This window comes from Nocardia pneumoniae NBRC 100136 (genome assembly GCF_000308755.1).
Lineage (GTDB): Bacteria > Actinomycetota > Actinomycetes > Mycobacteriales > Mycobacteriaceae > Nocardia > Nocardia pneumoniae.
Map to the genome: position 1 here is coordinate 1 of NZ_BAGF01000052.1, position 56,413 is coordinate 56,413.

The 56,413-nt window shown below is 69.9% G+C and carries 57 protein-coding genes (1 of these 57 cut by a window edge); 25 read left to right on the plus strand and 32 right to left on the minus strand.

Translation table 11 applies throughout. The features are described 5' to 3' along the window. From ON34_RS16360 to zapE, 3 genes are all read right to left on the minus strand, one after another. Nucleotides 1-499: alpha/beta fold hydrolase (locus tag ON34_RS16360; protein ID WP_040780229.1), on the minus strand; the 499-nt coding region annotated here is incomplete at its 3' end. Nucleotides 500-556: 57 nt separating this feature from the next. Continuing rightward, nucleotides 557-1,345 carry a tyrosine-protein phosphatase gene (locus ON34_RS16365; RefSeq protein WP_040780230.1) on the minus strand — a complete coding sequence of 263 codons (789 nt, stop codon included), beginning with the start codon at nt 1,343-1,345 and terminating at the stop codon, nt 557-559. Between the two features lie 270 nt (nt 1,346-1,615). Then, nucleotides 1,616-2,632: a cell division protein ZapE gene (zapE, locus tag ON34_RS16370; protein ID WP_040780231.1), complete on the minus strand. Its 1,017-nt coding sequence runs from the start codon at nt 2,630-2,632 to the stop codon at nt 1,616-1,618. Between the two features lie 35 nt (nt 2,633-2,667). Here zapE and ON34_RS16375 point away from each other — a divergent pair, with 35 nt between their 5' ends. The 4 genes from ON34_RS16375 (at nt 2,668) to msrB (ending at nt 6,883) form a co-directional block, all read left to right on the plus strand. Further along, complete coding sequence (locus ON34_RS16375; protein WP_040780232.1) at nt 2,668-3,429, plus strand: pyrimidine reductase family protein; 762 nt, start codon at nt 2,668-2,670, stop codon at nt 3,427-3,429. Nucleotides 3,430-3,460: 31 nt separating this feature from the next. Next, nucleotides 3,461-5,017, plus strand: coding sequence for an alpha/beta hydrolase (locus tag ON34_RS16380; protein ID WP_040780234.1), 1,557 nt, complete (start codon nt 3,461-3,463; stop codon nt 5,015-5,017). A gap of 82 nt (nt 5,018-5,099) precedes the next feature. After that, nucleotides 5,100-6,443, plus strand: a complete 1,344-nt coding sequence (locus tag ON34_RS16385; RefSeq protein ID WP_040780236.1) for a glycosyltransferase family 87 protein — start codon at nt 5,100-5,102, stop codon at nt 6,441-6,443. Then, on the plus strand, nt 6,440-6,883 hold the full coding sequence (gene msrB / locus ON34_RS16390; RefSeq protein WP_040780238.1) for a peptide-methionine (R)-S-oxide reductase MsrB: 444 nt from the start codon (nt 6,440-6,442) through the stop codon (nt 6,881-6,883). The genes ON34_RS16385 and msrB overlap by 4 nt, the downstream gene beginning before the upstream one ends. Before the next feature lie 91 nt (nt 6,884-6,974). Here msrB and hemQ read toward each other — a convergent pair whose 3' ends face one another. The 5 genes from hemQ to hemE form a co-directional block, all read right to left on the minus strand. Then, a complete protein-coding gene (gene hemQ / locus ON34_RS16395; RefSeq protein ID WP_040780239.1) occupies nt 6,975-7,670 on the minus strand; it encodes a hydrogen peroxide-dependent heme synthase in 696 nt (231 codons plus the stop codon). Nucleotides 7,671-7,674: 4 nt separating this feature from the next. Beyond that, nucleotides 7,675-8,919 (minus strand): globin domain-containing protein, encoded by a 1,245-nt coding sequence (locus ON34_RS16400; RefSeq protein ID WP_040780240.1) that lies wholly within the window; start codon nt 8,917-8,919, stop codon nt 7,675-7,677. After that, nucleotides 8,916-9,389, minus strand: a complete 474-nt coding sequence (locus ON34_RS16405; protein ID WP_040780242.1) for an RrF2 family transcriptional regulator — start codon at nt 9,387-9,389, stop codon at nt 8,916-8,918. The genes ON34_RS16400 and ON34_RS16405 overlap by 4 nt, the downstream gene beginning before the upstream one ends. Before the next feature lie 258 nt (nt 9,390-9,647). Next, nucleotides 9,648-10,988, minus strand: coding sequence for a protoporphyrinogen oxidase (locus ON34_RS16410; RefSeq protein WP_040780243.1), 1,341 nt, complete (start codon nt 10,986-10,988; stop codon nt 9,648-9,650). 251 nt (nt 10,989-11,239) lie between these two features. Further along, a complete protein-coding gene (gene hemE / locus ON34_RS16415; protein ID WP_083889491.1) occupies nt 11,240-12,295 on the minus strand; it encodes a uroporphyrinogen decarboxylase in 1,056 nt (351 codons plus the stop codon). A 73-nt stretch (nt 12,296-12,368) separates the two neighbouring features. On the opposite strand from hemE, the gene ON34_RS16420 reads away from it, so the two are divergent. Then, nucleotides 12,369-13,007: a DUF3000 domain-containing protein gene (locus ON34_RS16420; RefSeq protein WP_083889492.1), complete on the plus strand. Its 639-nt coding sequence runs from the start codon at nt 12,369-12,371 to the stop codon at nt 13,005-13,007. Between the two features lie 137 nt (nt 13,008-13,144). Next, the gene (locus ON34_RS16425; RefSeq protein WP_083889493.1) at nt 13,145-14,476 is read left to right on the plus strand and encodes an HRDC domain-containing protein; all 1,332 of its coding nucleotides are present in this window, start codon (nt 13,145-13,147) and stop codon (nt 14,474-14,476) included. On the opposite strand, the gene dxs is transcribed toward ON34_RS16425, so the two are convergent. Beyond that, nucleotides 14,417-16,315, minus strand: coding sequence for a 1-deoxy-D-xylulose-5-phosphate synthase (gene dxs, locus ON34_RS16430; RefSeq protein ID WP_040780244.1), 1,899 nt, complete (start codon nt 16,313-16,315; stop codon nt 14,417-14,419). The genes ON34_RS16425 and dxs overlap by 60 nt on opposite strands. Before the next feature lie 158 nt (nt 16,316-16,473). Between dxs and ON34_RS16435 the strand changes: the two genes are divergently transcribed. Together ON34_RS16435 and ON34_RS16440 are read left to right on the plus strand one after the other, a co-directional pair. Then, complete coding sequence (locus ON34_RS16435; RefSeq protein WP_040780246.1) at nt 16,474-16,899, plus strand: hypothetical protein; 426 nt, start codon at nt 16,474-16,476, stop codon at nt 16,897-16,899. After that, complete coding sequence (locus tag ON34_RS16440; protein WP_040780248.1) at nt 16,896-17,570, plus strand: SIMPL domain-containing protein; 675 nt, start codon at nt 16,896-16,898, stop codon at nt 17,568-17,570. Before ON34_RS16435 ends, ON34_RS16440 begins: the two co-directional genes overlap by 4 nt. 66 nt (nt 17,571-17,636) lie before the next feature. On the opposite strand, the gene ON34_RS16445 is transcribed toward ON34_RS16440, so the two are convergent. From ON34_RS16445 to ON34_RS16460, 4 genes are read right to left on the minus strand one after another with little or no spacing between them, the layout of a single operon-like run. After that, nucleotides 17,637-18,002: a VOC family protein gene (locus ON34_RS16445; RefSeq protein ID WP_040780249.1), complete on the minus strand. Its 366-nt coding sequence runs from the start codon at nt 18,000-18,002 to the stop codon at nt 17,637-17,639. A gap of 30 nt (nt 18,003-18,032) precedes the next feature. Then, nucleotides 18,033-18,329 carry a DUF1330 domain-containing protein gene (locus ON34_RS16450; protein WP_040780250.1) on the minus strand — a complete coding sequence of 99 codons (297 nt, stop codon included), beginning with the start codon at nt 18,327-18,329 and terminating at the stop codon, nt 18,033-18,035. 54 nt (nt 18,330-18,383) lie between these two features. Then, entirely contained in the window at nt 18,384-19,799 is a 1,416-nt protein-coding gene (locus tag ON34_RS16455; RefSeq protein ID WP_040780251.1) for a class I SAM-dependent RNA methyltransferase, read from the minus strand. A 19-nt stretch (nt 19,800-19,818) separates the two neighbouring features. Then, nucleotides 19,819-21,804: an APC family permease gene (locus tag ON34_RS16460; protein ID WP_040780252.1), complete on the minus strand. Its 1,986-nt coding sequence runs from the start codon at nt 21,802-21,804 to the stop codon at nt 19,819-19,821. Between the two features lie 161 nt (nt 21,805-21,965). Here ON34_RS16460 and ON34_RS16465 point away from each other — a divergent pair, with 161 nt between their 5' ends. After that, nucleotides 21,966-22,631, plus strand: a complete 666-nt coding sequence (locus ON34_RS16465) for a potassium channel family protein (RefSeq protein WP_040780253.1) — start codon at nt 21,966-21,968, stop codon at nt 22,629-22,631. 2 nt (nt 22,632-22,633) lie between these two features. Further along, nucleotides 22,634-23,305 carry a potassium channel family protein gene (locus ON34_RS16470; RefSeq protein WP_040780255.1) on the plus strand — a complete coding sequence of 224 codons (672 nt, stop codon included), beginning with the start codon at nt 22,634-22,636 and terminating at the stop codon, nt 23,303-23,305. Nucleotides 23,306-23,350: 45 nt separating this feature from the next. Here the strand turns inward: ON34_RS16470 and ON34_RS16475 are convergent, their stop codons facing one another. From ON34_RS16475 to ON34_RS16485, 3 genes are all read right to left on the minus strand, one after another. Continuing rightward, on the minus strand, nt 23,351-23,977 hold the full coding sequence (locus ON34_RS16475) for a sigma-70 family RNA polymerase sigma factor (protein ID WP_083889494.1): 627 nt from the start codon (nt 23,975-23,977) through the stop codon (nt 23,351-23,353). Nucleotides 23,978-24,143: 166 nt separating this feature from the next. Further along, complete coding sequence (locus ON34_RS16480; protein ID WP_083889495.1) at nt 24,144-24,833, minus strand: DUF3159 domain-containing protein; 690 nt, start codon at nt 24,831-24,833, stop codon at nt 24,144-24,146. A gap of 3 nt (nt 24,834-24,836) precedes the next feature. Then, nucleotides 24,837-25,214, minus strand: a complete 378-nt coding sequence (locus ON34_RS16485) for an OB-fold nucleic acid binding domain-containing protein (RefSeq protein WP_040780256.1) — start codon at nt 25,212-25,214, stop codon at nt 24,837-24,839. 133 nt (nt 25,215-25,347) lie between these two features. Here ON34_RS16485 and ON34_RS16490 point away from each other — a divergent pair, with 133 nt between their 5' ends. Next, nucleotides 25,348-26,043: an alpha/beta fold hydrolase gene (locus ON34_RS16490; protein ID WP_040780257.1), complete on the plus strand. Its 696-nt coding sequence runs from the start codon at nt 25,348-25,350 to the stop codon at nt 26,041-26,043. 18 nt (nt 26,044-26,061) lie between these two features. On the opposite strand, the gene ON34_RS16495 is transcribed toward ON34_RS16490, so the two are convergent. Next, nucleotides 26,062-26,931 carry a DUF3710 domain-containing protein gene (locus tag ON34_RS16495; protein WP_040780331.1) on the minus strand — a complete coding sequence of 290 codons (870 nt, stop codon included), beginning with the start codon at nt 26,929-26,931 and terminating at the stop codon, nt 26,062-26,064. A gap of 5 nt (nt 26,932-26,936) precedes the next feature. Further along, on the minus strand, nt 26,937-27,437 hold the full coding sequence (gene dut, locus ON34_RS16500; protein WP_040780258.1) for a dUTP diphosphatase: 501 nt from the start codon (nt 27,435-27,437) through the stop codon (nt 26,937-26,939). Nucleotides 27,438-27,516: 79 nt separating this feature from the next. On the opposite strand from dut, the gene ON34_RS16505 reads away from it, so the two are divergent. Next, complete coding sequence (locus ON34_RS16505; RefSeq protein WP_040780259.1) at nt 27,517-28,002, plus strand: DUF3093 domain-containing protein; 486 nt, start codon at nt 27,517-27,519, stop codon at nt 28,000-28,002. 23 nt (nt 28,003-28,025) lie between these two features. Here ON34_RS16505 and ON34_RS16510 read toward each other — a convergent pair whose 3' ends face one another. Then, entirely contained in the window at nt 28,026-28,328 is a 303-nt protein-coding gene (locus ON34_RS16510) for a DUF4193 domain-containing protein (protein WP_014351871.1), read from the minus strand. Between the two features lie 376 nt (nt 28,329-28,704). On the opposite strand from ON34_RS16510, the gene cei reads away from it, so the two are divergent. Beyond that, entirely contained in the window at nt 28,705-29,382 is a 678-nt protein-coding gene (cei, locus tag ON34_RS16515) for an envelope integrity protein Cei (protein ID WP_040780333.1), read from the plus strand. Here the strand turns inward: cei and ON34_RS16520 are convergent, their stop codons facing one another. Continuing rightward, nucleotides 29,383-30,315 carry an inositol monophosphatase family protein gene (locus ON34_RS16520; protein WP_083889496.1) on the minus strand — a complete coding sequence of 311 codons (933 nt, stop codon included), beginning with the start codon at nt 30,313-30,315 and terminating at the stop codon, nt 29,383-29,385. Between the two features lie 171 nt (nt 30,316-30,486). Between ON34_RS16520 and ppgK the strand changes: the two genes are divergently transcribed. Beyond that, nucleotides 30,487-31,245: a polyphosphate--glucose phosphotransferase gene (ppgK, locus tag ON34_RS16525; RefSeq protein ID WP_040780261.1), complete on the plus strand. Its 759-nt coding sequence runs from the start codon at nt 30,487-30,489 to the stop codon at nt 31,243-31,245. 193 nt (nt 31,246-31,438) lie between these two features. Continuing rightward, a complete protein-coding gene (locus tag ON34_RS16530; protein WP_040780262.1) occupies nt 31,439-32,818 on the plus strand; it encodes an RNA polymerase sigma factor in 1,380 nt (459 codons plus the stop codon). Between the two features lie 103 nt (nt 32,819-32,921). On the opposite strand, the gene eutC is transcribed toward ON34_RS16530, so the two are convergent. The 5 genes from eutC to ON34_RS16555 all read right to left on the minus strand — a co-directional run bounded on the left by eutC (nt 32,922) and on the right by ON34_RS16555 (nt 38,645). Beyond that, the gene (gene eutC, locus ON34_RS16535; protein WP_051022748.1) at nt 32,922-33,707 is read right to left on the minus strand and encodes an ethanolamine ammonia-lyase subunit EutC; all 786 of its coding nucleotides are present in this window, start codon (nt 33,705-33,707) and stop codon (nt 32,922-32,924) included. Further along, nucleotides 33,704-35,116 carry an ethanolamine ammonia-lyase subunit EutB gene (locus tag ON34_RS16540; RefSeq protein ID WP_040780264.1) on the minus strand — a complete coding sequence of 471 codons (1,413 nt, stop codon included), beginning with the start codon at nt 35,114-35,116 and terminating at the stop codon, nt 33,704-33,706. The genes eutC and ON34_RS16540 overlap by 4 nt, the downstream gene beginning before the upstream one ends. Beyond that, entirely contained in the window at nt 35,113-36,534 is a 1,422-nt protein-coding gene (eat, locus tag ON34_RS16545) for an ethanolamine permease (RefSeq protein WP_040780265.1), read from the minus strand. The genes ON34_RS16540 and eat overlap by 4 nt, the downstream gene beginning before the upstream one ends. 439 nt (nt 36,535-36,973) lie before the next feature. Next, nucleotides 36,974-38,158 carry a cation:proton antiporter gene (locus tag ON34_RS16550; protein WP_040780266.1) on the minus strand — a complete coding sequence of 395 codons (1,185 nt, stop codon included), beginning with the start codon at nt 38,156-38,158 and terminating at the stop codon, nt 36,974-36,976. Between the two features lie 4 nt (nt 38,159-38,162). Next, complete coding sequence (locus tag ON34_RS16555; protein ID WP_040780267.1) at nt 38,163-38,645, minus strand: cation:proton antiporter regulatory subunit; 483 nt, start codon at nt 38,643-38,645, stop codon at nt 38,163-38,165. Between the two features lie 111 nt (nt 38,646-38,756). Here ON34_RS16555 and ON34_RS16560 point away from each other — a divergent pair, with 111 nt between their 5' ends. Both ON34_RS16560 and ON34_RS16565 read left to right on the plus strand, forming a co-directional pair. Beyond that, nucleotides 38,757-39,929 (plus strand): sensor histidine kinase, encoded by a 1,173-nt coding sequence (locus ON34_RS16560; RefSeq protein ID WP_040780339.1) that lies wholly within the window; start codon nt 38,757-38,759, stop codon nt 39,927-39,929. Beyond that, nucleotides 39,926-40,573 carry a response regulator gene (locus ON34_RS16565; RefSeq protein ID WP_040780269.1) on the plus strand — a complete coding sequence of 216 codons (648 nt, stop codon included), beginning with the start codon at nt 39,926-39,928 and terminating at the stop codon, nt 40,571-40,573. The genes ON34_RS16560 and ON34_RS16565 overlap by 4 nt, the downstream gene beginning before the upstream one ends. Here ON34_RS16565 and ON34_RS16570 read toward each other — a convergent pair whose 3' ends face one another. After that, nucleotides 40,574-40,933, minus strand: a complete 360-nt coding sequence (locus tag ON34_RS16570) for a DUF952 domain-containing protein (protein ID WP_040780271.1) — start codon at nt 40,931-40,933, stop codon at nt 40,574-40,576. A gap of 276 nt (nt 40,934-41,209) precedes the next feature. On the opposite strand from ON34_RS16570, the gene ON34_RS37630 reads away from it, so the two are divergent. After that, entirely contained in the window at nt 41,210-41,404 is a 195-nt protein-coding gene (locus ON34_RS37630) for a DUF7455 domain-containing protein (RefSeq protein WP_036538000.1), read from the plus strand. A 106-nt stretch (nt 41,405-41,510) separates the two neighbouring features. On the opposite strand, the gene ON34_RS16580 is transcribed toward ON34_RS37630, so the two are convergent. Then, a complete protein-coding gene (locus tag ON34_RS16580; RefSeq protein WP_051022750.1) occupies nt 41,511-42,266 on the minus strand; it encodes a TetR/AcrR family transcriptional regulator C-terminal domain-containing protein in 756 nt (251 codons plus the stop codon). A 275-nt stretch (nt 42,267-42,541) separates the two neighbouring features. Between ON34_RS16580 and ON34_RS16585 the strand changes: the two genes are divergently transcribed. Both ON34_RS16585 and ON34_RS16590 read left to right on the plus strand, forming a co-directional pair. Further along, nucleotides 42,542-44,299 carry a DEAD/DEAH box helicase gene (locus ON34_RS16585; protein ID WP_040780275.1) on the plus strand — a complete coding sequence of 586 codons (1,758 nt, stop codon included), beginning with the start codon at nt 42,542-42,544 and terminating at the stop codon, nt 44,297-44,299. Next, nucleotides 44,299-44,853, plus strand: a complete 555-nt coding sequence (locus ON34_RS16590; protein WP_040780277.1) for an SWIM zinc finger-containing protein — start codon at nt 44,299-44,301, stop codon at nt 44,851-44,853. The genes ON34_RS16585 and ON34_RS16590 overlap by 1 nt, the downstream gene beginning before the upstream one ends. Nucleotides 44,854-45,001: 148 nt before the next feature. Here ON34_RS16590 and ON34_RS16595 read toward each other — a convergent pair whose 3' ends face one another. Beyond that, on the minus strand, nt 45,002-46,753 hold the full coding sequence (locus ON34_RS16595) for a DEAD/DEAH box helicase (RefSeq protein WP_040780279.1): 1,752 nt from the start codon (nt 46,751-46,753) through the stop codon (nt 45,002-45,004). Between the two features lie 192 nt (nt 46,754-46,945). Between ON34_RS16595 and ON34_RS16600 the strand changes: the two genes are divergently transcribed. Next, entirely contained in the window at nt 46,946-48,088 is a 1,143-nt protein-coding gene (locus tag ON34_RS16600; RefSeq protein ID WP_083889501.1) for a YihY/virulence factor BrkB family protein, read from the plus strand. 9 nt (nt 48,089-48,097) lie between these two features. Here the strand turns inward: ON34_RS16600 and ON34_RS16605 are convergent, their stop codons facing one another. Next, nucleotides 48,098-48,343 (minus strand): DUF3039 domain-containing protein, encoded by a 246-nt coding sequence (locus ON34_RS16605; protein WP_085997083.1) that lies wholly within the window; start codon nt 48,341-48,343, stop codon nt 48,098-48,100. Between the two features lie 186 nt (nt 48,344-48,529). On the opposite strand from ON34_RS16605, the gene ON34_RS16610 reads away from it, so the two are divergent. Continuing rightward, nucleotides 48,530-48,883 (plus strand): DUF3099 domain-containing protein, encoded by a 354-nt coding sequence (locus ON34_RS16610; protein WP_040780346.1) that lies wholly within the window; start codon nt 48,530-48,532, stop codon nt 48,881-48,883. A gap of 87 nt (nt 48,884-48,970) precedes the next feature. Here the strand turns inward: ON34_RS16610 and ON34_RS16615 are convergent, their stop codons facing one another. Then, complete coding sequence (locus tag ON34_RS16615; RefSeq protein WP_040780348.1) at nt 48,971-50,263, minus strand: MFS transporter; 1,293 nt, start codon at nt 50,261-50,263, stop codon at nt 48,971-48,973. Between the two features lie 225 nt (nt 50,264-50,488). Here ON34_RS16615 and ON34_RS16620 point away from each other — a divergent pair, with 225 nt between their 5' ends. From ON34_RS16620 to ON34_RS16630, 3 genes are all read left to right on the plus strand, one after another. Further along, nucleotides 50,489-51,229 carry a VOC family protein gene (locus ON34_RS16620; RefSeq protein ID WP_040780350.1) on the plus strand — a complete coding sequence of 247 codons (741 nt, stop codon included), beginning with the start codon at nt 50,489-50,491 and terminating at the stop codon, nt 51,227-51,229. A 356-nt stretch (nt 51,230-51,585) separates the two neighbouring features. Further along, nucleotides 51,586-53,103 carry a DUF7782 domain-containing protein gene (locus ON34_RS16625; protein WP_083889497.1) on the plus strand — a complete coding sequence of 506 codons (1,518 nt, stop codon included), beginning with the start codon at nt 51,586-51,588 and terminating at the stop codon, nt 53,101-53,103. Between the two features lie 195 nt (nt 53,104-53,298). Then, complete coding sequence (locus ON34_RS16630; protein ID WP_040780281.1) at nt 53,299-54,267, plus strand: sigma-70 family RNA polymerase sigma factor; 969 nt, start codon at nt 53,299-53,301, stop codon at nt 54,265-54,267. A 170-nt stretch (nt 54,268-54,437) separates the two neighbouring features. Here the strand turns inward: ON34_RS16630 and ON34_RS16635 are convergent, their stop codons facing one another. After that, nucleotides 54,438-54,740 carry a DUF4333 domain-containing protein gene (locus ON34_RS16635; RefSeq protein WP_040780283.1) on the minus strand — a complete coding sequence of 101 codons (303 nt, stop codon included), beginning with the start codon at nt 54,738-54,740 and terminating at the stop codon, nt 54,438-54,440. 162 nt (nt 54,741-54,902) lie between these two features. Continuing rightward, nucleotides 54,903-56,413: the 3' portion of a bifunctional acetate--CoA ligase family protein/GNAT family N-acetyltransferase gene (locus ON34_RS16640; protein WP_040780285.1), read on the minus strand. 1,159 nt of this gene lie beyond the right edge of the window; only the last 1,511 of its 2,670 coding nucleotides appear in the window; its start codon lies off the right edge, out of view; the stop codon is at nt 54,903-54,905.

The following is a 56,413-nucleotide window of genomic DNA, read 5'->3' on the forward strand; positions in this document are numbered from 1 at the left end:
CGAGCACCCGGAACATCATCGCCGTCCGCGAGGCGCCCGCGCCGTCGCCGCGCATCGCGGCCTGCAGGTCGGGCAGGTCGATCACCCGGCGGTCGACCCCGCCGCAGTCGAGCACGCCCGAGCCGATGCCGCCGACCGCCAGGCGCCGCACCCGGTGGTCGGTCGCGGCGACCAGCAGCGAGATCACACCGCCCATCGAATAGCCGACCTGGGCTACTTCGTCGAAGCCGAGCTCGTCGTAGAGCGCGCGCACGTCACGCGCCATGCCGTGCCAGGAGTAACGCTGCGGCTCATGCGGTTTGTCCGAGCGACCGTGGCCGCGCGCGTCCAACGACACCACGGTGTGTCCGGCGGAGCGCAATGCCCCGACCACGCCGGTGCTCATCCAGTTCGCGTTGGTGTCGGCGACCACGCCGTGTTGCAGCACGACCGGGATGCCTTCGCCCTCCCACACCCGGTACGCGAGCTCCAGGCCGTCCCACGTCTCGAACTTCGCCATGCCGGGATCGTAATGGGCGATACGGTGAAGTGGACGGTCGTCCGGGACGGGCAGCGCTCAGGCCAGCAACTCGGCCCGCAGTGCGCCGATTTCGCCGTCGGTGAGTTTCAGCCCCTCGCGGACATAGCCGTCGAAACTTCCGTAGGTCTGATTCGCCTGGTCGAAGGCGGCGTCGAGCCAGGACTGCTGGACTCCGTTGAGCGGGTCGTCGCCGCGCGCGTTGCGATACCGGTTGGACAGCAGATAGTCCTCGGTGACCGTGGCACGATCGACGCCGAGCAGGGTCAGCAGGACGGCCGCTGCCCAACCGGTGCGATCTTTGCCCGCGGTGCAGTGGAACAGCAGCGCCCCGTCGGTGTCGATGATCGACCGCAGCACCGAGGCGAACGCCTCGTTCGCGCCCGGCGCGGTGATGAACGCGCGGTAGAGCCCGTCGCCGCCGGTGAGCGTGGTGGCAAGGACCTCCGGCGGAGCCTGGCCGATCACGTCGGCCCACCGCGCCGTGGCGCCCGCCGGGACGCGGTCCGGGCCGAGCGCGCGCTCGTAGACGGTGCGCAGGTCGTAGACCGAGCGCACCCGGCGGTCGGTCAACGCGGCCAGATCCTCCGCGGTCGCGTTGTTCAACTGCCCGGTTCGATACACCAGGCCGGTGCGCACGGTCCGGCCGCCGGTCGTGCGGTAACCGCCGATATCGCGGGCGTTCTGCACCCCGTGCAGAGGCAGCGAGCGATCGACCGAGATGGCGGGAGCCGCTGGTGGATCGGCGAGCGCGACGCCGGTCACCGGCCCGAACGCGACCGCCAGCCCGGCCGCCATGGCGATCGGGGCTCGAAAACGATGGGCCATACGACTGCTCCGATCACATCGGTTCTGGGCGCTTGCGGGTCGATCTTGCCGCCCAGTCGACGCCCGTGGCAAAGACGCAGCCGGACGAACCCCGCCCACAGCCCTACGTCGGACCGCGCGACTGAGGCAGCCGCATACAACGCACAGCCGGACGAAATCCGTTCACAGCCCCGCCGGGCCGAGCGAAGGCCGAGGCAGCCGCACAAAAAGCGCAGCCGCACGAAATCCGCTCACAGCCCGCACCGGGCCGAGAAAAGCCGAGGCAGCCGCCTAGGCCGCGACCTCGAACCGTGACAGCGCGAGCAGGCGCGAGATCGCGCGCAGGTACTTCTTGCGGTAGCCGCCCTCGAGCATCTCCGCGGAGAAGATCTCGTCGAGCTTCGCCCCGGACACCGTGACCGGGACGCTGGCGTCGTAGAGCCGGTCGGCCAGCACCACGATGCGCAAGGCGACGGCCTGATCGACGACCGGGTGCACGTTCGAGATGAACACCGACGACACCCCGGCGATCAACGTGCCGTACTTCGACGGATGCAGCGTGCTGAGGTGCTTCAGCAGCGCGTCGAATTCGTCGAGCGTGGAACCCGGTGTGGCCGCGGCGCGTTCGGCCAGCACCTCCGGTGCGGCGGGTTCCGGCGCGGGCGGCAGATCGCGGTGGCGGTAGTCCGGCCCGTCGACGCGCACCGCCTCGAAGATCGACCCGAGTTTCTTGATCTCGCGCAGGAAATCCTGTGCGGCGAAACGTCCTTCGCCCAGCTGGCCGGGCAGGGTATTGGACGTGGCTGCGATGGAGACCCCGGCCGCGGAGAGTTCGGTCAGCAGACGGGAGACCAGCATGGTGTCGCCCGGATCGTCGAGCTCGAACTCGTCGATGCACAGCACGCTGTTGCCCGAGAGCCGCTCCAGCGCGTTGGCGAAGCCGAGCGCACCCACCAGGTTGGTCAGCTCACCGAACGTGCCGAAGGACTTGGGTGCGGGCGAGCTGTGGAAGATCGAGGCCAGCAGGTGGGTCTTGCCCACGCCGAACCCGCCGTCCAGATACAGACCGGCGCCGCTGACCTGCTTCTTCTTGCCGAACAGGCTCTTGCGCCGCGCGGCCTTGCTGATCGCGGCGACCTGCCCGGCGAACTCCTCGGCCTTGCGGACCGCGGCCGCCTGGCTCGGTTCCTTCGGGTCGGGGATGTAGGAGGCGAAACTCACCTCGTCGAACATGGGCGGGGGCACCATCTGGGCGACGAGCTGATCGGCCGGAACCTCCGGGTGGCGATCGACGAGGCGTTCTTGCATGGACGAAGCCTAAAGACGTGGTGTGATCTAGTTTCATGCAGCGTAGCCACAATGCGATCCAGCTCACAGGCCTGAGTCCGGACGACCTCGCGCGGTTGTACGCCTTCCCGTCCCGGCTCGAGGCGCCTTGGGTGCGCGCCAATTTCGTCTCCAGCATCGACGGCGCCGCGACCAGCGGGAACCTCTCCGAGGGGCTCGGCACGCCCGCCGACAAGATGGTGTTCATGCTGTTGCGCGAGCTGGCCGACGTGATCGTGGTCGGCGCGGGCACCGCACGCGCGGAGAACTACGCCGGAGCGCGCACCGATCCCGGCCGCCGCCGCGCCTTCCACGAACTCGGCATCGGCGGACATCCCGATGGCGCGCCGCCGCCGATCGCGGTGGTCACCGCCAGCGCGGTGCTCGAGCCGGACGCGCGGCTGCTCACCGAGACCCAGGTGCCGCCGCTGATCATCACGACGGCCGCCGCACCAGCCGACCGCAAACGGCGACTGGCCGACGCCGGTGCCGAGGTGATCGAGGCGGGCGACATCGCCGTGACACCGCAGGCCCTGCTGCGTGCACTCCATGCGCGCGGCCTGCTGCGTGTGCTGACCGAGGGCGGCCCGCAGTTGTTCGGGGAACTGCTCGCGGCCGATGTGGTCGACGAGCTCTGCCTCACCACCGCGCCGCTGCTGGTCGGCGGCGCGGCGCGACGAATCTCGCTGTCCGCCCACGAGTTCCGCACCCGCATGACGCGCGCGCACGTGCTGCTCGACGACGACGGCACGATGCTCACCCGGTGGGCCCGTCGATGAAACAGGCGTCCGAACCTGGCAGGCTGTAGCAATGCGCTGGACTCGGGCCGCCGTGCTTGCCGCCACCCTGTCGATCGTCACCGCCGGTTGCGGCGCGGGACCGTCGGATCGTCCCGGTGTCGCGGTGCAGCGCCCGCCCGTCGCGGGCAACGCCACGACCTCCGCCGCGCCGCCCGCGCCGCCGAACGCCGAGCTGCCCAAGACCGACCTCAGCTGGCGCGAGTGCACCCAGCCGACCTTGGACCTGTTCGGTCTCGGTCCCGCGCCCGCCGGACTGGTGCTCGACTGCGCCGAATTCTCCACTCCCATCGATGCGGCGGGCGCGGTGCTCGGCACGTTCCGCGCCGGGGCGGTGCGGGCCCGTTCGGCGCAGACTCCGGCCGACGTCCCGCCGCTGGTGCTGACCTCCGGCTCGGACCGCTCCTCGGCCGCCACCCTCGCCGGGCTCGCGGCGGGTCCGGCCTCCGCGTTGCTGGCCGCACGCCCGATCGTCGCGGTGGACCGGCGCGGTATCGGCAGCTCGCAGCCGATCGACTGCCTGCCGCAGGACGTCCGCCGCGGCTTGGCCGACAACGCCCAATTCGGTCCAGGCGCCGGCGATGCGGTGGCCAGGATGACCACCTTGAGCCAGGACGGCACCATCGCCTGCCGCGACTTCCTGCAGCCCTACGAGGGCACGTTCGACGCACCGCACGCCGCCGACGACATCGAGCAGTTGCGCAGGCAGTGGCAGGTCGAGCACATCACGCTGCTCGGCACGGGCAACGGCGCGAAGGTCGCGCTCAGCTACGCCCGCAAGTACGGCGAGCACCTCGCCCGGCTGGTGCTCGACTCCCCCGAGCCGGTCGGCACGGACGCGGTCACCCGCGCGGAGCAGGCCGTGCAGGGCGCCGAGGCGGCGCTGACCGCGTTCGCGCAGCGCTGCGTCGGCATCGGCTGCTCGCTGGGCGCCGACCCGCGCGCGGCGATCACCGATCTGGTGCGCCGGGCCGAGTCCGGCGGGCTCGGTGACATCTCGGCGAACGCCGTGCTCACCGCGGTGACGGGTTTCCTGGGCAGCCCGCGCGCCGACCAGCCCGGCCGGATCGGTGAGTTGTCGGACGCGCTCGCCGCGGCCGGACGCGGCGACCGGGGCCCGCTGAGCGGCATGATCGCCCGCGAGGCTGCCGCGATCGAGAGCGACGGACAGTTCGTCAACCGGTGCACCGACACTCAGCAGCCGCCGACTCCGGGCAAAGCCACCGAGCTCGCGGGCGCCTGGGGCGGCAAGTATCCGGTCTTCGGCAAAGCGGCGGCCATCGCGCTGATGGAATGCGCGGCCTGGCCCGTGTCGACCGCGCCGCCGCTGCCGGAAAAGCTCGGCATCCCGGTGCTCGTGCTCGGCGGAGTCGCGGACCCGGTGGTCGGCAACGGCGGTCAATCGTCGGTGACCGGCGCGCTGGGGGCGGCGGGCGCTCGGCACGCGGCGCTGACCTGGCAAGGTTTCGGCCATCCGGTGTCGACGCACTCCAGCTGCGCGCAGCGGGCGCTGCTCGACTATCTGAAGGACGGCAAACTCCCCGCTGACGGCACCGCCTGCCCGGCCTGAACGGCGCTCGCTGGGCCGCTCGGGCAGTGTGTCGGGCAGGTCCCGCCAACCACCGGTAACCGATCCGGTGTACCGTGCCCCAGTGTTCCTTCGACAGCTCGAGCCCCGGACCGCTCGCACCACCGCCGAGGTGATCAAGTTCGCACTCTGGCCGCTCGCGGTCATGACCGTGCTGAACCGGGTCTTCATCAAGGCTGTCAATGGCTTCATCACCGATGACTACAAGCCGGTCTACCAGGCGTCCCTCGACTTCCTGAACGGCAGGCCGGTCTACACCGCGAACTTCGACTCGGTCGACCCGCACTACCTGTACCCGCCGAGCGGCACCCTGCTCATCGCGCCGATCGCCGCCATCGACTACGAGAAGTCGCGCTGGCTGTTCATCGCGCTGAACGCGATCGCGATCCTCATCGCGTGGTACCTGCTGCTGCGGCTGTTCCGGTACACGCTGAACTCGGTGGCCGCGCCCGCGCTGCTGCTGGCGATGTTCATGTCCGAGACCGTGATCAACACGCTGGTGTTCACCAACGTCAACGGCTGTGTGCTGCTGGCGGAGCTGGTCTTCATCCATCTGCTGCTGCAACGGAGAGATCTCTGGGCGGGCGCCGCGCTCGGGTTGAGTATCGCGGTGAAGCCGACGCTGGCCCCCTTGCTCTTGATCGCGCTGGCACGCGGGCAGTGGAAGGTGTTCATCACCGCGCTCGGGGTGCCGGTGGCGTTGACCGGGATCGCCTGGCCGCTGTCGAAGGACCCGGAGAAGTTCTTCACCCGCACCTTCCCGTACATCTTCGAATCCCGCGACTACTTCAACAGCGCGATCGTCGGCAACGGCGAGTACTACGGTCTGCCGCCGTGGCTGACCTGGGGCATGCGCGTGGTGCTCGGCGTGCTCGTGCTGCTGTCGCTGTGGCTGCTGTACCGCTACTACCGCGACGACGAGCTGTTCTTCGTGTGCACCGCCTCCGGCGTGCTGCTGACGGCATCGTTCCTGCTCAGCTCGCTCGGGCAGATGTACTACTCGATGATGCTGTTCCCGTTCCTGATGACGGTGGTGCTGCGCAATTCGGTGCTGCGCAACTGGCCTGCCTGGCTGGCGATCTTCGGTTTCATGAGCTACGACAAGTGGCTGTCGGACCGCTGGCAGCACATCGGGCGCAATCTCGAGTATCTGCGCATCACCTTCGGCTGGGGTCTGCTGCTGATCGTCGTGTTCTGCGTGCTGGGCGACCGTTATCTGGCCGCGCGGCGCGAAGGCAGGCTGCCGTTCGGGATCGATCCCGCGTGGATGCGTTCGGCGCCGGACCCGCGCGGCGACGAACCGCGGCAGGCCCTTCCCGCGCGCGATGCCGCCTTGGCGACGGAAACCCCCAGGCCACAGAACGGTTCGGCACCGGTGGAGCAGAATCGTATTAGCGTGGAGCCATGAGTTCCGAAGCCGACACGTCCCTGCCCACACCGCGGATCCAGCTTTCGCCGCAGGAATGGCGGTCGAAGCTGGGTCCGGAGGAATACGCGGTGCTGCGCGAGGCCGCCACCGAACGCCCGTTCACCGGCGAGTACACCGACACCAAGACCGAGGGCGTCTACGTCTGCCGGGCCTGCGGCGCGGAATTGTTCCGCAGCACGGAGAAGTTCGACTCGCACTGCGGCTGGCCGTCCTTCTTCGATCCGGCGGCATCCGACGCGGTGATCCTGCGGTCGGACGACTCGCTCGGCATGCATCGGGTCGAAGTGCTGTGCGCGAACTGCCACAGCCACCTCGGCCACGTGTTCGAGGGCGAGGGGTACAACACGCCCACCGACAAGCGCTACTGCATCAACTCCATCGCCCTGCGACTGCACCCCTCGAACAGCGCAGCGGAGTAAGCCCTGACGCTGTCAGGAAGCGTAGGGGTTCACCCGACTGCCGCGCATGCCCCGAGTTTGCGGGGCATGCGCGGACAACGTAATTCTGCGATCAGGGCAGGGCGGCGATCAGCTTTTCGATCTCGATCCGGGGCCCGGTGAAGAACGGGATCTCCTCGCGCACGTGCCGCCTGGCGTCGGTGGCCCGCAGATCGCGCATCAAATCGACGATGCGGTGCAGTTCCGGCGCCTCGAAGGCGAGAATCCACTCGTAATCGCCGAGCGCGAACGAGCTGACCGTGTTGGCTCGCACGTCCGGGTATCCGCGCGCGGCCTTCCCGTGTTCGGCCAGCATCCGACGGCGTTCCTCGTCCGGCAGGAGATACCACTCGTAGGAGCGGACGAACGGGTACACGCAGATGTAGTCGCCGGGCTCCTCCCCGGCCAGGAAGGCCGGGATATGGCTCTTGTTGAACTCGGCGGGCCGGTGCAGCGCCACGTTGCTCCACACCGGCGCGCTCGCCCGGCCCAGTTCGGTGGTGCGGCGGAAATCCGCATACGCCGCTTGCAGGTCCTCGACGCGTTCGGCGTGCGTCCAGATCATGAAGTCGGCGTCGGCGCGCATCCCGGCGACGTCGTAGGTGCCGCGCACCACGACCTCGCGCTCGGCGAGACCGTCGAAGAACGCCCTGGCCTCCTTGGTCGCGGCCTCCCTGTCCTCACCCAGCACTCCTGGCTGCACCTGGAAGACCGAGAACATCAGGTAGCGGATGGTGGAGTTGAGAGCCTGGTAGTCGAGTCGCGCCATAGCCCTATCGTGCCACTCGCTCGGGAGCGCCCGCGTCGGCGGGCGTGAACTGCTCGATGTGGATCCGGTCAGCCGGGACGCCCGCGGCGCGGAGCTGGCGCTGGATGTCACGCAGGAATCCGGGCGGGCCGCAGACGTAGGCGTCGGCATCGGCGGGCAGGGTGAGGGCCGAGAGATCCACCCGGCCGCGCCGGGCGCCGGGAGCCGGTTCCTCGTACCAGATTTCGGCGGTGGCCTGCGCGAGCCGGGCCGCGAGGTCGTGCAGCCGCTCGCGCAGCGGATGCGTCCGTGGTCCACGATCCGCGTGCACGACCAGGGTGCGGCGCCACGGTGCGTGGGCGGCGAGGTATTCGAGGACGCCGATCGTCGGGGTCACGCCGATACCGCCGGAGATCAGCACCAGCGGCGTCGTCGCCGTGGTGTCGACGGCGACGTCCCCGAACGGCAGCGTGATCTGCAGCGCGTCGCCGGGGTGCAGATTCTCGTGCAGCCAGGAGGAGACCTCGCCCGCGGGGCAACCGTCGGCCGCCTCGACCCGCTTGACCGCGAACGACAGCGTGCCGTGACCGGGCACGCCGACCAGGCTGTACTGGCGCAGCTGGCGGGCGCCGTCGGGAAGCCGCACGCCGACCGAAATATACTGGCCCGGAACGAATCCGGGTAGCTCGACGGCGGGATCGGAGGACTCGACGGTGAAGACGGCGACGCCGGACGGGTCGTCGGCACGCGCTGAGACCCGCACGTCCCGGAACACGTCGCCGGAATCCACGCCCGCCTCGGCGTAGAGGCCCTTCTCCTGATCCATCAGGATGTCCGCCATCAGCCAGTAGACCCGATCCCAGGCCGCGGCGACCGGCGCGTCGACCACATCGGCGCCCAGCACCTCGACGATGGCGGCGAACAGATTGTCGTGCACGATCTGATACTGATCGGGCGTCACCCCGAGCGAAGCGTGCTTGTGCGCGATCCGCGACAGCATGGTCGCCGGGTGCGGCAGTGCCGGGTCGACCAGATATGTGGCGAACGTGGCGATGGACGCGGCGAGCGCCCGCTGCTGGCTGCCCTGCGCCTGATTGCCCCGGTTGAACGTATCGCGGAGCAACTGGGGGTGGGCGTCGAACATGGTCCGATAGAACACGGCCGTGATGCGGTCGATATTCGCGGCCACCAGCGGCAGAGTCGCGCGGACGACGTCGGCATGGTGTGGTTCGAGTTCCGGTTCGCTACGGACGACGCCGTCGGTGTTCATGAAACTTCCTCCCTCTCAGTGGAAACGCTCGCCGGAACGTGGGCGAGCAAGTGCAGCAACTCCGCGGTCGGCGAGGTGACCAAATCCTCTATCGAATAACGGTCTAGCTCGGTATAGAACGCTTCCTTCGCGTCGGCGAGTATTCGGCGCAGGCGGCAGGCACCGAGCAATGGGCACGGATGCGGTTGTGCGCACGCCACGACCTCCCGGTCGCCTTCCAATTCCCGGATCAGTTCGCCCACCGACACGGCCCGCCCGGCGGCGGTGATGAACAATCCGCCGGACCGTCCCCGATGCGCCTCCACCAACCCCAGGTCGACCAGCTGCGATACCGCCTTGGCGACATGGCGCTCGGAGGCGCCGACCTGCCGCGCGATCAGCTTGGTGGTAACCCGGGAGTCCGCCCCGTCGTTCACCGCGAGCCGCATGATGGTGCGCAATCCGATATCGGTGAACGGCGAGAGCTGCATGCCGCTCACGCTACCGGCGTATTTCCTCGATTCCGCCCCTCGGACCGAGTGTGCTTAATTACGGCGATCCGTGCGTATTTTCCGCGTCCACCTGGAATTGCCATGAAACCGAAAAGAGCACAATGTCAGCAAGTATTGTTGCGGCACACCTGACGCGTTCGCGTAGCGATTGCACCCCGCGAGCGGCAAATATTCTGTGACAGCCGACACGGCGATTTCACGCGGTCGCGAGCGGTGCGCCGCGCATCGGCAGGAATATCAGCGGGCGGCGATCCGCTGTGCGGCGGCGATACCGGAGGCTACGCACGCGGGCACGCCGACGCCGTGCAGATACGCACCGGCCACGGCCAGGCCGTCGAGCGTCGCCACCTCGGCTTCGACGGCAGCGATGCGGGCCGAGTGGCCCGGCGCGTACTGGGCGAGGCCACCGGGCCAGCGCTGGACCACGGCAGCGGACGGTGCGATCGGGACACCGGTGACGGTGGCCAGGTCTTCGGCGGCGGCGGTGACGAGTTCGGCGTCCGGCCACGACAGCACCGCGTCGTCCCCGAACTTGCCGAACGATGCTCGGACAAGGGCGGTCTCGCGGTGCGCGAGGTGCGGCCATTTGCGGCTGGAGAGGGTGAACGCCTTGGCGCGCAACGGTTCTCCGGTGGCCACCAAGATGCCGGAGTTCTGCGGCAGCGCGGTCTCGCGCGGCAACGCGAGGGCGACGACCACCGACGAGGACAACTCGACGCCCGCCAGCTCCACGGCCGCGGCCGGGGCCACCGCGCCCAGCAGCCGTGCGGTCACCGGCGCGGGGGTGGCGACCACCACCGCGTCTACCGCGCCGATCGGGTCCACCACCCAGCCGCGCAGGCCCCTGGCCAGCCGCGTCCCCGGCGTCGCGGTGACGAACTCGGCCTCCGACCGGGTGGCGAGCGCGTCGAGCAGCCTCCGGTAGCCGTCGCGGATTCCGCCGAAAACCGGCGCGTTCGAGGGCGGCGGCAGCGCGGCGCGGACGGCCGCGGTGAGGCTGGGCGCGCCGTCGTCCAAGGCCGCGGCGAGTGTGGGCAGCGCGGCGCGGACGCCGATGGAGCGCGAGCTGCCCGCGTAGACGCCGCCGAGCAGCGGGTCGACGCTGCGTTCGGCGACCTGCGCGCCGAATCGGTCGGCGACCAGGCCGAAGACATCGGTGTCTGAGCCCGGTACCCAGGTCAGCGGCCGTTCGGGTTCGGCGGCGATGCACGCCAGCGTCGCGGCATCGACCAGCCCGCGCATCGACTCGGCGTTCGCCGGGATACCCATCAGCGTGCCCTCCGGCAGCGGGTGGGCGGCACCGCCCGACCACACCAGCGGCCGCAGCCCCGCGGGGGTCACCAGCTGCGACTCGAGCCCGAGTTCACGCAGCAGCTCGGGCACCTCCGGCCGTCGTCCGACGAACGCCTCCGCGCCGAGATCGAAGGGCTCCCCGGCGAATTCCCCGGTGTAGAGGATGCCGCCGACCCGATCGGCTCGATCCAGCACGAGCAGGTCGGCGTCCGGGCCGAGCAGTGTCCGCAGCCGATACGCGGCCACCAGTCCGCTGATTCCACCGCCGACCACCGCGATACGCATACCTCGACCGTATCCGCTCCGCAACCGCGCCAATCGAACGGCTCGGCGCGCTGTGGTTCGCCCCACACCTTCGAGCTACAGCGAGCCCACACCACCACACGGTCCGCGCCGCCGCACTCGCAGGCCATCACGTTCGAATCGACACCGCGGGACAGCGAGCATCCGACGATGTCGATGGCCGTCGCAAAGCGGGCGGGCACTCGTGCGCCCGTTCTCGGCAGCGCCTATCGCCGGAGCCCTACCTGTGGGCCCTACAGTTCGTGGACGAGCTCCACCAAGGCAGTCAGCACGCCCGGGTCGGTGTCCGGGAGCACCCCGTGTCCCAGGTTGAAGATGTGTCCGGAGGCGCCCATCGTGATCGCCTCGTCCGCTTCGCGCACGATCCGGCGGGCCTGCGCCTCGATCGCCGCGGGTCCGGCGAACAGCACGGCGGGATCGAGGTTGCCCTGCAAGGCTTTTCCGGGTCCGACGCGGCGGACGGCATCGGTCAGCGGCACTCGCCAGTCGACGCCGACCACGTCGGCGCCCGCCTCGCCCATGGCGCCGAGCAGTTCGCCGGTGCCGACACCGAAGTGGATGCGCGGCACGCCGGAGTCGGCGATCTCGGCGAACACCCGCTCGGAGTGCGGCAGCACGAAGGTGCGATAGTCGGCCAGCGACAGCGCGCCGGCCCAGGAATCGAACAGCTGCACCGCGTCGACACCCGCCGACAGCTGAGCCTGCAGGAACGCGATGGTGATGTCGCTGAGCACGCCGAGCAGCGCGTGCCAGGTCTGCGGATCGGCGTACATCATGGCCTTGGTGCGCTCGTGGTTCTTGCTCGGCCCGCCCTCGACCAGATAGGAGGCGAGGGTGAACGGCGCGCCCGCGAACCCGATCAGCGGCGTCTCGCCCAGCTCGTCGACCAGCAGGCGCACGCCGTCGGTGACCGCGCCGACTTCCTCGGGACGCAGCCGGGGCAGCGCGCGCACGTCGGCGACCGTCCGCACCGGCGCGGCGACCACCGGGCCGACGCCAGGAACGATGTCCAGGTCGATCCCCGCCGCTTTGAGCGGAACGACGATGTCGGAGAACAAGATCGCCGCGTCGACCTTGTGCCTGCGGATCGGCTGCAGGGTGATCTCGCACACCAGCTCGGGATCGAAGCACGATTCGAGCATCCCGATGCCCGCCCGCACGTCGCGGTATTCGGGCAGCGAGCGTCCGGCCTGGCGCATGAACCACACCGGGCGCCTGCTGGGCGTCGCGCCGGTGGCGGCGGCCAGGAACGGGGCATCGGTCAACCGGCGGCGGGTATGAGTGCTCATCACGGTTATCGTATGCGGGCTCGGCGGCGCGCCTCCGACCGCGCCGTGTGCACAAGGTCTACCGTCAGCATTCGTGACACCGCTCGACTTCCGCGACGGCGCCGCACCGACCGAAGGACCCCAGGGCGAGCCTGCTCTATTTCGCGCCGCGGTCGATGCGATGGGCACCGCTACCGTGCATCCCCGGATCGAGCTCGCGCCCATCCGGCCGCCGCAACGACTCGCGCCGTACTCCTACGCCGTCGGCGCTGAGGTCAAACACCCGGACGCCGCCGTGGTTCCGATCGACTCCGAAGGCGACGCGTTCGGCAGGCTGATCCTGCTGCACGACCCGAACGGCGACGACACCTGGCACGGCACCCTCCGTCTGGTCGCCTACATCCAGGCCGATATCGATGCCGCGCTGGCCACCGACCCGCTGCTACCCGAGGTGGCATGGAGCTGGCTGGTGGACGCGCTGGAGTCGCGGGCCGAACCGTTCACCGCGCTCGGCGGCACGGTGACCTCGACCAGCTCGGTGCGCTACGGCGATATCGCCGGTCCGCCACGCGCCCATCAGCTGGAGATACGCGCCTCCTGGACGCCGGTCACCACCGATATGCGACCCCATCTGGAGGCATTCTGCGAGGTCCTGGCCTACGCGGCCGGTCTGCCGCCCGCGGGGGTGACCCAGCTGCAGATGCGTCCGGGCTTGCCCGGCGACCAACCGTGAGCACGCCCCGCCGCGCGGTGTGACCTGCGCCGGGACCAGCGCTTACGATGACCGGATACATCACGGCCGCTCGATCGACACATTGATGCGCCGATAGGACGGCGGCGCGTTCGAGTCGGCACGTAAAGTTCAACACCATGTCCGTACCAGAAGAATCCGAACCCTCGGTCGCGACGCCCCTGCTCGCGCCTGCGGAGGGTGTGCCACCGGTACTGGACACCGCCGCCCAGATCAGCGCGGCCGCCGCCCGGCTCGCCGCGGGCACCGGACCGCTCGCCGTGGACGCCGAACGCGCCTCCGGATTCCGGTACTCGGCACGCGCGTACCTGATCCAATTGCGCCGCGCGGGCGCGGGCACGTTCCTCATCGATCCGATTCCGCTCGCCGACGGCCTCGCCCCGCTGGCCGAGGCGATCAACGAACTCGAGTGGGTCCTGCATTCGGCGGACCAGGACTTGCCCGGTCTCGCCGAGCTCGGCTTGCGCCCGGCCCGCCTGTTCGACACCGAGCTGGGCGGACGCCTGGCCGGCTTCGAACGGGTGGGGCTCGCCGCGATGGTGGAGCGTCTGCTCGGCCGGGCGCTGCGCAAGGGACACGGCGCGGCCGACTGGTCGACCCGGCCCCTGCCCGACGAATGGCTGAACTACGCCGCCCTCGACGTGGAATTGCTGCTGGAGCTGCGCGACGCGGTGGCCGCCGCCCTTCAGGCGCAGGGCAAAACCGATTGGGCCACGCAGGAATTCGAGCACATTCGCACACTGGATCCGCCCGCGCCGAAAGCCGAGCGCTGGCGACGTACCTCGGGCATCCACACGCTGCGCCGGGCCAGGCAGCTGGCGGTGGTGCGCGAGCTGTGGACGGCCAGGGACGTGCTGGCCCGCGCCCGCGATGTGGCGCCGGCGCGCATTCTCCCGGATGCCGCGATCATCGCCGCGGCCGCCGCGGAACCGAAGTCGATCGCGCAATTGCGCACGCTACCGGTCTTCGGGGGACCGCGGCAGCGCCGGTACTCCCGCGAGTGGCTCGCCGCGATCGAGCGCGGCCGCACCCTGCCGGACAGCGAGCTGCCGCCGCTGACCCAGCCGTTCGACGGTCCGCCGCCGGTCAACCGCTGGGAGCGTCGCGATCCGGCCGCGGCCGCGCGCCTGACCAGGGCGCGGGCCGCGATGGGCGAGTTGTCGGCCGAGTACGCGATTCCGGTGGAGAATCTGCTCGCGCCGGATCTGGTGCGCCGTCTGTGCTGGGACGGGTTGACCGACTACGCCGCGGCCGAGTTGTCCACCGCGGTCGACGGATTCCTGAAATCGGGCGGCGCGCGCCCCTGGCAGCGGGAACTGGCGGTGCCGCGGCTGACGGCCGCGTTGCCGCCGGTGGACCTGGCGTTCCCCGCGGGTTCGCGCGCCGTGCCGTCAGCGAGCGGCGAGCCACCCGCCGATGCGGCGGGCGATATCGGGAGCGGTCAGCCCTAGGTCCGCGTGCACTTCGCCACGCGAAGCGTGGTCGAGGAACTGTTGCGGCACACCGAGGTCGCGGGTCGGGATGTCCAGGCCGGAGTTACGCAGGCGGGCCGAGACCGTGGAGCCGATGCCGCCGTGCAGTCCGCCGTCCTCCAGCGTGACCACGAGCCGGTAGTTCTCCGCGAGCTTGAGCAGTGTGTCGGAGACCGGCAGCACCCAGCGCGGGTCGATGACGGTGACCGAGACGCCTTCGGCGTCGAGCAGCTTCGCCGCCTCCAGGGCTACGCCCGCGAACGAGCCGACGGCGATGAGCAAGACGTCGCCGTGCACCGCCTGCACCGAGCCGCCCTCCGGCTCCGCCATCCGCAGCACGTCCACGCCGTCGAGCCGCTCCACCGCCGAGATATCTTCGGCGACACTGCCTTTCGGGAATCGCAGCGCGGTCGGACCGTCGTTGACGGCCAGCGCCTCGGCCAGTTCCTCGCGCAGCGTCGCGGCATCGCGCGGCGCGGCGACCCGGATGCCGGGAATGATGCCGAGCACCGACAGATCCCACATGCCGTTGTGGCTCGCACCGTCGGAGCCGGTGATGCCCGCGCGGTCCAGCACCACCGTCACCGGCTGCTTCAGCAGCGCCACGTCCATCAGCAACTGGTCGAAGGCGCGGTTGAGGAACGTCGAGTAGATCGCGACCACCGGATGCATGCCGCCGAGCGCCAGACCCGCCGCCGAGGCCATGGCGTGCTGTTCGGCGATGCCGACGTCGAACATCCGGTCCGGGAACCGCTCGCCGAACGCCGCGAGCCCGGTCGGCCCTGGCATCGCGGCGGTGATGGCAACGATGTCGGCGCGACGCTCGGCGTGCGCGATCAGTTCCTCGGAGAACACCGACGTCCAGCCGCGCGCCTTCGGGCCGCCCACCGGGGCGCCGGTCAGCGGGTCGATCGGGTCGCAGGCGTGCATCTGGTCGGCGACATGATTCTCGGCGGGCGCGTAGCCGCGGCCCTTCTGCGTCACGGCGTGCACCACGACCGGTCCGCCGAAGTCCTTCGCCCGGCGCAGCGCCGCCTCCAAGGCGACGACGTCGTGGCCGTCGACCGGGCCGACGTACTTCAGGCCGAGGTCGCTGAACAGTTCCTGCGGGCTGACGGCGTCCTTGATCCCGGCTTTCACCGCGTGCACCATCGAGTACGCCGATTCGCCCACCCGGGGGATGCTCTTCAGGATGCGTTTGCCCGCGTCCAGCGCGTGCTCGTAGGCGGGCTGGGTGCGCAGCGCGGTCAGCCGGTCGGCCAGGCCGCCGATGGTGGGCGCGTAGGAGCGACCGTTGTCGTTGACCACGACGACCACCGGACGATCCGGAGCGGCGGCGATGTTGTTCAGTGCCTCCCAGCACATGCCGCCGGTGAGCGCGCCGTCGCCGACCACCGCCACCACGTGCCGGTCCTGCCCGCCGAGGGCGAAGGCCTTCGCCAGCCCGTCCGCGTAGGACAGCGCCGCCGAGGCGTGCGAGGACTCCACCCAGTCGTGCGCGCTCTCGGCCCGGCTCGGGTAGCCGGACAGGCCGCCCTGCTTGCGCAGCGAATCGAACTGGTCCTTGCGACCGGTCAGGATCTTGTGCACGTAGGCCTGGTGCCCGGTGTCGAAGATCACCGGGTCGGCCGGTGAGTCGAACACCCGATGCAGCGCGATGGTGAGCTCCACCACACCGAGGTTCGGGCCGAGGTGCCCGCCGGTCGCGGCGACTTTCCGCACCAGGAACTCGCGGATCTCCTCCGCCAGCTCGCGCAACTGCGGCACCGTCAGCCGGCGCAGATCTTCGGGTGAGTCGACCCGGGAAAGCACTCCCACCTGAACTAGCTCCCTCCGGATAGCGCATCTGATCCGATCAGTCTACGGAGCGGCGGATGGCACGCCCGCACGAGAACCATCACACCGTCCGGCATCGCGCCGGAATGTGAGCTCGGCCGCACCGCCCGGACATACGGTACCCGGCCTACAGTGGCAGGGTGGCCCAGCCCGAGCAACTGGTCTCGCGGACAAACGAACCCGGCGTCGTGGCGCGGATCGCCGACGACGTCCACCGCCCCTGCCGCGGCGCCGATTCCGCAGCGGCGGCCGACTACATCCCGGCACTGACTGTGGTGCAAGCCGATTCGCTCGGCGTGTGCCCGGCCACCGCCGACGGCCGGGTCCGCGGTGCTCGGCCCGCGACCAAGGAGCGGGCGATCTCGGCGGCATCGACCGAGCACGCGCTCGGCGTGACGACCCGCCTGCGGCATGTGCGGCGCTGCTCGCCGCCGAGGCCTTCGCGCAGATCACGCGCGGTGCGGGTGGTCGCAGCGCGCGGGGGCGATTACCCCTCCGCGACGAGCACGGCCCGGTCCAACGCGGGCTGTTCGAACCGACACCGATCATCGAGGAGCATTCCGTGAGCGAGCAGCCCGATTCGGCAGCAGGCACCGTCACGACCTTCGGGCACGGCACCGCCCGCGCCACCCCGGACCTGATGCGGGTGACGATCTCCGTGGAATCGCGGGCGAGCAAGGTCGCGCTCGCCTACAGCCGGGCCGGTGAGCGCGTGGCCGCGGTCACGCAATCGCTGCGGTCCGATGGCGTCGGCGGCGCCGACATCGCCACCAGCGGTCTGTCGGTGCAGACCGAGACGGTGTGGATCGAGGGCCAGGGCAACCGGGTCACCGGATACCTCGCCAGCACGTCGCTGACCGTGGCGTTGCGCGATATCGGGGACGACGCCGATCCCGGGCCCGCCACGATCATCGCCCACTGCGTCGAGGCGGGCGGCGACGACGTCCGCCTCGGCGGCCTGACCCTCACCTTCGCCGATCAGGAGTCCCTGCTCGCCCGGGCGCGCGACGCGGCGTGGGAGAACGCCCTCGCCAAGGCCGAGCAGTATGCCCGGCGCGCGCAGCGCACGCTCGGCAAGGTCCTCGAGATCACCGAGAACGCCGCCTCCGCACCACCGGTCCCGCGCGCGCAGAGCGTCGCCGCCCCGATGGAGCTCTACCGCGCCGCCGCGGTCCCGGTCGAACTGGGCGAGAGCGAGATCTCCGCGGTCATTCGCGTCACCTGGCAACTCGACTGACGCCACCGGCGATCGACGTCGAGGCGCCGGGCGAGTGAGCCGTCTGTGCCGACTCCTCCGACGTGGTCAATCCGCCAGGAATTCGAGCCGATTACCGACCGCATCGTAGGTGTGGAACCGCCGCCGCCCCGGAATCTCCGCTGGATCGGCCCATGCCACGGGGTATCCGGCCGCCGAGACGGCGGCGGCGACAGCATCGATGTCCACGACGAACGCCGGATGCCCTTTGACGGCGGGACGAAAGTCGGCTTCCACGCCGACATGTAGTTCGCCGTCGGGGCCACCTCGGCCGGGGACGCGGAACCAGCACCCGCCCCGGGCGGCCAGCAACGGCGGCTTCGGGAGTTCGGGCCAGCCGAGCACGCCGGTGTAGAAGCCGCGCTGCCGGTCCTCCGCGCCGGCGGGACAACACAGTTGCACGTGATGGATCATCAGCTCATCGTGCCAGCGGCGTCCGGCCGGTCACGAGTGACCGAGACCGTGTACCAGCAGGCTCACCGTGTCGGCTCCGGCGTGACGATCCTTCGAGATCTCCTGATACTCCGGAGATTCGGCCCAGGCGCGGAAGGACGGCTCGTCGGGGAACGACATCAGAACCACCTTCTCGCGGTCGGTGGCGCCCTCGATGACCTGCGGGGATTCGTCGGCGGCCAGCAGGGTGCCGGAGTAGCGGACGAAGACGTCCAGGAATCGTGCCTGGTAGCGATCGTAGGCGGCGCGATCGGTGAACTTCAGTTGTGCGATTACATACACGGTCATACCTGTGACTCTAATTGCGACCGAGAGCGTCGACGACGTTCCGGAGACCTTCCCTCAGCGCTCCAGCAACGCAAGGCATTCCACGTGGTGTGTCGCGGGGAACGCGTCGAACGCGCGCAGATCGGCGAGCTGGTAGCCCGCCGCCTGGTACAGGCCCAGATCGCGGGCGAACGCCGCCGGGTCGCATCCGACGTGGATGATCCGCGCCGGGCCGCTCGCCGCGACCGCGCCGACCACCTCCTTGCCCGCGCCCGCGCGCGGCGGATCGAGCACCACCACGTCCGGCGCCGCCGCGCCGACATGCTCCACCACCCAGCGTTCCACCCGCTGGGTCCGTAGCTCCACCCAGGGCATATCGCGCAGCGCGGCGGCGCCGTCGGCGACCGCGGATCGGGCGGATTCCACGCCGAGCACCACACCGGTCCGGCCGACCTGCTCGGCCATGCGCGCGGCGAAAACACCCGCACCGCTGTAGAGATCCCAGGCGCGACCGCCGGGGCCGAGTCCCGACCATTCCGCGACGAGATCCGAATACCGTTGCGCCGCACCCCGGTGCGCCTGCCAGAAGCCGGTCGCCGCGATCTCCCACCGACGGCCCGCCACGTACTCGACCGCGCGCCCACTGCCCGCGAACACCCATTCGTCGCGTGCCGCGTGCGCGGCCGCCCGCCGCGCGGAGGCGTCTCGCCGTTCGTCACGCCGGGTGGATTCCGCGGCGGCCGCCGCGCTGCCCCACCGATCGGAGCCGCGCCGTCCGCCACGGCGATCGCGGCCGTGCGGCCGGTCGCGTCGCCTGGAGCCGTCCCGGCGGTCGCTTCCACCCGGACCGCGCCGGTCGCCGCCGCGACTGCCCGCTCCCCGCTCCGCGGCGGGCGCCAATTCGACGATGTGCCGGATCCCGTCGCCGTCCACCACGATCACCAGATCGGCGCCCGGCGTCCAATGCCGATCCGCGATTCCCTCCAGCGCCCCCGCGACCGGTTGCGGGCAGCGCAGATCCGCGATCACGTCGGTGCTGCGATACCGGTGCACGCCGGCGCGGCCGCGTTCGTCCACCGCAAGCCGCACCCGGGTGCGCCACCCGCCGGTCGTTTCGCCGGACTCGATCGGCTCGACCAGCACGTCACGTTCGATCCCGGCCACTCGGCGCAGCTGTTCGGCCACCACCGTGGCCTTCAGCGCGCGCTGGGCCGCGGGCGTGGCGAAGGAGAAATCACAGCACCCCGCGCCGCCGGGGCCGGATACCGGACACGTGGCGGGCACCCGGTCCGGTGACGCCTCGAGCACCTCGACGGCGTCGGCCCGGCAGTACGAGCCGCCGCGGTCCTCGGTGACCCGGGCCCGCACCAGTTCACCGGGCAGCCCGTGCCGGACGAACACCACACGCCCCTCGTGCCGTGCGACACAGAAGCCGCCGTGCCCCGGCGGCCCGAGCCGCACCTCGAACGTGTTTGTCCGCCAATCACTCATCCCGAATGCTCCATGGACGTCATGTCCGGTCCTCGTACCCGCGCCGCACCGCGCCGGGGGCGTTCACCACGCCGGGCACCCTGGCCCGCGCCGACGAGCTCAGCTGCCACGGCACACTCGTCACCATCACGCCCGGCTCGAACAGCAGCCTTCCCTTCAGCCGCAGCGCGCTCTGGTTGTGCAGTACCTGCTCCCACCAGTGCCCGACCACGTACTCGGGGATGAACACCGTCACCACGTCGCGGGGGGCGTCCTTGCGTACCCGCTTGACGTAGTCGAGAACCGGTTTGGTGATCTCCCGGTACGGCGATTCGATCACCTTCAGCGGCACCGTGATGTCGCTGTTCTCCCACTCCCGCACCAGCGCCCTGGTATCGGCCTCGTCCACGTTCACCGTCACCGCCTCCAACGTGTCGGGGCGGGTGGCGCGGGCATAGGCCAGTGCGCGGCGGGTGGGCAGGTGCAGCCGGGAGACCAGCACGATGGAGTGCGAGCGGCTGGGCAGCACCCCGTCCCACTCGTGCTCGTCCAGCTCGCGCGCGACCGAATCGTAGTGCCGGCGAATCATCTTCATCACCACGAAGATCGCGACCATGGTGAAGATGGCGATGTAGGCGCCGGCGAAGAACTTCGTGATCAGCACGATCACCAGCACCGCGCCGGTCGCGCTGAGGCCGACCGCGTTGATCACCCGCGACCGCTTCATCCGCGCACGCTGCCCCGGGTCGGTCTCGGTGCGCAGCAGACGGGTCCAGTGGCGCAGCATGCCGGTCTGGCTGAGCACGAACGAAACGAACACGCCGACGATGTAGAGCTGGATCAGCTTGGTCACCTCGGCGCCGAACAGCACCACGAACGCGATGGCCGCGCCGGACAGGAACAGGATGCCGTTGCTGAACGCCAGCCGGTCGCCCCTGGTGTGCAGCTGCCGGGGCAGGTAGCGGTCCTGCGCCAGGATCGAGCCGAGCACGGGGAACCCGTTGAACGCCGTGTTCGCGGCGAGCACGAGGATCAGCGCGGTCACGGTCGTGATGAAGAAGAAGCCGAGCGGGAACCCCTCGAACACGGCCTCGGCGAGCTGCGCGATGAGCGTCTTCTGCTGGTAGTCCTCTGGCGCCCCGGTCAGGTCGGAGACATTGTGCGCGTACACGATTCCGATCTTCTGGGCCAGGACGATGATGCCCATCAGCAGCACGATCGCGATGGACCCCAGCAGCAGCAGCGTAGTGGCGGCGTTGCGCGACTTGGGCTTGCGGAACGCGGGCACGCCGTTGCTGATCGCCTCCACACCGGTCAGCGCGGCGCAGCCGGAGGAGAACGACCGCGCGATGAGGAAGGCGAACGCCAAGCCGTACAGGTGTTCGTGCTCGGCCAACCCGAAACCGGCGGATTCGGCCCGCAGATCCTCGCCGAGCACGAAGATCCGGAACAGCCCCCAGCCGAGCATGAGGAACATGCCGAAGATGAACGCGTAGGTCGGAATCGCGAACATAGTGCCCGATTCGCGTACCCCGCGCAGGTTCATCGCGGTGAGCGCGACGATGGCCACGACGGCGAACAGGACTTTGTGGGTGGCGACAAAGGGAATCGCCGAGCCGATATTGGACGCCGCCGAGGAGATCGATACCGCCACGGTGAGCACGTAGTCGACCAGCAGCGCGCTGCCCACGGTCAGGCCCGCGTTGGGGCCGAGGTTGGTCGTGGCGACTTCGTAGTCACCACCGCCGGAGGGGTAGGCGTGCACGTTCTGCCGGTAGCTGGCGACCACCACCGCCATGACGAAGGCGACGGCCAGACCGACCCAAGGGGCGTACAGGTACGCCGAGACCCCACCGGCCGACAGGACGAGGAAGATTTCTTCGGGGGCGTAGGCGACCGATGACATGGCATCGGAGGCGAACACCGGAAGCGCGATTCGCTTCGGCAGCAAGGTGTGACCGAGCGAGTCACTGCGGAAAGGCCTGCCCAGCAGCACTCGCTTCGCTGCCGTCGTCAACTTGGACACTGGAGCGAGCATAGGCCCCCGCACGGTCGCTCGCGCGCGTGGCTCGCAGGTTTGCTCGGGGGCTGGAGGGGGAACGTGGCCGATGGAATCATTCGACGGGTAGCGTTCGACCGAACAACGAAGCAGACCGAACACCATGGTTCCAGGAACGAGGTTGCACGGTGTACGTAGTGATCATGGGGTGCGGGCGCGTCGGCTCCTCGCTGGCCCATGCCCTGGTCCGCATAGGTCACGAAGTCACCGTGATCGACCGGGACTCGAGCGCGTTTCTGCGCCTCGGCTCCGACTTTCCCGGCAACCGGGTGACCGGCGTCGGATTCGATCGAGATGTGCTGATCAGCGCCGGAATCGAACGGGCGGACGCGTTCGCGGCCGTCTCCTCGGGCGACAACTCCAACATCATCTCGGCGCGGGTGGCCAGGGAGATGTTCGGCGTGCAGCGCGTCGTCGCCCGGATCTACGACGCCAAACGCGCGGCCGTCTACGAGCGCCTCGGCATCCCGACCATCGCCACGGTGCCGTGGACCACCGATCGCTTCCTGCGCGCGCTCATCGGCGACGCCAGCACCACCACGTGGCGTGACCCCACCGGGACGGTTGCCGTGACGCAACTGACGCTGCACGAAGAGTGGTACGGCCGCACGGTGCGCGACCTGCAGCAGACCATCGCGGCGCGGGTCGCGTTCATCATCCGTTTCGGCCAGGGATTGCTGCCCGACAGCAAGACCATCATCCAGGCCGACGACATCGTCTACGTGGCCGCGACATCCGGCACCGTGGGAGAGGCCGTCGCCCTGGCCGCGAAGCCCCCAGCGAGCGAGGACTGAACATGAAAGTGGCCATCGCCGGAGCAGGCGCCGTCGGCCGATCGATCGCCAGGGAACTCCTGCGCGGCGGGCATCGGGTGATGCTCCTGGAGCGTCAGCTGGAACACATCGATGCCGCGGCGATCCCGGACGCGGTCTGGGTGCACGCCGACGCGTGCGAGCTGGCGCTGCTCGAGCAGGCCGGGCTGGAGACCTACGAGGTGGTCATCGCGGCCACGGGTGACGACAAGGCGAACCTGGTGCACAGCCTGCTGGCCAAGACCGAGTTCGGGGTGCGCCGGGTGGTTGCCCGGGTGAACGATCCGCGCAACGAATGGCTCTTCGACGCCTCCTGGGGCGTGGACGTCGCGGTGTCCACGCCCCGGCTGCTGGCCTCGCTGGTCGAGGAAGCGGTGTCGGTCGGGGACCTGGTGCGCCTGCTGACGCTGCGCCAGGGCCAGGCGAACCTGGTGGAGATGACGCTGCCCGCGGACACCGCGCTGGCGGGCAAGCCGGTGCGCGCGCTCACCCTGCCGCGCGACGCCGCCCTCGTGACGATCCTGCGCGGCGGCCGGGTGATCGTGCCGCAGCCGGACGACCCGTTCGAGGGCGACGACGAACTGCTGTTCGTGACCTCGGTGGAAGCCGAAGAGGACCTCCGGTTGGAGCTCGCCAACCACGGCATCAGACCATAACTCCCCGTATACGGCCGATGCGTCCTCGCGGGGCGCCGCCGGGGACTACGCGGCCGGCTTCAGCTCCGCGCGCAGCTTGTTCAGCGCGCGGTGCTGCATCACCCGGACCACACCGGGGCTGGTGCCGATGGCCTCCGCGGTCTGCGCCGCCGACCAGCCGAGCATGATGCGCAGCACCAGTACCTCGCGGTGCGCGGGCGCCAGCACCTTCATGAGCTCCCTTGTGGCGGTGCGCCGTTCGGAGGCCAGCGCCCACTCCTCGGGTCCGGCGGCGGAGGACGCGGAATCCGGGACGTCGGCCACCGGGTAGGCGGGGTGCTGCTGCGAGCGGCGGAACGCGTCGGCGACCTTGTTGGCCGCGATGCCGTAGACGAACGCCAGGAACGACTTGCCCTGGTCGCGATAGCGCGGGATGGCGTTGACGGTGGCCAAGAGGATCTCCTGCACCACGTCGTCGGCGGTGACCTGCAGATGGGCCGTATTGCCAAGGCGCGCACCGCAGTAGCGCCGCACCAGCGGGTGCACGAGCCGGATGATCTCGGAGACCGCGTGACGGTCGCCCGCGGCCGCCGGGCCGATCAGCTTGTCCAGTTCGGCCGATACCCGGCGGCTCTCCGACAGAGCGGGGTTGTGGTTCTTGGGCAGCGCCGCGGTGTTGTGCTCGGTAGCCACGTCCGAGTCCTTCCTTGCCGATCCAGTGCGAATTTGCGATACGCATAGATCGTCTGACGAACTCGGGACGCCGACCAGGTACCCCAGGGTGGGTTACCGCCCACCTCGGCGGTGGTACTCACCCCACCCCTTGGGCTTTCGCCGGTCGGCGGCGGACAGTTAACGCTCAGGCCGGTCGGGTCGCGGCCACCGGCTTGGCGGGCAGATGGCCCGCACGGCGCACCGCCCAGATCGTGACGCCCAGCGCCACGGCCGTCAGCGGCCAGCCCATCGCGATGCGGGCGACCGCGAGCCAGCCGGTCCGGTCGGTGTCGTAGAGCTGCGACTGCACCAGGTAGCGGGCGCCGAAGACGAGAACCCACGTGGCGGTGGCCACGTCGTACAGGCGCACCAGCCGGGGATCGGACCGCCAGTCGGAGCCGTGACCGTTCAGGACGCCCCAGATCACGCCGACCAGCGGCCGGCGGACCAGGATGGAGGCGAGGAACACCCCGGCGTAGACGAGGCTGGTGTAGATGCCGAAGAGGAAGAACCCTTTCGCCTCCCCCATCCGGTAGGCGATGAAGGCACAGATCCCGACGCCGAAGAAGCCGGAGATGGCGGGCTGGACCGGATTGCGACGCACCAGGCGCCAGACCAGGATGGCGGCGGCCACGCCGAGCGCCGCCCAGATCGCGGCGGTCAGCCCGGCGAGGCTGTTCACGGGGACGAACACGACAACCGGCAGTGTCGAGTAGATCAGGCCGCTGAAGCCGCCCAGTTGTTCCAGGAGGGTCTGCTCGGCACGTTCCTCGTCACGGCCGAGGTCGAGCCCGGTGCGATCGCCTGAGCCTGCGTTGTCGTCGCTCGATGGCATACGTCAGCTGTTCCCGCGCAATTCGTAGTAGGGGTTGTAGATCACTTTGCGGCCGTCCCGCTCGCCCACCCGGCCGCGGACCAGGATGCGCCGCCCCGGCTCGATACCGGGGATGCGCCTGCGCCCGATCCAGACGAGGGTGATGGCGTCGGTGCCGTCGAAGAACTCCGCCTGCACACTGGCGCCTGCGGACTTGGGACACGCTTCGACGCTCCGGAGCCTACCGAGCATGGTGGCCTCGTCGCCGCGCCGACACTCCGACGCACGGTGCGCTCCCGACGCCTCGGAAGTCTCGGCCAGCTCTTCGGCATCCAGCTGATCGATATCCTCGGTCAGCCTGCGGCCCAGACGTCGAAAATAACCTGAGGCTGCGGATGACATGGTGCACGCTCTCCTGCATAGAGCAGATGGCGTGGGTCGCACACCATCGTGGGCATTCCTTACCGCACGGCCCGCTGAGGCCGTACACCCGCCACTGTAGATGGGCTTGGCGACCCCCGCTACGCTCGGACCGATGTTCGACTCCCCACACCCGGTCCGCGTCGTGGCGCTGCCCGGCACCGGATCCGACGCCGATTTCGCCCGGCGCGCCTTCGCGCCCGCCAGCGCGGCGCGCGGTCTCGACTTCGTCGCGGTGGAACCGGATCCGCGCGGGGTGGTCGCGAGCTGCCGGGCCGCATTGGACGCGGCGGCGCGGTCAGGGCCGGTCCTCGCCGCGGGGATCTCGCTCGGTGCGGCGATCGCGCTGGAGTGGGCGGCCGAGCACCCGGATCGTGTGGTCGGGGTCGTCGCGGCGCTGCCCGCCTGGACCGGGCCCGACACCACCGCGTGTCCGGCCGCGCTCAGCGCCGCGACGACCGCCGCGCAGCTGCGCGCCGACGGTCTGGCGGTGGTGCTCGACCGTATGCGGGCGAGCAGCCCACCCTGGCTGGCGGACGCGCTGAGCCGATCCTGGCGTGCGCAATGGCCCCACCTACCCGCAGCGCTGGAGGAGGCCGCCGACCACAAATGGCCGGACGCCGAGCTGCTGGCCACCTTCGAGCGGCCCATCGCCGTGGTCACCGCGATCGACGACCCGGTGCACCCGGTGGCGGTGGCCGAGGAATGGGCCGCGCTGGCCCCCCACGCGCACCTGCACCGGATCACCCTGGATGAACTGGGCGCGGACCCCGCGATCCTCGGACATACCGGAATCGGCGCCTTCGGCTGACTTCGGCGCCGGGTCCGCTCAGTTCAGCCCGAGCTGCTGCATAGCCGACCCGTCCGCGCCGCGGCGCGGCCCCTCCGGCATCCGCGGCGGCAGCACCGGCTGTGCCCCGGTCTGCGCGGCCGTTTGCGCGGCCATCGCCTGCTGCTGGGCCTGCACCTGCTGCTGATGGGCCGCGGCCAGTTGCTCGGCCAACTGCTGCGGCAGCACCACCGGCAGCGGCTCGCGCACCGGCAGCGGGTCCTCGCCGCGACGCACCACAGTGTCGCTGAGGATGGCGCGAGCCGCCTTGACCAGCGGGCTGCCGTCGTTCGCCGCGCCGGAGGGGCCAGCGGCGACCAGCCGCACCATCCAGCGGTAGCCGTCCACACCGATGAAGCGCAGATCGGCGCCCTCGGTGAGGGCCAGCAGTTCGCGCCCCCACGGCCCGTTCTCCACCGAGACTCTGGCGCCGTCCTTGCGGAGCGATTCGGCGAGATCCGCGGCGACCAAACGCCATTGGCCCGATGTCTTGGGCGCGGCATACGCCGCGACGGTGATCCGGCCGTGCTCGGTGGCAAGGTGCACCGCCTGCGGCTGGCCTTCCGGAGTCATCTCGACCTGCAACTGGCCGCCGGGCGGTACCGGCAGCAGCACCGACCCGAGGTCGAGCCGCTGCTCGGCCACATTCTCCAGCAGTTCGGCGACCTCGTCGTAGTCGTATGGACCGGGCTGACCGCCCAGCGTGGCGGCATCGAAGTCCACGCCCTCGTACGAGCGCTCGTCGGTGGGGGCGTCGTCGTAGTACTCGTCGTCGTAGTCGGGCGCGTACTCCGCGTCGGCGTAGTCGACCGCCTCGTCGTACTGGTCGTCCGCGTATCGGTCCGACGACTTCTTTCGCTTTCCGAACATTCCCGTCATGCCTCCTTGCCGGTCGCCCGGCCCGACCCGTTCGGCCGCGCGGTCAGGCTCGCGTGACCGCCGCTGGAGCCGTAACCACCCGCCCCGCGGGTTGTCTCGTCGAGCGAGTCGACCTCCACGAAATCCACCAACTCCACGCGCTGCACCAGCAATTGCGCGATCCGATCGCCGCGCCGCAATTCGATCGGCGTGCGCGGGTCGTGATTGATCAGGCACACCTTGATCTCGCCCCGATACCCGGCATCCACCGTGCCGGGGGTGTTCACCACCGACAGCCCGGTCTTGGCCGCCAAGCCCGAGCGCGGATGGATCAGGCCGACCGTGCCGACCGGCAGCGCGACGGCGACACCGGTGCCGACCAGCACCCGTTCCCCCGGCTCCAGGATGACGTCCTGGGTGGTGCACAGATCCACCCCCGCGTCGCCCGCATGGGCACGCGTGGGCACGGGGATGCCGGGGTCCAGCCGCAGCAAGGGTATGGGTGAAAGTGCGCTCACGGTGGACGAGCCTACGCGTAGGCTGTTTGCCCTCGTGACTTAGTGTTGACTCGTGTCGGACCAGCCCAATCCCGTGCCCATGGACGAGAAAAACCAGCCCGCGCTCGGCTACCGCGAGCGCCTGTGGGTGCCGCTGTGGTGGTGGCCGGTGGCGTTCGCGATCACGGGGTTGCTCGCCGCGGAGATCCATATGGGCGCGCCGGGACTGCGTGCCTGGCTGCCCTACGTACTGCTGTTCCCGGTTCCGGTCTGGGTGCTGCTGTGGCTGAGCCGTCACCGCGTCGAGGTGGCGCCCGACGCGACCGGCACGCCGGAGCTGCGCGCCGACCGCGCGCATCTACCGGTGAATTTCGTGGCCCGCGCGGCCACCGTCGCCCCCACCGCGAAGAGTGCGGCGCTGGGTCGCCAGCTCGACCCTGCCGCCTATGTCCAGCATCGCCCCTGGGTCGGGCCGATGGTTTTGCTCGTGCTCGACGACCCGGACGATCCGACGCCGTACTGGCTGGTCAGTACGCGACGGCCCGAACGGGTCCTTGCCGCGCTCGGTCTTCCGAGCGCGGGCTGACACATTGTTCGATCTCGTCGAGATCAGGCGGCGCAGTCCATGCAGATCATCTGACCGCCCTTGTCGCTGGCCAGCCTGCTCCGGTGATGAACCAGGAAACAGCTGGAACAGGTGAACTCGTCGGCCTGCTTCGGGATCACCCGAACCGTCAGCACTTCCTCGGACAGGTCGGCGCCGGGAAGCTCGAACGACTCCGCGGTATCGGATTCGTCGATATCCACGACGGCGGACTGTGCCTCGTTACGACGAGCCTTCAGCTCCTCCAGCGAATCCTCCGACACATCGTCGGATTCGGTGCGCCTCGGTGCGTCATAGTCGGTTGCCATGTCGTCTTCCCCTCGTCCTAACTCCGTGTATCCCGGACCGGTCCGCCCACACCTGATTCCTGCCGGAATCGGTGCGACCGACACCGCCCCGCCGGTGGTGCACGTCACACGTACACCGGTCGCCTATCAGGGCGGATCGCACCGATCCACTCGCGATAGCGCTGGGTAAACGCAGGACATGCCCTTCTTGTTCCCGCGACCGACCACCGGTTTCAGCACTGGTGATTCGATCTGGGCCGCCAGACAATAGCGGACCCCAGAGCAAAAGTCGCAATCAAAACACAGCCGCGTCGAAACTGAGGGGCAATCGACACCGTCCGTGGAACGCACCGAGACCTTGCACGGCGCCCGGGACACATTTTCGTAGAGTGTGTTGGTGGTTTCACTGATCACCGAAGGCGCCGCGACGGATTCGCACGGTCGGCCGTTCCTTCGGCGCCGCCCCCAGCCCTGGCTCATCATGCTCGGCGTTCTCGCGTTGATCTGCGGGATCGTCTGGATCAAGGCACTCACGACGCAGGACACCGATCACACCGCGATGGCCTGCAACTCCCCCAGTCCCGCCACCGATCCCGCTGCGCCGCAACCGACTCCGCTCGGCCAGCGGGTCGGCGCGGGGCGGCTGCAAGACGTGGAACCCGCCCCGCTGGCGGCCAGCAAGGTGCGCGTGCTGAACGCGAACAACCAGCGCGGGCAGGCCGCCCACGTCGCCGCGCAGCTCGGCGATCTCGGCTTCGGGAGCGCGCCGGGGACGCAATACGGCAACGATTCGGTATACGTCAACGGCGATCTGGAGTGCACGGGCCAGATCCGCTTCGGTGTGAACGGGCGTCCGGCCGCCGCCGCGGTGCAACTGGTCGCACCGTGCGCCGAGCTGATCGAGGACCAGCGCGGCGACGACACCGTCGATCTGGTGCTCGGTTCGCTGTTCCGGGACATCCGGCCCAGCAACGACGCCGAGGAGGTGCTGCGCTCGCTGAAGAATCCGGCGCCGGGCAACTCGACGGCGATCGATATCGAGCTGCTCGACGCGGCGCGGCAGGCCCGCTGCTGATCAGCGATCCGGAATCGGCTCGGTAGCGCCGACGCGGGCCAGCAGCGCCGCGAGTTCGTCGGCGATGCCGGGCGCGGCGGCCACCACCAGGTCGCCGTCGGAACCCGGGGACGTGGCGGGCGGCAGGGTCAGCCGCGCGCCCGCCTCGGCGGCGATCAGCGCGCCCGCACCCCAGTCCCAGGCGTTGAGGCCGTGCTCGAAGTACGCGTCCACCTGGCCCGCCGCGACATGGCACAGATCCAGCGCCGCCGCGCCGAAGCGGCGGATGTCGCGTACGTGCGGCAGCACCTGCGCGATCAGCTCGGCCTGCCGGGTCCTGCGCATGCTGCCGTAGCCGAATCCGGTGGCGACCAGCGACATCGAGACCGAGTCGACGGACGTGCAGCGCAGATGCTCCACCACGCCGTCGGCGCCGACGCGCAGCGCGCCGAGCCCGAGCCCGGCGCTGTAGGTGGCCGCCCGCGCGACGTCGACCACCGCGCCCGCGACCGGTCGCCCACCGCGCAGGGCCGCCACCGAGACGGCGTAGCCCGGGATGCCGTAGAGAAAGTTGACCGTGCCGTCGATCGGGTCCACGACCCAGTGGACGGTGTCGGCGCTCGCGTCGTCGAGACTGCCGCCGCCCTCCTCGCCGAGGATCGGGTCGCCGGGGCGCTGTTCGGCGAGCAGTCTTCGGATCAGCTCTTCGGTTTCGGTGTCCACGATGGTCACCGGGTCGGTCGCGTGGCTCTTGGCCTGCACGGCGCCTTCCGCGTGTGCGCCCGCGGGGCCGAATACTTCGGGACGGCGGGCGCGGACATGGGCGGCGGCGGTCTCGGCGAGATCGACCGCGACGCGGCGCAGATCGGCCTCGTCGCCGCGCGCGACGATCGAGACGAAGGAGTCGGGGGTGTAGTCGGACACTGATGATGAGGTTTCCGGCACGCCTTCCATCGCATCACAGATCCTCGTCGAACGCCCAGCCCCGGTGTCGCATTACTCTTGTCGTGCACGACACAGCGCCGTCGTCGGGCATCCCATCGCATCGCCCTGTCACGGCGTGCTGGGTCCGGGTGCGGCGACGCTGTCACCACATCGGCCAGCACAGGGAACGAGGGGTTAGTCATGTCCGCTCGGGGGCACGCATTCGGTATCGATATCGGCGGTAGCGGCGTCAAAGGCGCCGCGGTGGATCTGGCCACCGGCGAATTGGTCCATGAGCGGATCAAGATCGCGACGCCGCATCCCGCGACACCACAGGCGGTGGCCGATGCGGTGGCCGAGCTGGTCGCCAAGGCGCAGTGGGACGGGCCGGTCGGGCTCACCCTGCCCGCGGTGGTGATCGGCGGCGTGGCGCGCACCGCGGCCAACATCGACAAGTCCTGGATCGGCACCGACGCGCGGACGCTGTTCTCCACCGCGCTCGGCGGCCGTCCGGTCACCGTGCTCAACGACGCGGACGCGGCGGGCATGGCCGAGGACCGCTACGGCGCGGCAAAGGATTTCACCGGGCTGGTCCTGCTGCTGACCTTCGGCACCGGCATCGGCTCCGCGCTGCTCTACCACGGCACGCTGGTGCCCAACACCGAGCTCGGTCACGTGGAGGTCGGCGGCAGGGAGAGCGAGCACCGCGCGGCGGCGTCGGTGAAGGAGCGCGACGGCCTGACCTACGAGCAGTGGGCCGCGGAAGTCAGCGTCGTGCTGACCACGCTGGAGAACCTCTTCTTCCCGGTCGTGTTCGTCGCCGGTGGCGGCATCAGCCGGGATGCCGATCAGTGGATTCCCTTGCTCACCAACCGAACGCCGGTCATTCCCGCCCACCTGCGGAATACCGCTGGCATCGTCGGCGCGGCAATGGCGATCGACGGGGGCATCACCCCCTGAGGCGCGCGGGCGCGGCGGGGATGCCGTTCCTGGCATCGGGCCATAGGTACCCTGGTTAGATCGTTACAATGGAACGTGCCCGGCTGAGCCGGAGAAACCCCGACCGGCCCTCCGCCGGTGAAACCCGACAGATCGCTCCGCCGGAACACTACTCTGGCGTGACGCCGCACGAGACCGTCACGAAAGGGCGTACGTGGTAGCCACGAATACCCGTCAGACCGCCGAATCGGCCGATGCCGACTCCGCAGATGTAACCGCAGCACGGCCGGTCCGTAAGGCTGCCGCGAAGAAGGCTCCGGCGAAGAAGGCCGCCGCCAAGAAGGCGCCTGCCAAGAAGGCCGCCAAGGCGACCAAGGCTCCGGCGAAGAAGGCCAGCACCAAGAAGGCGGGGCCGGACGGCGAGCCGGGCGCCGAGGAAGCCATCGACGACGAGTCGCTCGACCTCGACGATCTCGGCGATCTGGAGGTCTCCGACGAAGACCTCGCCGACGGTGACGATCTGGTCGACGTGGCCGAAGACGCCGACACCGAGGAAGCCGAGAGCGAGGAGGCCGACGAGCCGACCGCCGCGGAGAAGGCCTCCGGCGATTTCGTCTGGGACGAGGAGGAATCCGAAGCGCTGCGGCAGGCCCGCAAGGACGCCGAGCTCACCGCCTCGGCCGACTCGGTGCGTGCCTACCTCAAGCAGATCGGCAAGGTCGCCCTGCTCAACGCCGAGGAGGAGGTCGAGCTCGCCAAGCGGATCGAGGCCGGTCTCTACGCGGCGGAGAAGGTGCGCGAGTTCACCGAACAGGGCGAGAAGCTGCCGGTCGCGATGCGGCGCGACTACAACTGGATCATCCGCGACGGCAACCGGGCCAAGAACCACCTGCTCGAGGCCAACCTGCGCCTGGTCGTGTCGCTGGCCAAGCGGTACACCGGCCGCGGTATGGCGTTCCTGGATCTGATCCAAGAGGGCAACCTGGGTCTGATCCGCGCGGTGGAGAAGTTCGACTACACCAAGGGCTACAAGTTCTCCACGTACGCCACCTGGTGGATCCGCCAGGCCATCACGCGCGCCATGGCCGACCAGGCCCGCACCATCCGCATCCCGGTGCACATGGTCGAGGTCATCAACAAGCTCGGCCGCATCCAGCGCGAGCTGCTCCAGGATCTCGGCCGCGAGCCGACGCCGGAGGAGCTGGCCAAGGAAATGGACATCACGCCGGAGAAGGTGCTGGAGATCCAGCAGTACGCGCGTGAGCCCATCTCGCTGGACCAGACCATCGGCGACGAGGGCGACAGCCAGCTCGGCGACTTCATCGAGGACTCCGAGGCCGTCGTCGCGGTGGACGCGGTGAGCTTCACGCTGCTGCAAGACCAGCTGCAGTCCGTGCTGGAGACCCTGTCGGAGCGCGAGGCGGGCGTCGTCCGGCTGCGCTTCGGCCTCACCGACGGTCAGCCGCGCACCCTCGACGAGATCGGCCAGGTCTACGGGGTCACGCGCGAGCGCATCCGCCAGATCGAGTCGAAGACCATGAGCAAGCTGCGCCATCCCAGCCGGTCGCAGGTGCTCCGCGACTACCTGGACTAGATCGCTTCGTCTCGACGCCCGCATTCGTTGTGCCGCTCGATGTTCCAGCGGCACCGTGATTGCGGGCGTCGCGTTTTCCGGATCCCACCGACGGCCACCGACCTCATTCGATCGAAATGACCGCGCCGGGGCCGATGGCGTCGGAGCGCGAGGTGTCCTTCAGGTCGACGCCCGAACGACCGAGCAGGCGTGCGCCGGCGACCAGCCCCGCCACCACCTTCGCGGCCTCTCGATAGCCCAGGCCTTCGGGCGGGTGGATATTGGAGACGCAATTGCGGTCGGCGTCGGTGCGCCCCGGACGGGGCAGGTGGGTCAGGTAGATGCCCAGACTGTCGGCCACCGACAGGCCGGGACGCTCGCCGATCAGCACCACGACCGTCGCCACGCCCATGGCCGCGGCGATGTGGTCGCCGAGCGCCACCCGCGACTGCGTGGCGATCACCGGCGCGGCGAGCCGATAACGCGGCGCGAGTTCGTCGACGAGCGCGTCCAGCGTTTTCGTGCCGTGCTCGGCGAGCGCTCGAGGCGAGAGACCATCCGCGAGGACGAATCCGATGTCGGCGCCGGAGTGCGGAATCGGCGTGAGCGCACCGTCGGCGGGCAACCGCCCCAGATCCGGCCTGCGCAGGTACTCGGCCCGGTCCCGGGCACGGCTGCGGACGTGGACCGCGGCGCCGAGCCCGGCCGCGTCCACCCGTTCGGTCAGCGCCGCCACGTCCAACGGCAGGTGGACGGCGTCGCGCGCGGCCGCGTGTGCGGCGCGGAATTCCAGCACGCGTCTGGTCGGCAACGCGTCGCCGCTGCGGCCGAGGCCGATCCTGGACTGGGTGGTGCGGCGCAACTCGTCCCAGAAGGCCTGGGCGGCGGCGCTCGGCTGCGGCGGGCTCATCGGGCGGCCGCCAAGGCGCGCAGGGGCGAGGTGAGCGGCTCCACCGGAAGCACCCGGCCATTGGCGTCCATCATGCCCAAGCGGCCCAGCCATGCCTCGAATTCCGGGGCGGGGCGCAGGTTGAGCACCTGCCGCGCGTACAACGCGTCGTGGAAGCTGAGGCTCTGGTAGCCGAGCATGACGTCGTCGGCGCCGGGAACGGCGATGACGAAGGCGCACCGTGCGGCGCCGAGCAGGGTCAGCAACGTGTCCATGTCGTCCTGGTCGGCTTCGGCGTGGTTGGTGTAGCAGACGTCCACGCCCATCGGCAGGCCGAGCAGTTTGCCGCAGAAGTGGTCCTCCAGGCCCGCCCGGATGATCTGTTTGCCGTCGTAGAGGTACTCCGGACCGATGAAACCGACCACCGTGTTCACCAGCAGCGGGTCCAGCTCCCGCGCCACCGCGTAGGCCCGCGCCTCCAGGGTCTGCTGGTCGACGGGCCGTCCCCCGGTCCCCAGGTGCGCGCCCGCCGACAGCGCCGAACCCTGTCCCGTCTCCAGGTACATCACGTTGTCCCCGACGGTGCCGCGGCGCAGGGCACGCCCCGCCTCGTTCGCTTCGCGCAGCAGCGCGAGGTTCACCCCGAAACCCGCGTTCGCGCCTTCGGTGCCCGCGACGGACTGGAACACCAGGTCCACCGGCGCGCCCGCCTCGATCAGCCCGATCGTGGTGGTCACGTGCGACAACACGCACGACTGCGCGGGGATGTCGAAGCGGGTCCGCACCTCGTCGAGCAGGCGCAGCAGGTCGGCGGTGGCCTGCGGAGAGTCGGTGGCGGGGTTGATGCCGATCACCGCGTCGCCGCAGCCGAGCAGCAGTCCGTCCAGGACCGCTGCGGCGATGCCGCGGGGATCGTCGGTGGGGTGGTTGGGCTGCAGGCGGGTGGCCAGGGTGCCCGGCGCGCCGATCGTGGTGCGGAAACCCGTGGTCACCTCGGCGGCGCGGGCGACGGCGATGAGGTCCTGGTTGCGCATGATCTTGCTGACGGCGGCCACCATCTCGGGCGTGAGCCCGGGCGCGACAGCACCCAGGACGGCGCCCGCGTCGGCATCGGCGGCGACGGCGAGCAGCCGGTCCCGCAGTCCACCGACGGTCAGGTGGGCGATCGGCGCGAACGCGCCGCGATCGTGCGTGTCGATGATCAGCCGGGTGACCTCGTCGGTCTCGTACGGCACCACCGGATCGCGCAGGAAGTCGGTGAGCGCCACCTCGGCCAGTGCCCACTGCGCGGCGGCGCGCTCGGCGTCGGACTCGGCCGCGCAGCCGGCGAGTTGGTCGCCGCTGCGCAGCGGTGTCGCCTTGGCCATGAGCTCGACCAAACCGTCGAAGCGGTAGGTCCTTTCGCGCAGCCGCTGCACGTAGGAACTCATGCCGCGTCCTCCTCGGCGCGGGCGAGCACCGCGAACTCCTCGTCCGGCGAACTCGCCACCAGCCGGTGGCGGCTGTAGAGGCCGAAGTAGGCCATGAATCCGCAGAACACCGCGAGCGTCCAGCCCGCGGCCACGGGGTCGACCAGGAACGTCGCGATCACCGCCGCGCACGCGACGACGAGGGCGAACGCGGTGGTCGCCATGCCGCCCGGTGTGCGGTACGGGCGCGGCATGTCCGGCTCGCGCACCCGCAGCACCAGATGGCTGACCATGATCAGCACATAACTCACCGCGGCACCGAAGACGGCCATGTTCAGCAACATCGCCCCCTTGCCGGTCAGCGACAGCGCGAAGCCGATGACACCGGGCACGATCAGCGCGAGCACCGGGGCCTTGCGCGCGCTGGTCACCGACAGGCTGGTCGGCAGGTAGCCCGCACGGGAGAGCGCGAAGGTCTGCCGCGAGTACGCGTAGACGATGGAGAAGAAGCTGGCCACGAGTCCGGCCAGGCCGACGTAGTTCACCAGCTTCGCGGTCCCACCCGCGCCGAGCGCCTCGACCAGGGGGTTGCCGGAAGTCGAAATGGCTTGCGCGCCCAGCGAACCGGTGGCGAGAACGAGAACGGCCGCGCCGGTGACGATCAGCACGAGCATCGCGCTGACGATGCCTTTGGGCACGTTCTTCTCCGGTTCGCGCGCCTCCTCGGCCGCCAGCGGCACCCCTTCCACCGCGAGGAAGAACCAGATCGCGAACGGCACCGCGGCCCAGATCCCGAACACCCCGAACGGCAGGAACGCCGAGCTGCCCACCGCGTCCGGGTCGGCAGGGATGTCGGTGAGGTTCGCCATGTCGAAGCGCCCCCACGCGGCCAGCGCGAATACCAGGAGCCCGACCAGCGCGATCGCGGTGATCACGAACATCGCCTTGAGCGCCTCGCCCGCGCCGGCCAGGTGCACACCGATGAAGATCGCGTACACGGCCAGATACACCCACCACCCGTCGGTGATCCCGAACAGGTTCAGTGATTCGACGTACGCGCCGATGAAGGTAGCGATCGCCGCGGGTGCGATCGCGTATTCGAGCAACACCGCGGTGCCGGTGGCGAATCCGCCCCAGGGCCCGAGCGCACGCCGCGCGAAGGTGTAGCCGCCACCTGCCGCGGGCAGCGCCGCCGAGAGCTCGGCCATGCCCAGCACCATGGCCAGATACATGCCCGCGATCAGCACCGTCGCGATCAGCAGTCCACCGAATCCGCCCTGGGCGATACCGCTGTTCCAGCCCGCGTAGTCACCTGAGATCACATAGCTCACGCCGAGCCCGGCCAGCAGCACCCAGCCCGCCGTGCCCGAGCGCAGGGTGCGTTTCGCCAGATAATCGTCACCGGCGTCGCCGGTGTCCCGCAGTTCCTCGATCGCCATCGCGCACCGAACTCCCTCATCCACATACCGATTGGTCGGTGGACCAATTCTTGGGAGGGAATGTTGCCCGAGTGTGAAACGGCGTTACGGTCACGATCCACGTGCCCGTGACAGAGCGCACACCACCAGCCCCGCCACAAGGAGGCAGACGTCCGGGGTGTCGCCTCGCGCCTTCAATTGCCCCGTCGCAGCCTTGCTGGTGGCCTGGGGTCGGCCCTGCCCGACGCGAGCGCAAGTCAACGGCTCCCGTCGTGCCTCTACAGCGGCGGCAGCGGGTCTTTACTACGCCCCTGCGAGCAGACCGGTACGGAGCCGATACTTTCGGAATCGGCGCTGATCTTGCTAGCGACCAGAATCGGGCGTCAGGGCGGGCATCTGGACCGCAACCTCGTTCCGGCGCACACGCAACGCGCCTCGAGCACGAAACCTCGCGGGCTGATCAGGAGATCGCGGGCTCCGGACGTCCGCGGCGTTGCAGCAGCCCCACCATCGGCTCGACCACTCGCGCCGCGATCGGGCCGAGCACCGCCATCAGCAGCACATAGGTCGACGCGAGCGCGGTGAGCTGCCCGTCCATCGCACCCGCGCCCACTGCCAATCCCGCGATGACGATCGAGAATTCGCCTCGTGCCACCAGCGCCGCGCCCGCCCTGGCCCGGCCCATCCGGCGGATGCCCTGCCTGGCCGCGGCCCACCAGCCAGTGGCGATCTTCGTCGCCATCGTGATGGCCGCCAGCGCGATCGCCCAGCCCAGCACCGGCGGAATCGACCGGGGGTCGGTGTTGAGCCCGAACGCTACGAAGAAGATCGCCGCGAACAGGTCGCGCAGCGGTTCCAGCAGCCTCGCCGCCTCGTACGCCGTCGACCCCGAGATCGCGATGCCCAGCAGGAACGCCCCGACTGCGGCCGAGACGCTCAACGCCGAGGAGACGCCGGCCACCAGCAAGGCCCCGCCGAGCAACGTCAGCAGGAACACTTCGCGGTCGGCGCTGTCCACGATCGCCGAGACCTGGCGGCCGTAGCGCAGCGCCACCACGAGGACCAGGGTGATCGTCACCATCGCCACGGCCAGCGCACGCATCCCGCTGATCCAGCTCAGCCCGGCCAGAACCGTGGTGAGGATCGGCAGGTAGACCGCCATCGCCAGATCCTCGAACACGAGGATCGACAGGATGACCGGCGTCTCGCGGTTACCGAGACGGCCGAGATCGTCGAGGACTTTCGCCACGATGCCCGAGGAGGAGATGTAGGTGACGCCCGCCATGGTGATCGCGCCGGTGAAACCCCAGCCCAGGATCAGGGCCACCACCGCGCCGGGTGTCGCGTTGACGGCGATGTCGACGACTCCGGCGGCCCATGAGCGGCGCAGTCCGGTGACCAGTTCCGTGGCGGTGTACTCCAGCCCGAGGAGCAACAGCAGCAGAACGACGCCGATCTCTCCGGCGATATGACCGAACTCGTAGGCCGACTGGAGTTCGATGACACCGCCCTGCCCGAAGGCGACGCCGCCGATCAGGTAGAGCGGGATCGGCGACATGCCGACGCGGCCGGCGACACGACCCAGCATGCCGAGGGCGAAGAGAACCGCTCCGAGCTCGATCAGGGCGAGCGCGGTGTCCGTCACGTGCTCAGCCGTGCGTCAAGATCTTCGCGGCGGCATCGAGACCCTCCGGGGTGCCGACGACCACGAGCAGGTCGCCCGCGGTGAAGGTGAAATCGGGACCGGGTGAGGGATGCAGTTGTCCGGCCCGCATGACCGCGACGATGGAGACCTTCGTGCGGGTGCGCATCTGGGTTTCGCCGAGAGTGCGCCCGTCGTAGGGCGACTCGTCGGCGATCGGTAGCTGACGGGTGGTGATGCCGGGCAGGTCGCGGTGGTCGTCGTTGAGCTTGGCGACCAGCTGCGGTACGCCGAGCAGATTGGCCAGCACCGCCGCCTCGTCGGTGGTCAGCGGGATCTGCGCGGCGCAGGCATCCGGATCCTCGAGCTTGGAGACGATCAGGTCGATATCACCGTCGCGGTGGGCGACCACGCCGATTCGGCGACCGGAGCGCACTTCGAAGTCCTTGCGGACACCGATGCCGGGTAGTGCGGTGACGTCGACGTTCACGCCCTCCAGATTAGCCGGATGCCGGAGCCGATGAACCGTTCCGTCATCACTTCGGCCGATGGCGCGTCGCGTGCCCTGTGCTGTGATGGAGGCGTGCGACGGTGGTCGGAGATGCCCGAGCGAACGCGGGACGCGCTCGGCGCGGTGATCGTGTTCGCCGGCGGCGCGGCGCTGTATCTCACCGGACTGTCCACGATGACCGAGCGCGGCGAGCAGCTGCCGCTGTGGGTGCGGTTCGGCGTGCTGCCCGCGGTGTGCCTGGCGACGTTGTTCCGCCGCCGGAATCCGATGGCGGCCATGCTCGGCGGACTGGTTCCCCTGGCGGTGGACACCTGGCTCGGCGCGACGCTGCCGGTGTGGCTGATCTACGCCGACCTGATCTATTCCGCCGTGCTTTACGCCGGGCGGCGGGCATCGCGGATCACGACGCTGTGCTGGTCGGTGTTCTGTGCCCTGATCGTGGTGCTCACGCTGGCGCTGACCGGCGACGCGCGTGCGGTCGCGCTGGCGCTGGTGGCGGTGTTCAGTTTCGTGGCGACGCCGCTGTGGTGGGCGAACTCGGTGCGCACGCACAAAGAGATCGCGGCGGCCGAGCGCACACGCGCGCAGGCGTTGACCCTGGTCGCCGAACTCGATCGGCGCGCGGCCATCGCCGACGAGCGCACCACGATGGCACGCGACCTGCACGACGTGATCGCCGGTCACCTGTCGGCCATCGCGATCCAGTCCGAGGCGGCACTGCGGATGCTGGCCCGCCGCGACGAACCAGCGGTCACCGGAATCATGCGATCCATCCGTTCCAACAGTGTCGGCGCGCTGCAGGAGATGCGCACGATGATCGGGTTGCTGCACAGCGACGGCGATGCCGAGGAGGTAGCCGCGCCCCGCAGGCTGGCCCAGCTGCCGATCCTCGTGGACGCGGCACGGGCGGCGGGGATCTCGGTGCGGGTGCACGAGGCGCTCGACGGCGCGACGCTGCCGAGCGCCGTGGACCAGGCCGCCTACCGGATCGTTCAGGAAGCGCTGACCAACGCCATGAAACACGCGCCCGGACAGGAGGTTTCGATCGACGTGCGCGCCGAGGACGAGGTGTTGAGCGTAACGATCCGCAATCCGACCGTCTCCGTGCGGCCGCACCACGCCCCGGCTCGAACCGGGCACCGAGGACTGGTGAACATGCGCGAGCGCGCCGCCGCGCTCGGTGGAAGCTTCCGCGCCGGAATGGATTGCGGCTGCTGGGAAGTGCTGGCCCGGCTGCCGTTCGGCTCCGCGAGCGCGTCATGACGATCCGGGTGGTGATCGCCGACGACCACGCGGCGATTCGCGCGGGGCTGCGGATGATCCTGGACGTCGAGGACGACATCGACGTGGTCGGCGAGGCCGCCGACGGGGATATCGCGATCGCGCAGGCCACAGCTCTGCGGCCGCATGTGGTGCTGATGGACGTGCGGATGCCCGGGATGGACGGGATCACCGCGACCGAACGGATCACCGCCGACGGTTCGGCCCGGGTACTCATCCTGACCACGTTCGACCTGGACGAGTACGTTTTTCGCGCGCTGCGCGCCGGCGCGTCCGGGTTCGTGCTGAAATCCGCGTCGGGGCACTCGCTGGTCGAGGCGGTACGCGCGGTCGCGGCGGGTGACGGTGTGCTGGCCCCGGAAGTGACGAAGGCCGTGATCTCGGCGTTCGCGACGTCGAAACATGCTGCGCCGCATTCTCTTCCGGCCGGGCTGGCCGAACTCACCGAGCGGGAACGGGAAGTGCTCGACTGCCTGGGCGACGGTCTGTCCAACGCGCAGATCGCCGCCAGGCTGTTCATCGGCGAGACGACGGTGAAAACGCACGTCTCGCGGGTGCTGATGAAACTCGGTGTGCGATCGCGGGTTCAGGCCGCGATCGTCGCCCGCGAGATCCGCGGCCGGTGATCATCCGGCGAGCGGAGCGAATGTCCCGTCCGCGCCGGGCAGATACTCCTCCACCGCGGTGACCGCCGCCACCGGCAACGGCCCGTACAGATGAGGGAAGAGCATCGACTCCGGATCGCTCGGCACGCCGGGCTCCCATTCGATCGGCGCGCCCACCCGGCGGGGGTCGATGCGCAGCAGCACCAGATCGCGGCGTCCCGCGAACAACCGGTTGGCGGGCAGGTGCACCTGCTCGGGCGCGGAAAGATGGATGAATCCCGCCTCACCGAGCGAGGGCGCGCGGTACTCGCCGGTTTGCCGGGCGGAAAGCCACTCCGCCGAAGTGCATAGGTGAACCAGCGTGTGAGTGTCGTAGGTCACGGGTAATCTCCGGGTGGACAACTGGATCGGCCGATCGAGGATGTGATCGAGTGCACTTCGACAACCTGACCTGTGGCGTTCGCCTGTAGCGAAATCCCAGGTCGTGTTATCGAAAACACACTGCATCATTCGCGGGAACAAAGTCCCCCGTCCCGAACGTCTGACAGAGTAGTCATACCCCTGCTGGGAAGTAGCGGTAGCGAGCTCGTGGTGAGTGACCACGGGCCCCACACCAGGTGAACGGTCGTCGGGACCGGGAGCCAGGACGGAGGAGTCATGCCAGGAACCCTGACAAGCACCCCACTGACCGCGGTCGATCGTTGCGACCGTTGCGGGGCGGCGGCCCGAGTGCGTGCCGTACTTCCCGCGGGTGGAGAGTTGCTCTTCTGCCAGCACCACGCGAACGAACACATGGATCGACTGCGTGAGCTCGACGCCGTGATCGACACGGAGTCCGCTCCCGCGCTCTGATTCGCTCCTCGCGTCCTGACACAACAGCATCGGACAACAGAACACCGTCAACCATCGGCAGCGGGCGACCAACAGGTCGCCCGCTGTCGCCGTGTTCGACGGCCGGTCAGTGCGCCGACACCGCGCCGAGGATGCCGTCCAGCAGCCTGGCCAGCCCGTAGTCGAACGCGCCGTCCGGGTCGGCGGGCGCCTGGTACAACTCGCCCACCGCCGCGCCGACCCGCGACGCCAGCGGGAACTCACTCGGCGGCATGACCGCCGTGAGCAGCGGACCGTGCACCTCCCACCAGCGTGAATCGCTCATCCGGCGCGTCTCGCGGGCGGCGGCGACCGCCATGCGCGCGTTGCCGGTCGCGAACTCCGACAGCACGGCGATCACCCGATCCATCGCCACGTCCGGCAGGCCGATCCCCTCGAGCGCGGCGAGCTGCCGTTCGTAGCGGCGCATCCGTCCTGGACCGAGCACCAGCCGCCACGGGGGCACCTCGAGCAGCCAGGGGTGCGCGATCAGTTCCGCCCGAACCTGACGGGCCACCCTCGCAATGCGTTCGCGCGGGGGGAGGTCACCCGGAATGGGTGCGTCCTCCTCGGCCACCGCGTCGACCATGAGTATCGCGAGCGCCTCTTTGCTCGGCACGTACGTGTAGAGACTCATCGGCCGCAGCCCCAGCTCCGCCGCGACCGCGCGAATGGAGACCTTCTCGTAGCCCTCCCGGTCCGCGAGTGCGACCGCTGCCGCGACCACCGCGTCGACGCTGACGGTCTGCTTCGGGCCGCGTCCCGCCGGACGCGCGGGAAGCTCGTGCCGCCACAGCAGGCTCATCACCTGTTTCGCCTGTTCGACGGAGATTTCCTCGCTCATGACGGGGTCTCGTCGACGCTTGGCTGGCTCCTATCCAGGGGCACGCCGGGTCCTCGGTTCCCGCTGACGCTCACTCCCGCACCTCGCTGATGCTCGACCTCCGCGTACGCAGCAGCCCGCTGTGGCAGTGCCGCACGCGCTGGCCTTCACTCATGGCACTCCTCGGAACAAATCCAGTACAGTGTACGTTGTTCACCGTACTCCGTACGGTATACGTTGATTCGAAGGGGTCCGCTCTGTCCAGCACACACGCCACTTACCTGCCGGATCGGCACATGTTCGCCCTGTGGACGTGGTCGGGAAGCGATGCCGGACCGGCGCCGCGTGGACACGGCGACCGCGAGACGCTCGCGCTCGTCCTCCCGTGCGGCGCCGACGGTGCGCTCGAGGTCACCGACGTCGACGCCGCGCTGCTCGACCCGGACGATTTCGCGGATCTGACGGTCGAGCATCCAGGAGATTCGGTCCTGCTCTGGCAGGACGTCCTGCGCGACGCCCGCGAGCCGGGCGCGGAAGCGCCCGACGACCCCGAACTGCCGATAGCCGCCCATGCCGTGCCGGTTGCGTCCGGCACCTCCATCGTGTCGGCCCAGCGCGCGCTGCGGGTCCTGCGGGACACCGAGGCCGTGGCGGCGGACCTGCGCGCGACGCTGAAGGCGCGGCTGCGGCCCTACCAGGCACGGGGCGTCGGCTGGCTGCGCGAAACCGCCGACGCGGACGGCGGCGCGGTGCTCGCCGACGAAATGGGGCTCGGCAAAACCGTGCAGACCATCGGCTTCCTGCTCGGCCGCGCCGAGGCTGGGCCACAGCTCGTGGTCTGTCCGACCTCGCTGGTCGGCAACTGGGCGTACGAGATCGGCCGGTTCGCGCCGGGACTGCGCGTGATCGCCTGGCGCGGCGGCGAGATCGCGGCCGACGCGGCGACGGTCGTCGTCACCGGTTATCCCACCTTGCGGCTGCACGGTCGGCTGCTGACCGGACAGCGCTGGGCGACGGCGGTCTTCGACGAGGCGCAGGCGGTGAAGAATCCGCGCACCCAGGTCGCGAAGGCGGCGCGGGCGATCGACGCCGCGGCCACGATCGCGCTGACCGGCACGCCGGTGGAGAACCATCTCGACGAACTGTGGGCGCTGCTGAACCTGGTGGCGCCACGGTCGTTCGGGCACCGGACGCAGTTCCGGCGGCGATTCGTGCGGCCGATCCAGGAGGGGTCGGCGACCGCGGCGGCACGGTTGCGCGACACCATCGAGCCGGTCGTGCTGGCGCGCAAGAAGAGTCAGGTCGCGGCGGCGCTGCCCGCGAAGATCCACAGCGACCTGCTCTGCGACCTCACCGCCGAGCAGGAGCGGCTCTACGACCAGCTGCTCGCCCGGGCCGTGGACGACGGATTCGGCGCGGGCATCGAGCGCCACGGCCGCGTGCTCGCCGCGCTGACCTCGCTGAAGCAGGTGTGCAACCATCCCGGACTGGTCACCGGCGAACTCGGCGAGCTGGCCGGTCGATCCGGAAAACTCGATCTGTGCACCGACATCCTGGCGACCAATCTCGACACGGCCAGCCCCACGTTGGTGTTCACCCAGTACCGCCGGACCGGTGAGCTGCTCGTGCGCCATATCGCCGAGCAGTTCGGGGTGCGGGCGCCCTTCTTCCACGGCGGGCTGAACCAGGCCGGACGCGCCGAGATCGTCTCCCGGTTCCAGGCCGAGGACGGGCCGCCGATCCTGGTGCTGAGCCTGCGCGCGGCGGGCACCGGACTCACCCTGACCCGCGCCGCCGATGTCATCCACTTCGACCGCTGGTGGAACCCGGCGGTGGAGGCGCAAGCCTCCGACCGCGCCCACCGGATCGGCCAGACCCGCACCGTCACCGTCACCACACTCACCTCGGCCACGACCGTGGAGGAGCACATCGCGGGCATGCACGACCGCAAGGCCGCCCTGACCGACCTCGGCGACGCGACCGGTATCGCGGCCCTCGCCGCGCTCGGCGACGAACAGCTCATCGAGATCCTGCGCCGCAAAAGGGAGAACTGATGGCGGACAATGAATTTGGCTACACCGCGTGGGGCATGGACTGGGTGCGCCTCGCCGAGCCGTTGCGCCAGACCCGGCCGGATCCCCTGCTCCCGCGCGCCCGCAGCATCGCGCGCAACAACGGCGTGCAGGCCACCGTCGATGGAGGGGTGGTGCGCTCCATCATCCATCGCGGCGGTCAGGCCTCGCTCACCCACCTGGAAGTGGCGCCGCTGACCAGGGCCGCGATCACGGCCATCGCCGCGATCGCGCCGGACCCGTCCGCGCTGACCGACGACATGCACCGCGCGATCGCAGGGGCGGGAATCCCGCTCGCGCCGGTGCTGGCTGGCACCGACTGCTCCTGCACGGCACGATCGGCGCGGTGCGTGCACGTCCTCGCCGTGTACTACGAGATGGCCCGCAAGGTCGACGAGGATCCCCGGCTCGCCTTGGAGATCCAGGGCTATTTCGCTACGGGCCCACAAGATTCGGACATACAAGCGCCACCAGCGCGATGGACGCCCATCTCCGCGCTCGATCCGACGCGGTTCTTCACCACAGCTCAGACCTGAGCCGACCCGGTGCGTCGATCGGTTCTGATGAGGACCGCGGTGTTCCGGCGGATGGGCGAGGTCTCCCCAGGGCGGTGTCTCGCCGGGTGGTTCAGGCTGCGCCATGGCCGCCTGGCCCGTCCGCACCTGACCGGTTCCCCGCGCACCACTACTTCCGGCGCAGGGCCGCGATGCGCTCGCCGAGTTGTTCCGCGGTGGCCAACGCGGTCGGCGGACCGCCGCACTCGCGCCGCAGCTCACCATGGATCACGCCGTGTGGTTTGCCGGTGCGATGGTGATGCATCGCCACCAGGCTGTTGAGCTCGCGGCGCAGTTCGCCGAGCCGGTCGGCCGTGGCGACCCGCTCCGCGGCGCTGGCCACCTGCGGGCCCGGCTCCGGCGCGGTCGCGGCCGCACCGCGCTCGGCGACCTGCCTGGCCTGCCGCTCGCGCAGCAGCGCGCGCATCTGCTCGGCGTCGAGCAACCCGGGGATACCGAGGTAGTCGGCTTCCTCGTCGCTGCCCGCGAAGGTGGCGGTACCGAACGAGGAGCCGTCGTAGATCACCTGGTCGAGTTCGGCGTCGGCGGCCAGCGCGACGAAGGACTTGTCCTTCTCGCCCGGCTCGTCCTGCTGCTTGTTGGCCTCGATCAGCAGGTCGTCGTCGAGTCCGTTCTGCTCCCGGTGCGGCTTGCCGATGACATGGTCGCGCTGCACCTCCAACTGCGCGGCCAGATCCAGCAGCACCGGCACCGACGGCAGGAACACCGTCGCGGTCTCGCCGGGCTTGCGGGCGCGCACGAAGCGGCCGATCGCCTGCGCGAAGTACAGCGGCGTCGCGGCGCTGGTCGCGTACACACCCACGGCCAGGCGCGGCACGTCCACCCCTTCCGACACCATGCGCACCGCGACCATCCACGGCTGGGTGCTGTTGCTGAACTCCGCGATCCGGTTGGAGGACGACGGGTCGTCGGAGAGAACCAGGGCAGGCTTCTCGCCCGAGATGTGTTCCAGCAGTTCGGCGTAGTCGCGGGCACGGTCCTGATCGGTGGCGATCACCAGTCCGCCCGCGTCCGGCATGCCGGAAGCGCGCTTCTGACGCAGCCGGATGTCGGCGGCGCGCAGCACGGCCGACATCCAGTCACCCGCCGGATCGAGCGCGGTGCGCCAGGCCCGAGCGGTCTGCTCGGCATTGAGGGGCTCGCCCAGGCGCGCGGAATACTCCTCCCCCGCGCTGTCGCGCCAGTGCGCCTCGCCGGAATAGGCCAGGAAGACCACCGGCCGCACGACGCCGTCGGCGAGCGCCTCGGCGTAGCCGTAGGTGTGGTCGGCGCGGGACTTCGGGAAACCGGACTCGTCGGGTTCGTAGACCACGAAGGGGATCTGGCTGTCGTCGCTGCGGAACGGCGTACCGGTGAGCGCGAGGCGGCGGGTGGCGTCGCCGAACGCCTCGGCCGTCGCCTCACCCCAGCTCTTCGCGTCGCCCGCGTGGTGGATCTCGTCGAGAATGACCAGCGTTTTGCGGTTTTCGGTGCGCACGCGGTGCCGGAACGGATGCGCGGCGACCTGCGCGTAGGTGACCACCACACCGTGGTAGTCCCCCGAGGTGCCTCCGGTCGAGTTGGAGAACCGCGAATCCAACGCGATCCCGGCGCGGGCCGCGGACTGCGCCCACTGGTGCTTGAGATGTTCGGTCGGCGCGACGACGGTGATCTGGTCGACGGTGCGGTCGGCCAGCAGTTCGGCCGCGACGCGCAGCGCGAACGTGGTCTTGCCCGCTCCCGGGGTGGCCACCGCGAGGAAGTCTCGCGGTTTGGTCGCCAGATACTTCGTCAGCGCACGTCGCTGCCAGGCACGGAGAGAGCCGCCGACGGCGGTGCTCACTGTTGTCGAATCGCCCGGCGCTCCCGCTTCTCCCGCCACAGCGGCGCCACCCGACCCAGTCACGCAGACGACCCTAGCGGCCCGGCACGGCGTGTCGCCAAACCGACGCGGAAGGCGCGACGGGCATCACACGGCCACCAGCGAGGACGCTGGACGTTCACCCGATGCGCACCGACACGTCGCACCCGGACCGCGATGCGGATCACGGAAGTGCGCGATGCTGTATGCACGATGACCGACCACCGCGCCCTCCCGGGCGATCCGCCACGGACCGACGCACCGTCGGGCCGCACCGTAACGGTGCGCACGCGGACCTGGGCCGAGCGGGCGGGCGCACAAGCCGCGCACACGGGCAGACACACGGTCGCGCTGGTCGTACGGGTCGCGGAGAAGGCATGGGGCGACTCCATCTTCGCCAAGTCGGCCGCGGCGGCGTTCTGGCAGACGCTCTCGCTGGCGCCGCTGTTGCTCGGGGTGCTCGGCAGCCTGGGTTACGTCGGCGGATGGTTCGGCCCGGACACCGTGCAGATCGTGGAATCCAAGATCATCGCGTTCAGCCAGGACTTGTTCAGCACGAGCGTGGTGTCGGACCTCATCGAGCCGACCGTGCAAGACGTCCTCGGGCGGGGCCGCGGCGCGGTGGTCTCGGTGGGTTTCGTGCTGTCGCTGTGGGCCGGGTCGTCGGCGATGGCCACCTTCGTCGACGCGATCGTCGAGGCCCATGACCAGCAGGACGCGCGGCATCCGGTCTGGCAGCGCATCTTCGCGCTGCTGCTGTACATGCTGTTCCTGGTAGCGGCGGTGCTCATCCTGCCCTTGGTGGCGCTGGGACCAGCGCTGATCGGGCGGGTGCTGCCCGCGGCATGGCGGGTGACGGGACTTCAGCTGCTGGATTTCTTCTACTACCCGGGCGTCGGCCTGCTTTTGATCGTCGGGCTCACCACCCTGTACAAGCTGGCGCTGCACACCTCGCTGCCGTGGCACCGTCTCTTCGGTGGCGCGCTGGTGGCCGGGGTGTTCTTCATGGCGGCGAGTGAGGTGCTGCGCCGCTACCTGTCCTGGGTCACCAGAACCGGCGTCACGTATGGCGCGCTGGCGACGCCGATCGCGTTCCTGCTGTTCACGTTCTTCCTCGGGTTCGCCGTGATCCTCGGCGCGGAGTTCAACGCGGCCGTGCAGGAGTTCTGGCCCGCCCGGGCGACCCGCATGGAGCAGGTGAAGGAGTGGATCGCCAACCAGGTGCGCGGCGAAAGCGGCGCGAGCGCGCAGGCGCGGACCGAGGACGACATCGCGACCGGCCCGGACGACGCCGGACCCCGCCGCTCCGTGGCCGCGCTCGACCGGCGGGGAGCGTCGTCCTCATCCCCGGACTAGAGCCTGGCGTCACTCGCCCTTGCGTAGGCCGTCGTAGACCTTCTTGCACTCCGGGCACACCGGAGAACCGGGCTTGGGCGAGCGGGTCACCGGGAAGACCTCTCCGCACAGCGCGACCACGTGGGTGCCAAGGACGGCGCTTTCGGCGATCTTGTCCTTCTTCACGTAGTGGAAGAACTTCGGGGTGTCGTCGCCCGTCGTCTCGTCGGTCGTCGTATCCGGGCGAACCATGGTGTCGGTGCTCACGCATTCCATGATGCCGCATCGCCGGGATCAGCGGCCGACCACGGCGGCGCATGCCGCACCCGGGATCGAGAGTTGTCATCGCCGAGCCCGGTCCGTGCGTGGACGGACCACTAGTGGAAGACTCGGGGTATGCAGCAGAACGGCGACTCCCCTTCCGCCGACGGCCGCGACCGCGAAGCGCACCCCGACGTGACGATGCCGACGCAGCCCCGCCGTTCCTCCGGATATTTCCCGGGCAGTGACGACAAACACCCGGCGTTGATCACCGAGGCGGCGCCTTCGCTGGAGGATCAGCACCGCGCCCGGGTGCGCCGGTACACCATCCTCATGGCGTTCCGCATCCCCTGCCTGGTCCTCGCGGCGATCGCCTACAGCGCGTTCGGCAATCCGCTGCTGTCCATCCTGATCATCGTGGCGTCCATTCCGCTGCCCTGGATCGCGGTGCTGATCGCCAACGACCGCCCGCCCCGCCGCAAGGACGAGCCCAGCCGGTGGGATCGTCGCCGCGCCGCCATCGAGTCCCGGCCGCACAACGCCATCGACGGCTGAATCCGCGGTTGTCCTACCACCCGGTCGCTTCTACCTGACGCCCGTCCACCGCGGGTAATGGACGGCTACCGGCCCCGAAAACCGATCTCAGGACGGTCGCGGTGCGCGCCGAACCACCGCGGACATCACCGCGGCCGCGCCGCACAGCGCGCCCGCGAGATACCAGGCCAGGTCGTAGCTGCCCTGAAGGTCACGGATGACGCCCGCGCCGGTGGCCGCCACCGCCGAGCCGATCTGGTGGGAGGCGAACACCCAGCCGAACGCGACCGGGCCGTCGGCGCCGAACAGCTCACGGCACAGCATGACCGTCGGCGGCACCGTGGCCACCCAGTCCAAACCGTAGAAGACGATGAACACCCACAGACTCGGCTGGGTGTCCGGACCGAGCAGCGCGGGCAGGATCAGCAGCGACAGACCGCGCAGCGTGTAGTAACCGATCAGCAGGTAGCGCGGGTCGAGCCGGTCGGTCAGCCACCCGGACGCGATGGTGCCCGCCACGTCGAAGATGCCGACCAGCGCCAGCAGGCTCGCCGCGGTGGTCGGCGGCATGCCGTGATCGTGCGCCGCGCTGACGAAATGCGTGCCGACCAGCCCGTTGGTCGACGCGCCGCAGACCGCGAAACCCCCGGCGAGCAGCCAGAATCCGGGCCTGCGGGCGATCGTGCCGAGGACGGCCAGCGCACGCGAAGCGCCACCGGCCGCGGGCACGCGCATCCCGGCCGGACTGCCCGGCTCGGCGCCGTAGGCCCGCACCCCGGCATCGCTCGGATAGTCGCGAATGAACAGCAGCACCAGCGGCGCCACGGCCAGTGCCGCGCCGGCGACGATCAGTGAGGGCAGCCGCCAGCCGTGCGCGTGCGCCAGCGCCGACACCAGCGGCAGGAAAACCAGCTGCCCGGTCGCGCCCGCGGCGGTGAGCACGCCGGTGACCAGGCCGCGCTGGCGCACGAACCACCGGCCGGTGATGGTCGCCACGAATGGCATCGACATCGAGCCCACCCCGACGCCGACCAGCAGTCCCCAGGTCAGGATCAGATGCCAGGGCTGGGTCATGAAGACCGTCAGCCCGCTGCCCGCCGCGACCAGCACCAGCGCGCAGGCCACCACCGCGCGGATACCGAAGCGATCCATCAGCGCCGCCGCGAACGGCGAGATCAGGCCGTACAGAAGGAGATTCAGCGAAACGGCGGTGCCGATGGTGCCGTGCGACCAGCCGAACTCCTCGTGCAGCGGGTCGAGCAACACGCCGGGCACCGACCGGAACGCGGCGGCGCCCAGCAGCGCGATGAAGCCGACACCCGCGACCAGCCAAGCCGGGTGCAGGCGGATGCGGGGTGGGGAGTCGACGGAAACCGGGATCGGCGTCTGCAGTTCGGTCACCCGCTGAGCCTGCCGGAAGGTTGCGTCCGCAACGAGTGGCTGGAATGCCACATACCGTTAAATTCGCGCCATTCGGCGGGCAGTCGCTATGTGCTCGACAACCTGCGTGCCTATCCCTAATGTCGCATCGAAGCCGTCCGCACGGTTACCCATTCGGAATCGCATCGAAGCCGTCGCCACGACGAATCCCCTCGCCTACGTCGCGGGGAACAGACAGGAGTGAACATGATTCGGTGGATCTGGGTCTTCCTGGACCGCCCGACCCAGCGCTTCGACGACTGCGCGAAGTTCTGGTCCACGGTCACCGGCACCCAGCTCTCGCCTCGACGCGGCACCAACGACGAGTTCCTCACCCTGCTGCCCGACCCGGCGCTGTTCGCCGCCGCGAGCGTCAAGATGCAGGCGGTGACCGGTCTCGGCGGCGTTCATCTCGACCTCGACGTCGACGACATCCCGTCCGCCGTCCGCACCGCCCTCGACCTGGGCGCCGAACTGGTCGCCAACCACCCCGACTACGCCGTGCTGCGCTCCCCCGGCGGCCAGACGTTCTGCCTCACCCCGAGCGGCCGCGCCACGAGCACGCCCGCACCGGCCGTGCGGGCGCCCGACGGCACGCTGTCCCGCCTGGACCAGGTGTGCCTCGACATCGGCCCCGCCGACTACGAGGTCGAGACCCGCTTCTGGACGTCGCTGACCGGGTGGACATTCCAGCCAGGGCGGCGGCCGGAGTTCGCCCGCCTGCGCGCGCAGCAGCAACTGCCCGCACAGCTGCTGCTGCAGCGTCTGGGCGAGAACCGTCCGACCAGCGCACACGTGGACCTTGCCGCGGAGGACATCGAAGCCACCGCGGCCTGGCACGAATCGCTCGGCGCGACGGTGGTGCGGCGGCATGAGCACTGGATCGTCCTGAACGATCCCGGCGACGCGCTGTACTGCGTCACCGCGCGCGACCCGAACGGCATCTGAACCGCCTTCCGCACAACTCTTCGCGTCCGCCGCGCGACCCCCTTGTCAACGACGCCGCCGACACGCACGGTGCACTGACCTCCACCAGCCACGAAAATCGACTTGCGCCCCGGACGACCTCTCTGGACTGCTGGGCTGTAGCCGATCGGCGGTGCGGTGCAGTCACTATCGAGCGCACAGCTGGCGCGGAGCTACCGACCGCACCGGCTGACGCGGGACTACCCGACCGCACAGGCTGACACGGAACTGCCGAGAGCGCGGGTCGCGCGGTGCCGACCGCCTCGGCCCAGGCGCGAGGTGCCGTGACACGAGACCACCTGGTCCATGCCGGACGGTCGCGGTGGCAGAGTACCGATGTGCCTACGAACCGATCGACCACCACCGGATCGCTGCTGACCGCGCTCTGCCCGGACCTGCGGACCGCCCTGACGAGGGTCGGCTACGACGCCGACACCTTGCTCGAGGTGCTCGGCGACGCGCGCGCCGCACTGGGTCGCTCGGAGCCGGTTCCGGTGCGCAGGGCGGCGCGCGAGGCGGGCGAACTGGGCACGCTGATCCGCCTGCTGCTGCTCGGCGACGCGCTGCCCGAGCGGGAGGTCGCCGCCGCGCTCGCGCCGGTCGACCTCGACCGCGCGGTGGCCGCGGGACTGCTGGATCGCGACGGCGACGCCGTGCGGGCGGCGCTGGACCTGCGCCCGCTGGACGCGGGCGCGGGCACGCGATGGATTCTGTCCGATCTCGACGACTCGATGCGCCGCCGCACGCTGAGCGAGGACCACGTGCTCGGCGTCGGCCACGCATCGCTCTCGCTCCTGCGCGCCACCCCGACGCGCCCGGTCGGCACGGTGCTCGACCTCGGCACCGGTTGCGGGGTGCAGGCGATACACGCCGCCTCCTACGCCCGGCAGGTCACGGCTACGGACGTCAACGCCCGTGCGCTGTGGCTGGCCGAGGCCACCGCGGCGCTCAACGACCTGGACATCGAATTGGTCGAAGGCTCCTGGTTCGAGCCGGTCCGGGGTAGGCGCTTCGACCAGATCGTGGCCAATCCGCCGTTCGTGGTCGGCCCGGCCCGCGTCGAGCACACCTACCGTGACTCCGGCCTCGCCCTCGACGGAGCAAGCGAACTGGTGATCTCCCAGGCCGCCGACCTGCTCGTGCCCGGCGGCACCGCCGCGATGCTGGCCGCATGGGTCCACGTCGACGGCGAGGACTGGCGCGCACGAGTCTCCTCGTGGTTGCCCGCCCATGGCGTCGATGCCTGGGTGGTGCAGCGCGACGTCGCCGATCCAGCCCTCTACGTCGGCACGTGGTTGCGCGACGCGGGCCTGGACCCGCGCGATCCGGCCGCGCAAGCCCGCGCGGAGAACTGGCTGGACGCCTTCGCCGCCGCCGATGTCGAGGGCATCGGTTTCGGTTTCGTCTACCTGCGGGCCATCGACGGTCCGAGCGAGCTGCTCGCCGAGGACCTCACCCACGGCTTCGACGACCCGCTCGGCGAGGAGGCAATCCGGTACTTCGAGCGCTCGGCCTGGCTGCGCGCCGTCGCCGCGGACCCGAATGTTGCCTGGTCCGCACGTTTCGCGGTGGACTCAGCGACCGCGCTGGAGCGCGTGTACCTGCCCGGGCCCGATGGCTGGGCGCCGGAGGTGGCGCGGCTGCATCGGGGCGACGGTCCGCGCTGGCAGCACGAAGTGGACGAGACCACAATCTCGCTGCTGGCGGGAATGCGAGCCGACGGCCTGCCGTTGTACGAGCTGGTCGAACTACTGGCGCTCGCCCACGGCTCCGAGGAGGTGACCGCCGAGTTCGCGGCCGACGCGTTGACCGTGGTCACCGGACTGGTACGTCACGGATTGGTACGGCCCGCATAACCGTACGGCAACTACGCGTCGACCGGCGCCGGGCCCGGCCAGGGGATCGCCCCGCGACGCGGTGCTTCTCAGGAACTTCTCAGACGAGAGGGCAGAAAACCGCAGCTCAGAGCGGTTTATGTCAGCCGTAACGGGGAACTTTCTTCCTGTCGGGTCCGTTGATCGGAGTGAGACACCACCGACAGGAGGCAAGTCATGACAAGCCCCGCCACCACTCGTGTGCGCACCAGCGATTCGGACCTCGACGCCCAGAGCCCCGCCGCCGACCTGGTACGTGTGTACCTGAACGGGATCGGCCGTACCGCGCTGCTCACGGCTGCCGACGAGGTCGAGCTGGCCAAGCGCATCGAGGCGGGCCTCTACGCGCAGTATCTGCTGGAGACCGGTAAGCGGCTGTCGGCCAGCCGGAAGCGGGATCTAGCCCTCGTCGTGCGCGAAGGTCAGGCCGCCCGGTCGCATCTACTCGAAGCCAACCTGCGCCTTGTTGTCTCGCTCGCCAAGCGCTACACCGGCCGCGGAATGCCGCTGCTCGACCTGATCCAGGAAGGCAATCTCGGACTGATCCGGGCCATGGAGAAGTTCGACTACACCAAGGGCTTCAAGTTCTCCACCTACGCCACCTGGTGGATCCGTCAGGCCATCACCCGCGGTATGGCCGACCAGAGCCGCACCATTCGCCTGCCCGTCCACTTGGTCGAGCAGGTGAACAAGCTGGCCAGGATCAAGCGGGAACTGCACCAGCAACTCGGCCGGGAGGCCACCGACGAGGAACTGGCCGTCGAATCGGGCATCCCGGTGGACAAGATCTCCGATCTGCTCGACCACAGCCGCGACCCGGTGAGCCTGGACATGCCGGTCGGCAACGACGAAGAGGCCCCGCTGGGCGATTTCATCGAGGACTCCGAGGCCACCTCGGCCGAGTCCGCGGTCATCGCCGGTCTGCTGCACCATGACGTGCGCAGTGTGCTCGCCACCTTGGACGAGCGCGAACAGCAGGTCATCCGGCTGCGTTTCGGCCTCGACGACGGTCAGCCGCGCACCCTGGACCAGATCGGCAAGCTCTTCGGCCTCTCCCGCGAGCGAGTGCGCCAGATCGAGCGTGAAGTCATGGCGAAGCTGCGCAAGGGCGAGCGGGCCGACCGGCTGCGCGCCTACGCCAGCTGATCAATCCCCGGCGCCGGAAGCTCGCAGGAAACTGCGGCGTCCGGCTCGGTGACCTCCCGCGGAGGTCACCTTCCCGCGCCGACCGGTGACCGTGCGTGCCCGTCCCCTCCGGGCATCGCGCGAGCCGGTCGGCGGTGTCGTCTTTCCCCTCCCTCGGCTTGTCGCCGTGCTCAGCTCTGGTCCACCTCGATGTCGTAGTTGACGGTGTCGCCCTCGACCGAGGTCACGGTCAGGGTCACGCCCAGGTTGTCGGCGCCCGCGGTCAACGTGCAGCGCATGGTCGTTCCGGTCTTACCGGTGAGATCGCCGGGACAATCGATCGCGTCGGGTTCCTGACCGGCTTTCTGCGTGAGCGTGTCCTTGACCGACTTCTCCAAGTCGGCCTCGGCGACTCTCGCGGTGCCGATGCTCACCGAACACGCGGTGAGCGCCGCCGCGAGCAGCGACAGCAGGGCAAGGTTGCGGATCTTCATGGCGAGCAGGCCTTTCCTTCGGACGAATCTGGCATCCACAGATCGCGGCAACGGCGATCGTCCGTTATCCGGCGCTCGCGACATGGCCTGTGCGAGCCGACGGCTCAGGCACGCCATCGCCCTCGTCGCCGGTGCGCTTCGGCCCTGCCGACTCGATCGGCTTCAGCCCAGCCGACGCGGACCGGTGTCGAAACGGCTCGGCTCCGGGCCGATGCGCCCGCGCGCGTAGAGGATTTCGGCCGAGCTCGGTGAGGCCAGTACCGGATCGAAGGACAGTTCCCGCATCTCCGGTAGGTCGTCGAAGAGGGCTGAAATGCGCTGGGCCAGTTCGGCGAGGGCTGCTTTGTCGACGCGCGGGCTGGCGGGAGTACCCGACAGCAGCGGTGCGGCGCGCGGCGCGTCGATCAAAGCGGTGGCCTCGTCGGCGGTCAGCGGCAGCGCGCGATAGGCGCGGTCGCCGAGGAGTTCGATGATCAGGCCGGACAGGCCGAACTCGATCACCGATCCGAAGGACGGATCGTCCTGCACACGCAGAATGCAGCCGACGCCCTTGGTGGCCATCTTCTGGATGTGCAGCAGCGGATCACCGCACAGCTCGGCCAGATCGGTGTAGGCCTGCCGCACCGCCTCCGGCCGCCACAGGTCGAGCCGGACGCCGGTGAGATCCGGCCTGCGCCGCCATAATTCGCCGGTCGCCTTGGCCGCCACCGGGTAGCCGAGTTCCTCCGCGGCGGCGACCGCCTCCTCGGCGCTGCGCACCTCCCGGAACTCCACGACCGAAATGCCGTAGCAGGCAAGCAGTTCCACGGTTTCCAGATCGGTGAGCCAGCGACCGCCCGATCCGGCCATCCAGTCCGCCACCAGCTGGCGGGCACGGTCGCTGTCGATGCCCCGTGGCCGCACCACAGCGGAGACCGGCCGGGTGCGCCATTCGGCATAACGCCGGACCCGGGCCAGTGCCCGTGCGGCGCGCTCGGGATCGGGATACGACGGAATCGACCCGTGCACCGCGGTGGCGCCCGCCCCGCGCACCGCGAGCAGGTTCGGGATCCCTTGCTCGGCGACGAACGTGGTGAGAATCGGCTTGTCGGCCTCGGGCACGGCGGCCGCGGCCGCGCGGATGGCGTCCGCGAACCCGGTGGTCGGCAGCGGCACCGGCGGCGCGAAAACGACGATCACGGCGTCGAACTCATCCGACCGCAGGACCGCGACCAGCGCGTCCAGATACGCGCCCGGCGTCGCCTGCGGGCCCAGGTTCACCGGCTCGCCGACCTGGAGACCCTCGCCTTTGGCCGCGTCGACGGCCAGCCAGTTCAGCGCCGTGCTGTTGCCGACCACCGCCAGCCGCTCGCCGCGCGGCAGCGGCTGATAGCCGAGCAGGGCGGCGCAGTCGAAGAGCTCGGAAATCGAGTCGACCTGGACGATGCCCGCCTGCGCGAACAGATCCCGCACGATCGAACGATCCATGTCACCGGCCTGCTGGGCGACCGAGCGGCCACTGCTCACCGCCACGATCGGTTTGGTCCTGGCCACCCGGCGCGCGATCCGGGAGAACTTGCGCGGATTACCGAAGCTCTCCAGGTACAGCAGCACCACGTCGGTGTCCGGGTCGCTGTCCCAGTACTGCAGCAGGTCGTTGCCGGACACGTCGGCACGGTTACCGGCCGAGACGA

Bases quoted from the DNA above. Each gene is read 5' to 3' on its own strand.
- ON34_RS16585 (WP_040780275.1), top strand. From the start codon at position 42,542: ATGTTCGCCCTGTGGACGTGGTCGGGAAGCGATGCCGGACCGGCGCCG.
- ON34_RS16560 (WP_040780339.1), top strand. From the start codon at position 38,757: ATGCCCGAGCGAACGCGGGACGCGCTCGGCGCGGTGATCGTGTTCGCC.
- ON34_RS16410 (WP_040780243.1), bottom strand. From the start codon at position 10,988: ATGCGTATCGCGGTGGTCGGCGGTGGAATCAGCGGACTGGTGGCCGCG.
- ON34_RS16520 (WP_083889496.1), bottom strand. From the start codon at position 30,315: ATGGAAGGCGTGCCGGAAACCTCATCATCAGTGTCCGACTACACCCCC.
- ON34_RS16445 (WP_040780249.1), bottom strand. From the start codon at position 18,002: ATGATCCATCACGTGCAACTGTGTTGTCCCGCCGGCGCGGAGGACCGG.
- ON34_RS16620 (WP_040780350.1), top strand. From the start codon at position 50,489: ATGATTCGGTGGATCTGGGTCTTCCTGGACCGCCCGACCCAGCGCTTC.
- ON34_RS16610 (WP_040780346.1), top strand. From the start codon at position 48,530: ATGCCGACGCAGCCCCGCCGTTCCTCCGGATATTTCCCGGGCAGTGAC.
- ON34_RS16455 (WP_040780251.1), bottom strand. From the start codon at position 19,799: ATGAGTGATTGGCGGACAAACACGTTCGAGGTGCGGCTCGGGCCGCCG.
- ON34_RS16480 (WP_083889495.1), bottom strand. From the start codon at position 24,833: ATGCCATCGAGCGACGACAACGCAGGCTCAGGCGATCGCACCGGGCTC.
- ON34_RS16425 (WP_083889493.1), top strand. From the start codon at position 13,145: ATGTCCGTACCAGAAGAATCCGAACCCTCGGTCGCGACGCCCCTGCTC.
- ON34_RS16590 (WP_040780277.1), top strand. From the start codon at position 44,299: ATGGCGGACAATGAATTTGGCTACACCGCGTGGGGCATGGACTGGGTG.
- hemQ (WP_040780239.1), bottom strand. From the start codon at position 7,670: ATGGCGCGACTCGACTACCAGGCTCTCAACTCCACCATCCGCTACCTG.
- ON34_RS16510 (WP_014351871.1), bottom strand. From the start codon at position 28,328: ATGGCAACCGACTATGACGCACCGAGGCGCACCGAATCCGACGATGTG.
- ON34_RS16635 (WP_040780283.1), bottom strand. From the start codon at position 54,740: ATGAAGATCCGCAACCTTGCCCTGCTGTCGCTGCTCGCGGCGGCGCTC.
- eutC (WP_051022748.1), bottom strand. From the start codon at position 33,707: ATGAGCCCGCCGCAGCCGAGCGCCGCCGCCCAGGCCTTCTGGGACGAG.
- ON34_RS16505 (WP_040780259.1), top strand. From the start codon at position 27,517: ATGGACGAGAAAAACCAGCCCGCGCTCGGCTACCGCGAGCGCCTGTGG.
- ON34_RS16375 (WP_040780232.1), top strand. From the start codon at position 2,668: ATGCAGCGTAGCCACAATGCGATCCAGCTCACAGGCCTGAGTCCGGAC.
- ON34_RS16565 (WP_040780269.1), top strand. From the start codon at position 39,926: ATGACGATCCGGGTGGTGATCGCCGACGACCACGCGGCGATTCGCGCG.
- ON34_RS16365 (WP_040780230.1), bottom strand. From the start codon at position 1,345: ATGGCCCATCGTTTTCGAGCCCCGATCGCCATGGCGGCCGGGCTGGCG.
- zapE (WP_040780231.1), bottom strand. From the start codon at position 2,632: ATGCAAGAACGCCTCGTCGATCGCCACCCGGAGGTTCCGGCCGATCAG.
- msrB (WP_040780238.1), top strand. From the start codon at position 6,440: ATGAGTTCCGAAGCCGACACGTCCCTGCCCACACCGCGGATCCAGCTT.
- ON34_RS16630 (WP_040780281.1), top strand. From the start codon at position 53,299: ATGACAAGCCCCGCCACCACTCGTGTGCGCACCAGCGATTCGGACCTC.
- hemE (WP_083889491.1), bottom strand. From the start codon at position 12,295: ATGAGCACTCATACCCGCCGCCGGTTGACCGATGCCCCGTTCCTGGCC.
- ON34_RS16485 (WP_040780256.1), bottom strand. From the start codon at position 25,214: ATGTCATCCGCAGCCTCAGGTTATTTTCGACGTCTGGGCCGCAGGCTG.
- ON34_RS16450 (WP_040780250.1), bottom strand. From the start codon at position 18,329: ATGACCGTGTATGTAATCGCACAACTGAAGTTCACCGATCGCGCCGCC.
- ON34_RS16605 (WP_085997083.1), bottom strand. From the start codon at position 48,343: ATGGAATGCGTGAGCACCGACACCATGGTTCGCCCGGATACGACGACC.
- eat (WP_040780265.1), bottom strand. From the start codon at position 36,534: ATGGCGATCGAGGAACTGCGGGACACCGGCGACGCCGGTGACGATTAT.
- ON34_RS37630 (WP_036538000.1), top strand. From the start codon at position 41,210: ATGCCAGGAACCCTGACAAGCACCCCACTGACCGCGGTCGATCGTTGC.
- ON34_RS16400 (WP_040780240.1), bottom strand. From the start codon at position 8,919: ATGAACACCGACGGCGTCGTCCGTAGCGAACCGGAACTCGAACCACAC.
- ON34_RS16580 (WP_051022750.1), bottom strand. From the start codon at position 42,266: ATGAGCGAGGAAATCTCCGTCGAACAGGCGAAACAGGTGATGAGCCTG.
- ON34_RS16495 (WP_040780331.1), bottom strand. From the start codon at position 26,931: ATGTTCGGAAAGCGAAAGAAGTCGTCGGACCGATACGCGGACGACCAG.
- ON34_RS16470 (WP_040780255.1), top strand. From the start codon at position 22,634: ATGAAAGTGGCCATCGCCGGAGCAGGCGCCGTCGGCCGATCGATCGCC.
- ON34_RS16600 (WP_083889501.1), top strand. From the start codon at position 46,946: ATGACCGACCACCGCGCCCTCCCGGGCGATCCGCCACGGACCGACGCA.
- ON34_RS16405 (WP_040780242.1), bottom strand. From the start codon at position 9,389: ATGCAGCTCTCGCCGTTCACCGATATCGGATTGCGCACCATCATGCGG.
- ON34_RS16380 (WP_040780234.1), top strand. From the start codon at position 3,461: ATGCGCTGGACTCGGGCCGCCGTGCTTGCCGCCACCCTGTCGATCGTC.
- ppgK (WP_040780261.1), top strand. From the start codon at position 30,487: ATGTCCGCTCGGGGGCACGCATTCGGTATCGATATCGGCGGTAGCGGC.
- ON34_RS16490 (WP_040780257.1), top strand. From the start codon at position 25,348: ATGTTCGACTCCCCACACCCGGTCCGCGTCGTGGCGCTGCCCGGCACC.
- ON34_RS16540 (WP_040780264.1), bottom strand. From the start codon at position 35,116: ATGAGTTCCTACGTGCAGCGGCTGCGCGAAAGGACCTACCGCTTCGAC.